Raw genomic sequence first — 57671 nt, forward strand, 5'->3', positions numbered from 1 at the left:
AATCAATCTAAAGCACGGGCGGCGCGCACTACTTGGACAGTGCTCTATACAGCGTCGCTCTATGAACCCCCAATAGACGGGCTGCCTCTGCAACAGGCCGTTGCTCTTCGGCAATCAATTGCCGCGCATGACTGATCTGTTCCGGTGTGAGTACCGGTTTAGGACCAAACCGAACGCCGCGAGCTTTGGCCGCTGCTCTCCCGGCGCTGGTGCGCTCGCCAATCAGTGACCGTTCAAAGTCAGCAATCCCTGCGAAGATCGTTAACACCATGCGACCTGCTGGTGAGGTGGTATCCGCCCAAGGCTCTGCAATAGAGCGTAGGCCTGCATCTACGTTTTTGAGCCGCTCTGCAATATGGAGCAAGTCAGTTGTTGAGCGAGCCAATCGATCCAATCTGGTTACGATCAGCACATCGCCTGGCCGCAGATGATCAAGCAGTCGGCTCAGTTCCGGACGGTCTCGGTTGGCCCCACTGACTTTTTCTTCAAAGATCCGCTTGCATCCAATTTGCCCTAGGGTAAGTCGCTGCTGCTCTAGATCTTGAGCTTGCGTCGAAACCCTGGCGTATCCAATTAGCTGTCCTGAGGTCTGCATCGCGCACCTGTCGCATAAGTTATCGCAGGTAAATTATCACTTGCGACACACTTATGCGACAGCGCGCAGACAGAAGATCAAGGTCCAATACGTGTGTCGCATAATTTAGGAGTTGAGCGAAAATAATGGACGTTCATACTTTCAGATGCCCAGACGTTACATGGAGCGTCGGGTTGCGCCTAACGGCGTTTATCTCGAGAAGGTCACCACACCTCCTAGAGGTGTAAGGACCTTTTTACAGGCCATCAGTACCCGATAGAGCGGAATACCGCCGATCACTAATAGTGAAGCTGTCACTAGACTTATCGCGGCGGGTTGGATGTGTGTCTTTTAATACTGATTTAGAGAAAAGGTCGGCGCCGGGTCAGTTACCATTCGGCCTGGCAGCATTAAATCAAGCGGTAGGCGTCGGCCGGAAGCACGGGCATTACCTGTGTTCTATGCGCCGAGCAAGTGTAAGCAATGGTTTGCTAAATTTCTTACCAAAGAAAAAGGCCCCACCTTTAATCAGGTGGAGCCTTTTTTACTTCAGATCAACGGCTGCTATCTGGAGTTCTGTGGGTAGGAACCCATGTAGAGTCCGGACGGCTGGTTGGTGGTAGGCGCGTATTGTCAGGAACAGTGGTGAAGTTGGGACGCTTGCCGCCGCGTGGCCCTTGTTCCTGAAAAATGCCGCCGTTATTACCGGTATTGGAACCGGGAGTTTTGCCATTTGCCATGAGGATTCTCCTTAGGCGATAAATGCGCATGAACCCCGAAGCTGCGGCCGCAACTGGTTGTATGCTGTACAAACAGTGTGCGTACGCATAGAATCTCGCTCCTCAGGTTCTGCGCTTGGGTAGCCGTAAGGGGGGCGTCTCGACAACATTCCCCCTTACGGCCGATTGAGTCCCGCTTTCGCGGGACTTTTCATTTAGGCCAAAAGCCAATCTCTTACAAGCGTCAGTCATTAATTTGACTAATCGCCTCGTTCTGTCTGCTTGCTGTCTGCTTGTTGACACTCTAATGATGGCCAGAGAAGACATCAAGCGTTTTTTCAGCTTTTTTGCTTGTGCATATCTTTTTATTTTGTGCATAAGCCTGTGGATAAAAAACGTGTTTAAGCCGGCACCCCTCAATTTATTCAGCCTTGAGGGGGGGCTCATAGAAGAATATATACATTTGTATGTTTTTTGATCAGCTGGTTTTTGCTTAAGCATGGTCAATTTCCTACAAATCCCTTCGTGCAAAGATTCGCACGCCTTGTGTTTGTAGGAAAAGGCTTACGCGCGATAGTTTTTTTCGATTTTTTCTTGAATTTTTACTAGCCATAGAAACGTAAATTTCACTTTAAAAGCCTCAACGCCATGGGTAGGGTCAGTGCCGAAGGCGTCGTCGAATACCTGCCTCGGTATCCTGCCGCTCTGCCTCATATTCGTAGGTCTCCACCATTGACATAAGAAGAGACGAGGAGACGAACGGATGGGTAAAGTGGAGGGCTTCCGCCCATCTGCGATACTTGGCTGCGAGCTCTCTCTCCTGACCTCCTCCTTCGCCCCGCCAGTGCGCCCCGCGGGCGTTGTACAGTCCCGTATGAGCGCCCCGCGATATTTCCTCGGATTCCAAGTCTTCCATAACATTGCGAACAGGCTCGTTGGGCCACACTCCATCCTTTCCTTCAGGGGCGCGGGCCAAAAGTTTGCCAAGGCAAACATCGGCTATTTCTGCGCGGTCGAGCTCGGAACAAAGCCTGCGGACCACCGATATCCACTCGTTCAGCTTCTCGCGGGCCAACTCTTCAGTGGTTTCATCCTGTCCAGGTATGCGCTCCAAAGCTTCCAGCAAGTTGTAGCCCCTGAGAGCCAAGCCCTCCCGTCCATATTCCGCACTGAACTCCGGAGGATCTTCGCCGGGAGTCTTGCGCTTGTACGTCCAAGCGATCGCCTGCACGAACATTTCGGGATGATCTTCGATATAGCGTTCCAGGTTCGGAATCTGATGTCCGTCACCACCTCGAAGTGATCGAGCGAGTACATCAATAAAAATGAACTCCAGCCCTGCCTTTTCCTCGAGCAGCACGTCGGGATTTCGGTTTAACAGCTTGAAGGCTTGCTGGACTGCATAGCTTTGAAGCTGATATTCGCCTTCCTTATCATTGCCGTCTTTGGGTATGTCGGAAAGCAGCCGAACCAGAAGTTCAGGACGTACCTCATCGAGCTTGAAGTGAACGGAGGAGAAGGCGGCACGCGGTCTTTTCGCGCCAAGCAGATGCCCGATGCTTTCGTTATTTTGATCCGGCGCATCGAATATGAATTCCGGTGTGACATCACGCCAGTAGCTACGACGCGCTTCAGCTGAAAGTTGATCCACGAGTGCCCACGTCGTTCTACGATAGGGTGAGAAAAGGAGCATGCGAAGAGCATCCTGCTCAGACATTTTATCGCGCAAACTCGCGAAGAGAGCCTTGTGCTGATCTCGATCAAGTGCCCCCAAAACACCAGTTGCGATGCTGTTGTGGCCGGAGTCATTCTCCTTGCTAAGGCACTGGAGAATCAGCTCTTCAAGCTGCTCTGCGTTTAAGATTCCACGCGCCAGATACCAGCCGATTTGCCGGTGAGAATTGCCTTTCATGGCAAGGTTGAAAATTCCACGTAGCCCACTGTTGGCTGCGATCTCAGTCAAAGCTTCGAATCGGAGCTTTTCGATCCGGCGTTCGCGCGCCTGAAAATCCAGCTCTTCACCAGAGAGTTCATCTGCCGATTCCTCGACCCAGCCCTGCCGGAACAGCCATTCGTGCTTATTGATGATGTCGGTCGGCTCCATCGAAGCGTAAACAGCCTTTGCAATTTTCGAAAGGGTGGCTTGTCCACCTTCGTCCGCCTTCTTTCGGCCGCGTCTTGACAGTACTGTCACACGGATTCTGTCGCGCACACGGGCGATGTCGGCGTCACTGGCCCCGGCCTGCTGCCATCCGTCGATGATTTTCCAGACGGTTTCTTGATCCTCGACAGATAGCGCGTGGAGCCGAGTGATGAGGTCGCAAATCATGTCGGCTGTGTAGGACGGCATGGTCAAAGCCATCTTGACCATTTCGCGAACAAAGTTATTGGCGGGCCCCCAAGTGCTGAAGGGGTCGCCAAACCCATATCCGTCGGGCCTCCATTTCGGCTTTTGGGTGTAGTCTCCGACGCGACTCCCGAAATCGCCGAACTGCTGGAGGCAGATCTCCCAGCCTATTGTGGGGTGCTTCTCCAGTAGCATTCGCATAGCGTTCAGTCGCGAGTCGTGGTCAGCAGCCGTCTGCGGCATCCACGCTCTGAAGATCGACCCCAGTGAGCCAATTGGCTTATTTGACCAGTTGTCGCCAATTTTGACTTCGGCGAGCCGTCCCAGAATTTTGACGACCCGAGGAAAAGTTGCGGGGTTCCAAGCCAGCCCTTCAAGCGCCCACAGAAGACCTGTTCGTTTAGGTGAGCCAAAGAGGCCTGCCGCGACAGGGCGCAGCAGTCCGAGCGTGCAAGGCGTTTCTGATCTGAGGTCGCGCTCAATAATGCTCAAGAACTCGTTGGGGGCAGCTTCCGCGTATAGAGGAAGATCGCGATCGTTCGCTTCCAGCTTCCGGGTCTCAAGCGGCTCAAGGAGTTCCCTCACTAGCTGGGCAGCAGCGAGTTCACCATCAAAGCCAAGGCGTTTCCCGAAAAGATGCTTTCCATGAACAGCGAGCAAAACTAACGTCTCAGAAATGCCTTCGCGAAGCGCTGAAGAGAACTCGCGCTTCTTGCCGTGGATGGCTGCCGCCCAACGTTCTTTCTCCGGAAGATCGAGAGCGGGGTCGTCCTCACCCAGAATTATTTTTGCGATGTCGAAAAAATGGTTGAGGTCACCTAGGGTGACAGCCCCAGCAATCGCAAATAACGAGTCGATCTTGGAAATCACTCCACGATAGTTTCCGAGGGACCACACGGGGGAATCGTTGAACTGAAGCAGCTCCTGCATGCGTCTCTCTAGTGCATCAAAGGAGAGGTCGCCCGCAAGCAGCGAAAGAGCTGTTTGGTCTGCATCGTTACGCGTATCCCATGTTCCTAAAAGTGCGAGCGGAACAAGGCTAGAGGCGGCTTGATGATTGGCAGCCCACGCAGGCGTTTTGATCGCTGGGATTGTCGAAAGTCTACGCCGCAGCACAGTGAGTGAGCGCCCTGAGGCATTAGCAAGCCTGGTTATCTCGTCGCGCCCCTTATCCATTGCTTCAAGTGCTTTGTCGAAAATCTCATAACCGAGTGGCTCTAAGATGATGTCCGGATTGGCATTCGCGGCGTTGCGCGGATAGACCACGATTGTACGCAACGACCCGCTATAGGCGCCGAACTCCCGCTCGACGTCTCGCGTGTGCGCAACCGCAATGAAATTGGTTGTGCTTTGGGCAAGTTTTGGCAGCACGCCGCATTCGTCGAACACGAGCACGCGGTCTTTATGATGGTCAAACTCCGGTTCGCTGAATATCTGGCTTAAGAACGCAACGGCTTCCTCAACTGAGTCGGCCGTGATAACAAGCGGCTCTGAGTCGCGCTTCAACAAGAACGATTTTATACGGCTGCGCCAGACGTCGTTCGCGGTGCTGAAGAGCGACGGATGAAGGGGTGGGGCTGCAACATTTGCCCAATCAGTCCAGCATTTTTCGAGAGTTCGAACGCCTCTTGATGGCCGTTCAGTTTGATTAGCAAACCATGTCTGCGCGGCAATGGATGTCTCCATCCATTGCTCTAAATCACTAACATCGTAGGCTCGAACATCCTTCCAGAGTCCCTTTGCTTGCATGGTTGTAAGCCATGTAGCCTTTCCAGGCCATCGTCGAGGGGTAACAAACACAAACGTGATGTTTTGACGATCAGCCTTACTGGTGGCTTTCACGCTTTTCGCAAAATCGCCGTCAGCTTTTGCTTTGATGTCAGCATTGACCCCGAACTCCCAGCCCGATGCTCCGGCAGGAATCCATGGCGTCCCCAGGGGGCCTTCAATAAAACCGTCCCAGCCAGGGCGCTCTGCGTCGTCGTTTCCGGGAAAGTCAACTTTCTCCAGATTCTCTCCTGTCGAATTGACGAGCGTGCGAAGCAGAACCGATAACCGGGTGCGGGCCAAAATTGTCTTAGAAAACCATTCGGTTATGTCATTGCCTGAAATTCCAAGAAACGGCGTTACGTAGGCGCGCACGCTTGCTGCGGCAACTTCGGTCTTGGCGGCGTGCGAGTCGAAGGAGTTCTGGAGGTTGAGAATATCTATAGCTGGTACGCCAAACACCCGCTCCAGCCGCGCGGCCATATCGGGCGTCGCCGACACTTTTGCATTGAGGAAATTTGAAATCCCGGGACGGCTTATACCGATAAGCTTAGCTGCGTCGGTAACCGTGAGATTCCGAGGCTTGAGGATGTTTTCTCGGACCCAATTTCCCGGGTGCAAGGAGGTATTTTCCTTTTTCATTTTTTGAGCCCGTCTTGTGTAATGTGTAAGGCTACACCTTACACCTCTAGTGTGGCCGGCGCAATTCCAGAAATATAGAACGCATACACCCTTCAGTTCGATGGTGCAGCGAGGCTTGTCGCGCCACGTAATAACTCCGCGTAGACGAGGCGAGCCCAGGGTAGGTTTAGATCCGAAAGCTCCTTAGATCGCCACATGACAGTCATCTGGGTCGATAGGGATAAATAACAAACATCGTGTGGTTATCCGAAGCGGTAGTCCAATCCCAGAGCTTGGGCTAAGCTGATGCTCCACAGCGGTTTGAGAGCTGGCGGCGGGTCTTGGTCTTTGCTGAGTCCCTTAATGAGTACCTAAATCGTTTTTGTAGCTACAGGTATTATTGATTTTACTGAGTTTGAGTCGACTGGTTCGATTCCTGTCTCGGGCAAAAGCGCACCACTGCTTCAAAGGCAATGTTTTCAGATGATCCCAGAATGGTTCTGAAGGCCAGACGAGTCGGCATTCGTGCTCGCTCTTTTGTATCTGCGCAACCTTGATGACCCAGATGCATCCCCATTCCTCGATCCAAGAGAACGACATGACCACGACTGAGATAACCCAGCAAGCGCGTCACGAAGAAGCACTCAAGCAATACCTTGAGGAGTCGCCGCAGCTTAAAGAAGAGATCAAGGACCTGAGCGCTAACGACCAGCGCGATCAGATTCAGTGGGCATTCGAGGACGAGGCAGAGAGCCAGAGCCTCCAGCCTTGGGAGTTGACCCTCAAGTACACCTCGACACCGGAAGAATTCGAAGCTGCACGGTTGGCCTTGCATAAAGAGGCGGCCGAGGTGCTGGGCGTCGAATGGGACGAGTACTGCGAGATGAATAATCTTGTAGTTTAAAAGCAGCCGCGAGTTTCAAGCTGCAAGCGGCAAGTTGTCTCGCAGCCTTCTTGCAGCTTGCAGCTGGCAACTACTCAGATACTGAGGCGCATCGACAGATCCACTGCCTTCACATCCTTGGTCATCGCGCCGATGGAGATGAAGTCCACACCGGTTTCAGCGATAGGCAGCAGGGTACTTTCATTGATCCCGCCGCTGGCTTCCAGCTTGGCCTTGCCGGCGTTCAAGCGCACGGCCTCGCGCATGTCTACCAGGCTCAGTTCATCGAGCATGATGATGTCGGCTCCCGCCGCCAGGGCTTCGCGCAACTCATCCAGGTTTTCCACTTCGATTTCCACCGGCTTGCCTGGGGCGATCTTGTGGGCGGCCGTAATCGCCTGGGCAATGCCACCGCAGGCGGCAATATGGTTTTCCTTGATCAGGAACGCGTCATACAGCCCGATGCGGTGATTGTGGCAACCGCCACAGGTGACCGCGTATTTTTGCGCCAGGCGCAGGCCCGGCAATGTCTTGCGAGTGTCCAGCAGCTTGACCTGGGTACTGGCGACAAAGTCCGCGAGGAACTGCGCTCGGGTGGCTACACCTGACAGCATCTGTAAAAAATTCAGCGCACTGCGTTCACCTGTGAGCAGCGAGCGTGCCGGGCCTTCAAGGTGGAACAGCGCCTGGTTGGGGCTCACACGTTCACCGTCGGCCACCTGCCAATGCACGGCCACCCGTGGGTCCAGTTGGCGAAATACCGCATCCACCCAGGCCGTACCGGCAATAACAGCCGCTTCGCGGGTAATGATCGTGGCCTTGGCCAGCCGTTCGGCGGGGATCAACTGCGCGGTGATATCGCCACTGCCGATGTCTTCCAGCAGTGCGCGGCGCACGTTGGCTTCGATTTCGGCGGTGAGGTCGGCAAGACGGAGGTTCGGCATAACAGGCTCCACAAACAAAGTGCCTGGATTATAGGGGCTGCGTGCGTTCGAACCCAGCGCGCCGCTCATTTACAGCGTAAAGGCAGAGTTTGCTGGCGCAACCCCCCTCATTTGCAAGATAATCTCGCGCCTTTCAATTGGCGTCATAGCTTTGACGTCGAGGTGGTAGCCGGTTTATTTGCAGCGCACTGCCGTGCCTGCCCCGTTCTTTGCCCCTCTCAACACCGCCGTTTCAGGAGGCCAGGATGCACAATGACGGAAAGGTGGTGCCTATCAACAGGGCACAGGCCACGCCATCGCCGCTCGCGCGTCTGCCGGTGGTGTTGCTGCAGGTGCGTGACAAGGCCGCGCAACAATTGCAGCAGGGTTTGCAGGAACTGTTCGATAACGCCGACGACACCCTGTTCGAAATGGCTGACAAGGCCCGAAGCACCGTCGACCATCATATTTTTTTCGAAGCAATGCGCGACCTGCGCCTCAAGCGCAAGAACTTCGAACGCGTGTTCATGGAGCAGCTGTTTGTCGCCTTCGCCAATCTGGGCCAGGCCGGAAGCGGCGATCTGCACCTGGTGCCGGTGGTGTCCTACGAAGCGGTATCCGGTACCAGTGCCGACGACATGGAAAAAGCCGTAGCCCTTGAGGCGATGCTCGGTCGGGTGCGACATCGTGATGGCTTGGCCCTGGGACAGTTAAGCGCGCGCATGAGCCGATTGCTGGGCCGGCGACTGGATGACCATACCAACCCACTGGGTCCGGCACTGCTCTGTGAGTTTTTCCTGCAGGCAGGGCGCAGTCTGGGGGTGGAAATCCGCGTCAAACTGATCATGCTCAAACTCTTTGAAAAATACGTGCTCAGTGACGCGGACCTGTTGTATGGCGAAGCCAATCAACTGCTGGTCGCCGTTGGTGTACTGCCTGAACTCAAGGCCGTGCCATCCCGTCGTCCCGGCGGGCGCGCCAGCCGGGAACACCAACGCGCCAGCCAGCCGATCGTCGACCCGCCGCTCGATAAAAGCGGCCAGCAAGCGTTCAGCGCATTGCAGAAGTTACTGCAAGCCGTGCGTGGCAGCGTGGCGCCGACGCTCGAAGCCAGTGCCGAGCCGCAACCCATTGCCACCCGTGATCTGCTACGCCTGCTGTCGCATTTGCAGCAATACGTTCCCGAGCCCGAGGCTGAAGACGATTTCGACCTGCGTAACCAGCTTGAACAGCTGCTCACCCGAGTCAGCGTCAAGAGTGGCAAGTCGCGGGTCCTGGAAGATGCTGACGAAGATGTAATCAATCTGTTCGCTATGCTGTTCGCGTTCATACTCGGTGATAGCAGCGTGCCGGACGCGTTCAAGGGCCTGATCGCCCGTTTGCAGATCCCCTTGCTGAAAGTCGCCGTGCTGGACAAGAGCCTGTTCAGTTGCACGCGCCATCCGGCGCGACGCTTGCTCAATGACATCGCGGGCGCCGTCATGGGCTGGAACCCGCCCGAAGACGCCTCCCGCGATACTCTGTACCTGTGTGTCGAGCAGGTCGTGCAGCGTTTATTGAATGAGTTTGTTGAAGCCCCGGCGATTTTCTCCCAGCTACTGACGCAATTCAGCGCGTTTACCGCTGATGAATCCAGGCGCAGCGAGTTGCTTGAGCGCCATACCCGTGAGGCCGAGCAGGAGCGCCTGCATACCGAGGCTGCCCGCCAACGTGTGGCGCAGGTGCTTGATCGAAGGCTGGCGGGCAAGGTTCTGCCGCAGTTTGTGGTGCAATTCCTCCAGCAAGCCTGGAGCCAGGTGTTGCTATTGGCCATGCTCAAGCATGGCGGACAGTCGCTGCAATGGCAGGCAGCGCTGCGCACCCTGGATGAGTTGATCTGGAGCGTCGGCCTGCGGGAAGACACCGAAGCGGGCCGGCATTTGCTTGAGCAACTACCCGCGTTGCTCAAGGCGTTGCGTGACGGTTTGGCCGCTGCGGCGTTCGACTCTTTCAGCACCCGTGAATTTTTCCGGCGGTTGCAGACCATGCATGTTCAGTGTTGCGGGGGCGACGGCGCCGAAGTGCTGGTCGAAGTCCGTGAGTCCTTCACGCTTGGCACCGGTGCGCCGTCCGTCGTTGCGCCGCTGCCCGATGATGACCCCGACCTGCTCAAGGCCAGGCAGTTGCAGATCGGCGCCTGGGTAGCGTTTCAGCACGATCAGGAAATCACCCTGCGCTGCAAGTTGACGGCAATCATGCCGCCTGCCAATACCTGTATTTTCGTCAGCCGCACCGGGCTCAAGGTTCTGGAAAAAACTACCGACCAGTTAGCCCATGCGTTCAAGCGTGGTGTGCTGCGCACGCTGGATGATGGCCCTTTGTTCGAGCGTGCATTGGCTGCGGTGATGGGCGACCTGCGTCAACTCAAACGCGGCACGTGATCGCAACCGCAGGGTGGAACGCGGCATACTGGTAACACCTCGTCTCATTTCAGGAGCCTGTATGCAGTTGGACCCCGCCAGCGGTTGGTGCCAGGGCATCCGTCATTGCCCGTCGCCCAACTTCAACGAGCGCCCTGAAGGCGAAATCTCGCTGTTGGTGGTGCATAACATCAGCTTGCCTCCAGCGCAGTTTGCCACGGGCAAGGTGCAAGAGTTTTTTCAGAATCGTCTGGATGTGTCAGAGCACCCCTACTTTGCCGGTATCGACCACCTACGCGTGTCTGCGCATTTTCTGATTGAACGTGACGGCACTGTGACGCAATTTGTCTCGTGCCGGGACCGGGCCTGGCACGCCGGTATTTCCAGCTTCGAGGGGCGCGAGGTGTGCAATGATTTCTCGCTGGGGATCGAACTGGAAGGCACAGACGAACTGCCGTTCACCGATGCCCAGTACGCGGCGCTGACCGAGCTGACGCGCCAGTTGCTCAAGGCTTACCCAAAGATCACTCGCCAACGTATTTGTGGTCACAGCGATATCGCTCCGGGGCGCAAGACCGACCCGGGCCCCGCTTTTGATTGGGCGCGCTTTCTCGGCGCCCTGCAGGATGGAGGACACGAACAATGAGTTTCCTGGTGTTGGTGCTGGCGGTGTGGATCGAGAAGTTCTCGGCCTTGCGCCTGCGGTTGCAGCGCGACGGTGGATGGCTGCGTGAGCTGGCCAAGCTGGAGTCGAGCCCGCGCATGGGCAAGCGACCCTGGCTGATCCTGACGCTACTGGTGCTGCTGCCGGTAGCGTTGCTGGCGCTGTTGTTGTTGGTACTGGAGCCGGTGGCCTATGGCCTGTTGGCGTTACCGGTGCACATGCTGGTGGTTATCTATAGCCTGGGCCGTGGTGATTTATTGGCAGGGCTGGGGCCGTTCCGTGATGCCTGGCGACGTGGCGACCTGCAAGCTGCAGAGCATGTGGCCGAGCGCGACCTGAAGCTTGGCGCCGACAGTGGCGAGCAATTGCTGGAGCGGGTCCAGGGCTATCTGTTGTGGCAGGCGTACCAGAGCTTTTTTGCGGTGATTTTCTGGTATTTCCTGCTGGGCCCGGTGGCGGCTTTGGCCTACCGGCTGTTGGCGCTGGCCAGCGAACATAGCCAGAATCCCTTGGTGGCCGAACGTGCCGCGCAGTTGCGTCACGCGTTTGACTGGTTGCCGGTACGCCTGTTGGCGGCGAGCTTTGCTTTGGTGGGCAACTTTGTCGGGGTCAGTCGGGTGATGCTCCACGAACTGCTGAGCTGGGACATCAGCGCGGCGCAGTTGATGGAAAAGGTCGGGCTGGCCGCGGCTGAAATCCCTCCTCCAGTGGTGGGGGCTGACGGCATCAATAGCCTGGATCGGTTGTGGGAGCTGCTGCTGCGTGCGGCGGTGTTGTGGTATGCCGGGTTTGCCATCTGGACTGTATTGCCCTGAATACTGTGGGAGGTGGGCTTGTCCCCGATGACCACCGGGATCTACACCTCTTGTGGGAGGGGGCTTGCTCCCGATGGCGGCCTCCGGGCCGACCAGGGTGCTGGATCAGACCGAGTACATATCCATTCCTGCGGTAACGGCCACGGTTGGTTCCGCTTTTACAGCGGGTCACTTTGGAAAAGAGCCCCAAAGTAACCAAAGGGCTCTTGCCCCACCACTCGGCACCTCGCTTAGGCTCGGTGTGCCCGTAATCCGCCAGTGATTTGGGGGGCCGCCGCCACGCGCCATCCATGGCGCGGGGCGGCTAAACCGGCATCCCTGCCGGTTTACCCCCCAAATCCCTGTCGAATTCCGGCCAGCGTGGTTTGACGGGGCGCTTAAGATCAAGATCAAAAGCAGATCAAGATCAAGAGCGGCTCGCTTCGCATCGTGGTTACGGGGGCAAGCCCTCCTACATGTGCTCTCCGGATCTGCCGTTAACCTTACGTTACAAAACTTCCCTTCGAATTGAGCTATACAGACAGAGCGCCAAATAGTGGCTATCTGCCGCCGCCCTGCGCCTCAATAACAATAAAAGAAGGGGAGGTCACCTGTGATGAGCTTGCTCTATCCTGCCGTTGCGCTGATGAACCGCCTGAGCTTCGGCATGAAGTTCAGCCTGATCAGCGTGCTGTTTCTGCTGCCGATGCTGGCGACCAACTATTACCTGGTGCGTGACTCGTGGCGCGAATTCCAGGGCACCCGTGTCGAACTGCAAAGTCTCGACCTGCTTGGCAGCAGCCTGGCATTGCGTCGTGAGTTGGAAACGCTCAACAACCAGGTGCAGATCAACGTCATTCTCGGGCAGTCCGGCAAGGCGGCTGATCTTGAAGCGCAGATCACTGCCCTGGAGCAAGGTGTGCTGGAGCGGTTGCAGGGGTTGCACGCCATGGCGACGCAGCCCGAGCAAGTCGAGGTTTTTGAAAACAAGCGCGACGAGCTGATCGCCGCGTTCAAGGCGCAGCAACAGGAAACCTCGTTGCTCAACAAAGCGGCGTTGATCGGCAAGTTACTCAACCAGGCCCAGATGCTTAGCCAAATTATCGCCAGCCAAGCCGGCTTGAGCCGTGATGTGCAGAGTGACCTGCGCCAACTCAGCGACCTGGTCACTGCGGTCACCCCACAGGTCACCCAACTACTCGGTGAGGGCCGCGCGATGGGCGCGTATTCCCTGGGCCAGGGCTTTATCAATTCCTCCTCCAGTACGCGCTTTGACGAGTTACTGCAGCAGGTGGAAAAGCTCCAGGGCGAATACGGCTTGAAGCTGCAGGACGCGCTGGGCGCCAGCAACGCCGCGCATGCAGCACTCGATAGCTTGGCGCAAGCCAGCCAGGCCAGCCTCAAGCAAGGCAGTGAGTTGTTCGAAGAACAGGTGGTGATGGCCGAGACCCTGGATACACCTTGGCAAGGTTTTTACGACGGCGTCAGTCAACTGATGGCCAAGACCTATCAACTCGATGACGCCACCTTAGCGTTCATCGGCCAGCAACTGGAGCAGCGTCTGACGCAAAACCGCCTGCACATGGTGTTGCTGGTCGCGGCCCTGGTGGCGGTATTTGCGCTGATCTTCTACTTGTATGCAGGTTTCTTTGTCTCCACCCGCACTACCTTGCGCAGCCTGGGGGCGATGATGGACAAAGTCGCGGCCGGTGACATGACGGTCACTTTCGTCGCCCACAGCCGCGACGAGCTGGGAGACCTGGGCCAAGTATTCAATGGCACCGTGGCCAAGATCCACGACCTGATTGAGCGCGTCGGGCATACGGTCAGCCAGGTCGAGTTGCAGGCCAGCCAGGTACAGACGGTTTCGGCACAGAGTAACCAGGCGGTTTCCGGCCAACGCAGCCAGATCGAACAAGTGGCAACGGCGATGAACCAGATGTCTGCCACCGCGCAGGAGGTAGCGCGCAGCGCGGCGGCGGCGGTCAACAGTGCACAGAGCGTCAATGATGAAACCGTCAGCGGGCGGGCGCTGGTGCAATCTCAACAAAGCGGAATCGCACGCCTGGCTTTGGAGATCGATGAGTCGGTGCGGGTGATCAATCAGTTGGCGGCCGATAGCCAGTCCATCAGCAGCGTATTGGAGGTGATCAAGAGCATCGCCGAGCAAACCAATTTGCTGGCGCTCAACGCGGCCATCGAAGCTGCGCGTGCCGGTGAGCAAGGACGCGGTTTTGCCGTAGTGGCCGATGAGGTGCGCACCCTGGCCCGGCGTACCCAGCATTCCACCGGAGAAATTGAACAAATGATCAGCCGCTTGCACAGCGGCGTCGGCGCAGCGGTAAAGGCGATGGGCAGTAGCCATGAAATGGCGAGTGGCACGGTAGGGCAGTCGGAAAAGGTCCAGCACGCCCTGGAAAATATCCTCGGTGCCGTAGGCATGATTGTTGACCAGAACCAGCAGATCGCCGCTGCCGTGGAGCAGCAAACGGCGGTCGCTCACGACATCGACCAGAATATTGTCCAAATCAACCGCGCCGGTGAACATGCAGCACAAGGCGCCCAACAGACCGAAGCGGCCAGCCGGCAGTTGTCGGCGCAGGTCATTGAGCTGAAGCAATTGATTGGCGCGTTTCGGGTGTAAGAACTTTCTGTGGGACTGGGCCATGAATCACGTGGCATTTGTCCTGATTTGCCGGGCTGTGTTTTATCGCGACGTGAATGGGTGAGAATTTGTTTCATCAGTCACGGTCACGAGGGGATACGACGATGGCCGCTGCAATCGGCATCAAAGGGCATTGTGCCCAGTGCAACATGACGTTTGAACTCAAGCCTTGGCAACTGAACGCCATCGCCATGGAAGTACCGTTTGACTGTGCGTACTGCCACTCGGGCCTGCAGTTGTGCTGCCACAAGCAGTTGCGTCAGTTTCGCGCCCTGGACCAGTGGGCGCTGGTCCGGCCCGGCATGATCATGCTGACGTGCGCGACCTTGCTGATGGCGTTGTTCGCAGAGTGGTTGGGGCTGCTCAGCGTGATCGGGCAGTTGAACATTTCGCTGGTCGCGGTGTTGATTCATCTGCTGGTCGTGCGCTATGCCCGTTATCGGCAAAGGATGACCTTGAACTTGCAGGTCATCAGCCCGCTACCAGTTGAACAGCTCGCACGCATTGCGTGTGCTCGTCTCACCCAGCAATAAAGGGCTGATGCCCATACGCTCAGCCAGGGCGGTGCAGATAGCCGGCAGGTGCTGCGGGCTATTGCGCTGGTTGGGATACATGGCCGGGGCCATGTCCGGCGAATCGGTTTCCAGTACCACGGCTTCAAGGGGCAATTGTGCCAGTACCTTGTGCATGCGCAGGGCCTGGGGCCAAGTGGCGGCGCCGCCCAGACCGAGTTTGAAACCCAGTTTGATGTACTCGCGGGCCTCTTCAATGCTGCCGGCGAACGCATGAATGATCCCGCCCCTCGGTAGACGGATGCGCTTGAGCGTGGCAATCACGACGGCGTGGCTGCGGCGTACATGCAGCAAGGCGGGGAGTTGGAAATCCGCCGCGAGTTTCAGCTGGGCTTCGAACAGGCTTTGCTGGCGCTCGCGATCCAGGTGCTCAAGGAAGTAATCCAGACCGATTTCGCCCACGGCGCAGAGTTGCCGATGGCCGTGCAAGCGCGTCAACCAGTCACCCAGCTCCAGCAGGTCGGCAGGGCGATGCTCATCGAGATACACCGGGTGCAAACCAAAGGCAGCGAACAAACCGTCGTCCTGCTGCACCAGATCCCACAGCCGCTGCCAGTTTTTCTGATACACCCCCAGTACCACCAGACGCCGTATCCCGAGTTCACGGCTATGGGCGAGGACTTGCGGGCGGTCGTGATCGAAGTCCGCAAAGTCCAGGTGGGTGTGGGTGTCGATCAGCTCCACGTTCAGGCCTCGTGAATGCGCTGCTTGAACGTGCGGCCAATCGCATGCACGCCCGGTTGGTACTGCTCTTCTTCGATGGCCGCCAGGGCCAGGCGCAGGGCTGTCTCGGCGATCAGTTGATGTTGCTGGGCCATGGCGTTGACTGGCAGCGGCAGGAAGTCCAACAGTTGGGTGTCGCCAAAGGTGCCCAGGCGTAGCGGCCGCGACCGGAGCGGGAAGTCATGCAGCGCATCGAACACGCCTTGCAGCAGCACGTAGGAGGTAGTCACCAGTGCGTCAGGCAAATGCCCCAGGCGCTGCAGCAGTTGCTCCATCAGCTGTCGGCCACAGTCACGGCTGAAGGCTTCGCCCTGTTCGATGATCACTTCGCCGGTGAAGTCTTGCAGCGCTTCACGAAAACCCGCAGTACGTTCCTGGCTGATGCTCAGCTCGGGACGTGCGCCGATCAGCGCGATTTGCTTGGGCAGCGGTTGTAGCAGGCTGCTGGTGAGTTGCTGACAGGCCTGGTGATCATCGCTGACCACTGAGCAGAACTGGTCAGGCTCCATCACCCGGTCGATGGCAATCACCGGCAACCCCTTGGCTTGCAAGTCGCGATAGCTGTCATCGCTGGCCGGCAGGCAACTGGCGACGAACAACGCATCGCAACGCCGCGCACGGAACAGTTGCAGCAGTTGGCGTTCGCTGTCGGCTTCGTCATCGGAGCTGGCAATCAGCAACTGATAGCCCCGTGCCCGGGCGCCTTGCTCCAACAGCTTGGCAATGCGTGCGTAGCTGGGGTTTTCCAGGTCTGGCAGGATGAACCCCAGGGTGCGCGTATGCCGGCTGCGCAGCCCGGCGGCTTGAGGGTTGGGAGTAAAACCATGGGCCTGGACCACGGCACGCACACGCTCAACGGTTGCGTTGCTGATGCGCTGTTGTTCGGCCTTGCCATTGATGACATAGCTGGCGGTGGTCACGGACACACCGGCCAGACGTGCAATATCACTGAGTTTCAAACCGGGATTTCCTTGTTTTTTAGAGCGTGCCCCGACATTTTGTCCAATCGTAACCGATTCCAGCCCACGACCAATGTCCCACGACAGGTGCCGAGTGGTGCTTCAAGCTTGCGCAATTAACGCGTAATCTGCCATAAATTCTAGATTAAACGTTTCAGCAAGCGTATTTTTACGATGTTCGCCGCTGAGTGGCTACTGCCAATTGACCACTCAGTCAGTTATTTTTGAACGTCTCGCGCTGATTTATTCAAAACAATACCTAGTGCGCACATCGCACTAACTAGGAGAACGGCATGCTTGAGCTCACTGTAGAGCAGATATCCATGGGCCAGGTGGCTGTGGATAAATCTGCTGCCTTGCACCTGCTCGCTGACAAACTGGTGGCCGATGGCCTGGTTGCCGAGGGGTATCTGAGCGGCCTGCAAGCCCGTGAAGCCCAGGGTTCGACCTTTCTCGGCCAGGGCATCGCCATTCCCCACGGTACGCCAGAGACCCGCGACCAGGTGTTCACCACGGGTGTGCGCCTGCTGCAGTTCCCCGAAGGGGTGGACTGGGGTGATGGCCAGATCGTCTACCTGGCGATTGGCATCGCCGCCAAATCCGACGAACACCTGCGCTTGCTGCAACTGCTGACCCGTGCCCTCGGTGAAACCGACCTCGGCCAGGCGTTGCGCCGTGCCGGCAGTGCCGAAGCGTTGTTGAAGCTGTTGCAAGGTGCGCCCCAGGAACTGGCGCTGGATGCGCAGATGATCAGCCTGGGCGTGTCTGCCGATGATTTTGAAGAGTTGGTATGGCGCGGTGCGCGCCTGCTGCGCCAGGCCGACTGCGTGAGCAATGGTTTTGCTGCGGTGTTGCAACAGGTCGACGCGTTGCCCCTGGGCGATGGCCTGTGGTGGTTGCACAGCGAACAGACAGTCAAGCGCCCGGGCCTGGCGTTTGTCACGCCGGACAAACCCATGCGCTACCTCGGCCAGCCGCTGCATGGCCTGTTCTGCCTGGCGAGCCTGGGCGAAGCCCACCAAACATTGCTTGAACGCTTGTGTGCCCTGTTGATTGAAGGGCGCGGCCAGGAATTGGGGCGTGCCACCAGCAGCCGTGCGGTGCTTGAAGTGCTGGGCGGCGAATTGCCACCGGACTGGCCCAGCGCCCGCATCAGCCTGGCCAACGCCCACGGCCTGCACGCACGCCCAGCCAAGATCCTTGCGCAACTGGCGAAAAGTTTTGATGGCGATATCCGCGTGCGCATCGTTGATGGACCGGTGGGCGCGGTATCGGTCAAAAGTTTGAGCAAGTTGCTCAGCCTCGGTGCGCGTCGTGGCCAGGTGCTGGAGTTTGTCGCCGAGCCGACGATTGCCGGCGATGCACTGCCTGCACTGTTGGCCGCGGTAGAGGAGGGTCTTGGCGAGGAGGTCGAACCATTGCCGACCCTGAGCGCCCAGCCTGCTCCTGTGGATATCGAGCCGGTGCTCAGCGCGCCATCGAGCGGCAGCCAGATCCAGGCCATCGCCGCCGCGCCGGGCATCGCCATCGGCCCGGCGCATATCCAGATTCCACAGCTGTTCGATTACCCCCTGCGCGGTGAGTCTGCCGCCATCGAACGCCAACGCCTGCACGCCGCCCTGGGCGATGTGCGTAAGGATATCCAGGGCCTGATCGAGCGTAGCCAGGCCAAGGCCATCCGCGAGATTTTCATTACCCATCAGGAGATGCTCGACGACCCGGAGCTGACCGACGAAGTCGATACCCGCCTCAAGCAAGGCGAAAGCGCCGAAGCTGCGTGGATGAGCGTGATCGAAGCCGCCGCCAAGCAGCAGGAAGCCTTGCAGGACGCCTTGCTGGCCGAGCGTGCCGCTGACCTGCGTGACATCGGCCGTCGCGTGCTGGCGCAGTTGTGCGGCGTCGAAACCGCCCAGGAGCCCAGCGAGCCCTACATTCTGGTGATGGATGAAGTCGGCCCTTCGGACGTTGCGCGCCTGGACCCGGCCCGCGTAGCCGGCATTCTGACTGCCCGCGGTGGTGCCACCGCTCACAGCGCCATCGTCGCGCGCGCCCTGGGGATTCCCGCCTTGGTCGGTGCTGGTGCTGCGGTGCTGCTGCTGAGCGCCGGTACGCCACTGCTGCTCGACGGCCAGCGCGGTCGCCTGCATGTCGACCCGGACGCCGCCACCCTGCAACGCGCCACCGTGGAGCGCGACACCCGCGAACAACGCTTGCAAGCTGCCTCGGCTCAACGCCACGAGCCGGCGCTGACCCGTGACGGTCACGCCGTGGAAGTGTTCGCCAATATCGGTGAAAGCGCCGGTGTGGCGAGTGCGGTGGAGCAGGGCGCCGAAGGCATTGGCCTGCTGCGCACCGAACTGATTTTCATGGCCCACCCTCAGGCGCCGGACGAGGCTACCCAGGAAGCCGAGTACCGCCGCGTCCTCGATGGGCTCGGCGGTCGCCCGCTGGTGGTGCGCACCCTCGATGTAGGCGGCGACAAGCCCTTGCCCTATTGGCCCATCGCCCAGGAAGAAAACCCCTTCCTTGGCGTGCGCGGCATTCGCCTGACCTTGCAACGCCCGCAGATCATGGAAGCGCAATTGCGGGCACTGCTGCGTTCGGCGGATAACCGGCCGCTGCGCATCATGTTCCCCATGGTCGGCAGCGTGGATGAATGGCGCGCCGCCCGCGACATGACCGAGCGCTTGCGCCTGGAAATCCCGGTCGCCGATTTGCAACTGGGCATCATGATCGAAGTGCCGTCAGCCGCCTTGCTGGCGCCGGTACTGGCCAAGGAAGTCGACTTCTTCAGCGTCGGCACCAACGACCTGACCCAGTACACCCTGGCCATCGACCGCGGCCACCCGACCCTGTCGGCCCAGGCCGATGGCTTGCACCCGGCAGTCCTGCAACTGATCGACATCACCGTGCGCGCCGCCCATGCCCATGGCAAATGGGTCGGCGTGTGCGGTGAGTTGGCGGCAGACCCGCTGGCGGTGCCGGTGCTGGTCGGCCTGGGTGTGGATGAGTTGAGCGTGTCGGCTCGCAGCATTCCTGAAGTGAAGGCGCGGGTGCGCGAATTCAGTCTGAGCGAGGCCCAGGGCCTGGCGCAACAAGCACTGGCGGTGGGTTCGCCCGCGCAAGTGCGTGCCCTAGTGGAGGCCGTGTAGATGGCGAAGATTCTGACCCTGACGCTGAACCCGGCGTTGGACCTGACGGTGCGCCTGGCGCGCCTGGAGCCCGGTGCAGTCAATCGCAGTGAGGCGATGTTGACCCACGCGGCCGGCAAGGGCGTGAATGTGGCGCAGGTGCTGGCCGACCTGGGCCACCACGTCAGCGTTGGCGGGTTTCTCGGTGACGCGAACCCTCAGGCTTTCGACGCGCTGATCGCCAGCCGCGGGTTTGGCGATGCGTTCGTCCGCGTGCCGGGCGAAACCCGCAGCAATATCAAGATTGCCGAACAGGACGGACGTGTCACCGATATCAATGCGCCGGGGCCGCTGGTGAGTGAAGCGGCGCAAACAGCGCTGCTTGAGATGATCGCGAAGAAGGGTGCGCAATTCGATGCGGTGGTGGTGGCCGGCAGCTTGCCGCGCGGCGTCAGCCCGCAGTGGTTTCAAGCACTGTTGGGTCAGTTGAAAGACCTCGGTTTGAAAGTCGCCCTGGACACCAGTGGTGAAGCGTTGCGCGCTGGTTTGCAGGCTGGCCCGTGGCTGGTCAAACCCAATACCGAAGAGCTGGCAGAGGCCCTGGATAATGCCACCGATGCCATCAGCCAATTGCATCAGCAAGGCGTCGAGCATGTGGTGGTCTCCGACGGCGCCGCAGGCGTGACCTGGTACCGCCCAGGCGCGGCTCTACACGCCACGCCACCCAAGGTGACGGTGGCCAGTACCGTGGGCGCTGGCGACTCGCTGCTGGCCGGGATGCTTCACGGTTTGCTCAGTGGCGATACGCCTGAGCACACTTTGCGCCGCGCCACGGCGATTGCCGCGATGGCCGTCACGCAGATCGGTTTTGGCATCAGCGATGACGCGCAGTTGGCGCGCCTGGAAAGCGGCGTCGATGTACGCGCGCTGACAGAACAATAAGAGGGTTTGTGATGAAGTTAGCCATTGTTACCGCCTGCCCCAACGGCATGGTCACCAGTGTGCTGTGCGCCCGCTTGTTGGACGCCGCCGCCCAGCGCATGGGCTTGCACACCAGTGTCGAGGTCGTTGATGTGCAGCGCCCGGAACGTCAGTTGTCCCAAGCCACGATCGATGATGCCGAGTGGGTACTGCTGGTCAGCAGCACGCCGGTGGATATGCAGCGTTTTGTCGGCAAACGCGTGTTTCAGACCACACCGGCCCAGGCGCTGGCAGATGTCGAAGGCGTATTGCGCCGGGGCGCTGAAGAGGCCCAGGTGTATGTGGCCAGTGACGCCCCGGTATCGGCGAAGAATGCGCCGCGTATTGTCGCGATTACTGCGTGCCCGACCGGGGTAGCCCACACCTTCATGGCCGCCGAAGCCTTGCAGCAGACCGCCAAGCGCTTGGGCTACGACTTGCAGGTCGAGACCCAAGGCTCGGTCGGCGCCCGCACACCGCTGAGCCCGCAAGCCATCGCCGAGGCCGACGTGGTGTTACTGGCGGCGGATATTGAAGTTGCCACCGAGCGTTTTGCCGGCAAGAAAATTTACCGCTGTGGCACCGGTATCGCCCTCAAGCAATCCGAAGCCATCCTTAACAAAGCCCTGGCTGAAGGCGCGGTGGAAAACGCCGGCAGTGGCGCGCCGGCCAAGTCGGAGAAAACCGGGGTCTACAAGCACCTGCTCACTGGCGTGTCGTACATGTTGCCGATGGTGGTGGCGGGGGGCTTATTGATCGCCTTGTCATTTGTGTTCGGCATCCATGCTTTCGAACAGCCAGGCACCTTGGCAGCGGCGCTGAAAAGCGTCGGTGACCAGGCCTTCCTGCTGATGGTGCCGCTGCTGGCGGGCTACATCGCCTACTCGATCGCCGACCGTCCTGGCCTGGCGCCGGGCATGATCGGCGGCTTGCTGGCGGGGACGCTGGGGGCTGGGTTTATCGGCGGCATCCTGGCCGGTTTCGTCGCGGGTTACTGCGTCAAGCTGATCAGCCGTGCGGTGCAATTGCCCCAGAGCCTGGAGGCGCTCAAGCCGATCCTGATCATCCCGTTGCTGGCCAGCCTGTTCACCGGCCTGGTGATGATCTACCTGGTGGGCCCGCCGGTCGCACGTTTGCTGACGGGTCTCACCGATTTTCTCAGCACCATGGGCACTACCAACGCAGTGCTGCTGGGCATTTTGCTCGGCGGCATGATGTGCGTGGATTTGGGCGGGCCGATCAACAAGGCGGCGTATGCGTTTTCCGTCGGCCTGCTGGCGGCGTCGAGCGGCGCACCGATGGCCGCGACCATGGCTGCCGGCATGGTGCCGCCGATTGGCATGGGCATCGCTACGTTATTGGCTCGGCGCAAGTTCGCCCAGACTGAACGCGAAGCCGGCAAGGCCGCGATGATCCTGGGCCTGTGCTTTATCTCCGAAGGCGCGATCCCGTTCGCGGCCAAAGATCCGCTGCGCGTGATCCCGGCCAGCATCGCCGGTGGCGCGCTGACCGGTGCGCTGTCGATGTACTTCGGCTGCAAGTTGGCCGCGCCCCATGGCGGGTTGTTTGTGCTGGTGATTCCGAATGCGATGAACCACGCGTTGTTGTACTTGCTGGCGATTGTGGCGGGCAGTGTGTTGACGGGGTTGGTGTATGCGCTGCTCAAGCGACCGGAAGCCGTGGAGCTGACGGTCACTGCTGCCAGGGGCTGATGGGATTCAGAATGTGGGAGGGGGCAAGCCCCCTCCCACATTTGGATCTCCATTGTTTGTAAGGCCGGTGTCATCTTCGCTTCATCCCATCATGCTTAAGTGGCCCTTTTGATACTCAAGAGGGCACCTGCATGAGCCACTTCGATCTCGGCCGCCGCCGCGTGATGCAAGCCGTGGGCGCCGGCCTGTTGTTGCCGGGCCTGGCCCCTGCGGTGATCGCTTCGGTGAAGGACCGGCCGCAACTCACCGATGGCGTGCAATCGGGCGACCTGCTCGGCGACCGTGCGATGATCTGGAGCCGCAGCGACCGCCCCGCGAAGATGGTGGTGGAGTGGGATACGCGCAGTGTGTTCAGCAACCCCCGCCGCTTGGTTTCCCCGCTGGCCGACAGCCGCAGCGACTTTACTGCCCGTGTCGAGCTCACCGGTTTGCCGGTCGATCAGTCGATCTTCTACCGTGTTCACTTCGAAGACGCCCAGACCGGCGTCGCCAGTGAACCCTGGTTCGGTCACTTGCGCAGCGAGCCGCAACAGCGTCGCGATATCCGCTTTGTATGGAGCGGCGACACCGTTGGTCAAGGCTTCGGCATCAACCCGGAGATTGGCGGTATGCGTATCTACGAAGCCATGCGCCTGCGCCTGCCAGACTTTTTTATCCACAGCGGCGACACCATCTACGCCGACGGCCCGGTGCCCGCGCAGTTGACCACCGAAGGCGGACGTATCTGGCGCAACATCACCACCGAGGCCAAGAGCAAAGTGGCGGAAACCCTCGATGAGTATCGCGGCAATTACCGCTACAACCTGCTGGATGAAAACGTGCGCCGCTTCAATGCCCAAGTGCCGCAAATCTGGCAGTGGGACGATCATGAGGTGATCAATAACTGGTCCTCCAGCAAGCAACTGGATGAGCGTTACCAGACCCGCGACATCAATACCCTGGTCGGCCGTGCGCGGCAGGCCTGGCTGGAATATTCACCGATGCGCCGCCAGAGTGCCGACGGCGGCGGGCGTATTTATCGCAAGCTCAGTTACGGGCCGCTGCTGGACGTGTTTGTGCTGGATATGCGCAGCTATCGTGGGCCGAATGATGACAACCTGGGCGGCGAAAAACCCTTCCTCGGTCGCCAGCAACTGGACTGGCTCAAGCGCGAACTCAAGGCGTCGCAGGCGCAATGGAAGGTGATCGCCGCCGACATGCCGATCGGCCTGGGCGTGCCCGACGGTGAAGTCAGCCCCGGCGTGGCGCGTTGGGAAGCCATCGCCAATGGCGACCCCGGCCCGGCGCAAGGGCGTGAGCTGGAGATTGCCGAACTGCTTGGCTTTCTGCGTGCGCAGAAGGTGCGCAATCATGTGTGGCTGACGGCCGATGTGCACTACTGCGCGGCGCACCACTACCACCCGGACCGGGCGGCGTTCCAGGATTTCGAGCCGTTTTGGGAGTTTGTGGCAGGGCCGCTGAATGCCGGCAGCTTCGGGCCGAATCCGTTGGATAAAACCTTTGGCCCGCAAGTGGTGTTCGAGAAAGCGCCGCCTGCGCAAAACACCTCGCCGTTTGCTGGCTTTCAGTTTTTTGGTGAAGTGCAGATTGATGGGCAGACGGGGGAGTTGACCGTCATTTTGCGCGATCTCGATGGCGTTTCGGTGTTTGAGCAAAAACTGCAACCTGCCTGATTGGAATGCAGTTAAAACTGTGGGAGGGAGCAAGCCCCCTCCCACAATTGATCTTCATGGCCTGACGGGTCAGTAGACATCCCGGCGATAGCGGCCCTGTTCAATCAAGCGCTCCACCGCCTCACTGCCCAGGATATCCACCAACGCCTGATCCACCCCCGTCGCCATCCCTTGCAAACTGCCGCACACATAAATCGCCGCGCCGTCCGCCAGCCATTTGCGCAACACATCTGCCGATTCGCGCAGGCGATCCTGTACGTAGATCTTCTCTTCCTGGTCCCGCGAAAACGCCAGGTCCAGCAGCGCCAGGTCGCCACTGGCCAGCCAGCCTTGCAGTTCGTCCTGGCACAGATAATCGTGGGCGATATTGCGCTCACCAAACAGCAACCAGTTACGCTGCTGGCCATCGGCAATACGCGCCTTGAGCAGGCTGCGCAGGCCCGCAAGGCCGGTGCCGTTGCCCAGCAGGATCAACGGCACGGGAGCGTCCGGCAGGTGGAAGGCACTGTTGCGGCGCAGGCGCAGGCTGATACCCGAACCGATGGCGGCGTGTTCGGTCAGCCAGCCGGAGCCCAGGCCCAGGCTGCCGTCGGGGTGGCGTTCCTGGCGCACGATCAGTTCCAGCACGCCGTCGCTGGCAATCGAGGCGATGGAATATTCGCGCATACCCAGGGGCACCAGTGCGTCCACCAGGGCTTGGGCATGCAAGCCGACCAGGTGTGCACGGTTGTCCGGCAGTTGACGGTTGGCCAGGGCTTGATCGAGCGTTTGTGCCAAGCCGTCGATCAACACGCCGTCACTGCCGGCCAGGCCGAGGCCGTCGAGGAAATGCTCCACGGCCCACGGACAATTGCGCGGCAAGACCTCCACCAAGTCACCGGCGAGCCAGCTCTGAGGCGAGGGTGGAGTGAGACCCAGCAGGTAGACATCGGCCCCCGCGCTGCCGGGGTTGAGCAGGCGGCGTTGGCTCAACGTCCAGTTTTCGTACGGGTCTGCCTGCCAGGCTGCCGCGGATGCGTGACCGGTGAGTTGGCCCAGTTGCTGTTGCCAGGTGTGCAAGGCCACTGCGTCGCCGCTGTCGACTTCCACCGGGGCAAACAGCGGGTTGCCGCCCTGGTTGGTCAGCCAGAAATGCAGGCGCCGGGCGAAGCCACAGAAGTGTTCATACTGCCGATCACCCAGGGCCAGTACCGAGTAGTTCAAGCCTTTGAGGGGCAGGTCCTGGCCGAGCACGCTGCGCTCGAAACCACGGGCGCTGTCGGGGGCTTCGCCGTCGCCGAAGGTGCTGACCACAAACAGCGCATGTTGCGATTGGCTGAGGTCGTCGCGGCTGACGCTGCCCAGGGGCTGCACCTTGACCGCAACGCCGGCGGCCTGCAATTGCCCGGCAGTCTGCCAGGCCAACTGTTCGGCAAAGCCGCTTTGGCTGGCAAACCCGATCAGCCAGGCCGGCGCATCGCTGTGAGGGGCACTCAAACCTTGGCGGGCTTCGCGTACCTGGCGTTTCTTGCGACGACGGTCGAGGTACAACAGCCAGCCAGTGATGAAAAACAGGGGCATGAGCAGCGAGCTGACGGTGAGCACGATGCGCCCGATCAGGCCGAAATAACTGCCGGTGTGCAACGCATAGACGCTGGTCAGCAGTTGAGCCTTGAGGCTCTTGCTGGCATAGCGATCATGGGATTTGACCTCACCGGTGGCCGGGTCCAGGTTGATCTGGTTCAGCGCACGGTCATGGGGTGAATCCTTGAGCAGGTAGTACACGGTGGCCGGTTGCCCGGCGACGGCCGGCATACGGATATTGTAGGCACTCAGGTCGGGGCCGGCGTTGCTGTAGATGCTGCTCCAGATCGCCTCGTAGTTGGCCACCGGGGCAGGGCCCGGGGGGGGCGGGCCGCGTTTACGCATCCGCTCGTTCTGCGGCGCATCGGAGAGCAGTTTGGTCACGCCCTGGTTGTACCAGTCATAAGACCAGTACAACCCAGTCAATGCCGCCAGCAGATAAAACAGCAGGCACCAGGTGCCGAACACCGAGTGCAGGTCCCAGTTGAAGCTGCGGCCCTTTTTGCGCCAGTCCAGGGTCAACCATACGCGCCAGTTTTTTACCTGGCGCGGCCAGCGCAGGTACAAACCAGAGAGGCAGAAAAACACCAGGATCAGGGTGCAGGCGCCCGTGATATTGCGCCCAGTGTCGCCGATGGCGAGGAAGCGGTGCAGTTGCAGGATAAAGCCGAATACATCCTGGCCGACGGCGTCGCCCAGGTAGTCGCCGGTGTACGGGTCGAAGTAGCGCATCTGGCCACGACGCTCCCCCGGGGGCGGGGTAAAGGCGACCCGGCCGGCGTTGCCGCTGTCGCTTTCCACCCACAGCATCGCGACGCTCTTGCCTTCGGTGGCTTCCAGCTTGCGCACCAGCTCGGCAGGCGGCAGTACGCCGGCTTCGCGTTTCTGTACGTTCAATACCGTGGGGTTGAGGGCCCGCAGGATTTCATCCTGGAACGAGTACGCAGCCCCGGTGATCCCCATCAAGGCCAGCACCAGCCCGGCAGTGATGCCGAAGAACCAGTGCAACTGAAACAGGGTTTTCTTCAACACGTCGGAGCGCCTCGCTGATCTGGATATCGATGTCACGGCGCGCATTATGCCGTGGGTTATCGAGAAAAATTCTGTTTTACACACAAAAGCCCCACGCATCCGATGCGTGGGGCCTTGGGTCGAGCATTGACTGCGTTTAGAAGTGGAAGCTGGTGGTCAACAGGGCGGTACGACCGGCCGCCTGGTTGGCGAAGTGAGTGGAGAAGGCCTTGTCGTAGTAGGTCTTGTCGGTCAGGTTCTGCACGTTCAATTGCAGGTCGACGTTCTTGGTCAGCTTGTAGCTGGCCATGGCGTCGTAGCGAGTGTAGGAGGGTACGTACACGGTGTTGCCGACATCGCCGTAAACCTGATCGACATAGAAGGCACCGCCGCCGATGGTCAGCTTGGGCGTGATGTCGTAGGTGGTCCACAGGCTGAAGGAGTTCTTCGGCGTGTTGGGCATCTGGTTGCCTTTGCTGGAGCCGGTGCCCACCACGCCATTACGTCCATTGAGACCGGATTTGACCAGCTCGCTGTCCAGGTAGCTGTAGCCCGCAAACAACTGCCATTGATCTGTGATCTTGCCGCTGGCGGACAACTCGATGCCGTCGACCTGAGATTCACCGGCGTTCTGGTAGGTGAGAGCGTCCACCAGGATGCGGGTGTTTTTCTTCTCGGTGCGGAAGATAGCTGCGGTCAGAGACAGGCGATCGTGGAACAGGTCCCACTTGGTGCCCAGTTCATAGTTGACGGTTTCTTCGGGCTGCAAGTCGCTGGTGGCGGCACCGGCTGACAGTGGGTTGCCGTCGGAGCCTTCGCCGATCAGGCCACCGGCAGGCGTGGCCGAGGTCGCGTAGGAAGCGTAGATGCTGCCGTTCTCCAGCGGCTTCCACACCAGGCCGGCCTGCCAGTTGAAGAACTGGCTGTCGTCCTTGATCTTGGAGCGGCCTTTCACGGTCGGGCTCGGTACTGCGTTGGTGTTGGCCTCGGTATCGAAGGTGTCGTAACGCAGGCCCACGTTCAGCAGCCATTTCGGATCAAGCTCGATGGTGTCGAACACATAGGCGGCGCGGCTGGTGGCCTTGGTGTTGGTGCCCATGTAGTTGCGCGCGACGCTGCCGTTCCAGGCGTCGTCCGGGTTCGGGTTGCTCAGTGAGGTGCACTGGCCGCCCAGGCTGCCCTTGGCCGGGTTGCACACCGGGTTGGCGTTGGGGCTGACGGTATAGCCGCTGACACGCGTTTCTTCACCGGTGAATTCCAGGCCGGTGGAGTAGCTGTGCTTGAAACCCAGCGCCTGGAAGCTGCCAAACAGGTCGGTCTGGTTGGTGGTTGTGGTGGTCGTGGAAACACGGCTATTGGCACGACGCCATACGGTGCCGAACTTGTTGACGTTGAGTTTGCTGTCGTCCGGTTGTGTCAGCACATAGTCCTGGCCGGTGCTGCCATGGCGCAGGGTATTTTTCAGCGTCATGTTGTCGTTCAGGTCGTGCTCGATGGAGAACGTGCTGATGTCGGCGCGGGTCTTGCGGAAGTCGCGGCTTTTCAAACCGTAGAAATTGTTGCTGTCGCCGCCGTCGTTGGGTTTGTCGTGCGCGTGGGCGGTGGCGGTCGAAGAACCATAACCATACGGAATCCCCGAATCCGGCAGGTCATCGCTTTCCATATGGTAATAGCTGAGGTTGACGCGGGTCGGCGTGCCCAGGCCGAACGTCAGCGACGGGGCTACACCCCAGCGGTCGTAGTTCACCGCATCGCGGCCTGCCACGTTTTGTTCGTGGCTCATCAGGTTCAGGCGGAAGGCGGCGCTGTCGTCGAGGAACTGGCGGTTCACGTCGAGCACGTAGCGGCGGGTCTGGTCGGAGCCGTAGGTAAAGCCGCCGTTGGTGAAGTCCCGTGCTTGTGGGGTTTTGCTCACCAGGTTGAGGCTACCACCGGCCGACCCACGGCCGCCGAACGAGGAGTTCGGGCCCTTGCTGACTTCGATGGACTCGATATCGAAGATCTCGCGGCTCTGGCCGCCGGTGTCGCGCACGCCGTCCAGGTAAGTGTCGCCTTGGGCATCAAAACCACGAATGAACGGGCGATCGCCTTGGGGGTTGCCGCCTTCACCGGCGCCGAAGGTAATGCCCGGTACGGTGCGCAAGGCGTCCTGCAACGACGTGGCGGCAGTGTCCTTGAGTACTTGTTGCGGCACCACGGTGACCGAACGCGGTGTGTCCACCAGCGGCGCGGTGTATTTCTGCGACGAGGCTTTTTCCACCTGATAGGAGGTGTTGTCCTGGTCCTGGCCGGTAATGTTGGTGGCGCCGAGGGAGATAGGGTTGCGCTCGCCTTTTTGCTCGGTGTTTTCTGCTGCCTGCGCCAGGTGGGCGGCAGAGCTGGCGCTGAGGGCAACGCCGATGGCCGAGGCCAGCATACGTGGTGAACTGGCGGTTGTTATTAGCGTAGTGCGCGACATGACGTGTCCCTTCCCCAAGGATGTGAGGCCGCGGAATATAGGGCCAACAAGACTTTGTATCAATTGAGAGATATTGCTATTCGCATCGAATTTACATTCTTTACACTTTTTCGTTACGGATTTTGCGTTCTCGTTCGTCCCCGGGTTTTACAGGGCGGATAAGAATCAATACCATTGGCGCCTCTCTGATCGCAGGTATTGCCTCATGTTGCTGCACATTCCCGGCCTGTTCTCTCGCGAGGAGGTGCTGCGCATTCGCCAAGCCCTGGAAGAGGCCGAATGGGCCGATGGCAAAATCACTGCCGGGCATCAGTCCGCCAAAGCCAAGCACAACCTGCAATTGCCCGAAGGCCACCCATTGGCCAAGGAAATCGGCGCAGCCATGCTGGAGCGGTTGTGGAGCAACCCGCTGTTCATGTCGGCGGCGCTGCCGCACAAGGTCTTCCCACCGCTGATCAACTGCTATACCGCAAGTGGCAGTTTTAACTTCCATATCGACAATGCGGTGCGCCAGCCCAAAGGCAGCCACGAGCGCGTGCGCACCGACCTGTCGTCCACGCTGTTCTTCAGCGATCCCGACGAGTACGACGGCGGCGAACTGGAGATCCAGGACACCTTCGGCCTGCAACGGGTCAAGCTCCCCGCCGGCGATCTGGTGCTGTACCCCGGTTCCAGCCTGCACAAGGTCAACGCAGTGACCCGTGGTGCTCGCTATGCCTCGTTCTTCTGGACCCAAAGCCTGGTGCGCGAAGACAGCCAGCGCACCTTGCTGTTCGAAATGGACGGCGCCATCCAGCAACTGAGCCGCGACGTGCCCGAGCACCCGGCGCTGATCCAGCTCACCGGCACCTATCACAACCTCCTGCGCCGCTGGGTCGAGGTCTGAGATGGGCTTTTTATTGCGTCGCCAGGAAGTGCTCAACGTCGAGCAATTGCAGTCCATGCTTGATGATTCCCCGGTGCGCGCCGCCCAGGCGATTCTGATCGCAGCCAAGGAAGGCGTGGTCGATGCCCAGGCGTTGCTCGGGCAGATCCTGCTGGAAGGGCGCGGCATTGCACGCGATGAAGCGCTGGCGCTGCGCTGGTTCCAGATTGCGGCGCAGGGCGGGCACGTGATGGCGCGCAATATGGCCGGGCGTTGCCTGGAGCATGGTTGGGGTTGCGCCGTCGATGAGGCGGCAGCTGCGCGGCAATACCGGCTGGCAGCAGAGACCGGCCTGGATTGGGGCCAGTACAACTACGCCAACCTTCTGGCGACCGGCCGTGGCGTTGTGCAAGACCAGGCCCAGGCGCTGACGCTTTATCGCCAGGCGGCAGAGCAGGGCCACGCCAAGTCGATGAATCTGTTGGGGCGTTATCTGGAAGATGGGCAGTATTGCCCCAAGGATCTTGAGGCAGCCGTTGAATGGTACCGGCGCTCCGCCGAAGCCGGGGATTTTCGGGGGCAGTTCAGTTATGCGGCGGTGCTGGCGCACAGAGGCCAAATCGACGCTGCGCTGGAGTGGCTGCGCAAGGCGTTGGCGCATGGGAATCTCAAATTCCTGCGAACGGCGCACAAGGCGCTGGCGCTGGCCAATGAGCCGCAGATTCGCGCCATGGCCAATGCCTATCAACAGCGTGCCGCGACCTTTTCCTGAAGCCAAAAAAAACCCATGACTTGTCATGGGTTTTTTATATGCGGCGTTCTTACACGTAGAACGATTTCAACGGTGGGAACCCATTGAACTCAATCGCGCTGTAGCTGGTGGTGTACGCACCGGTCGACAGCCAGTACAAACGATCACCAATCGCCAGGTTCAGCGGTAGGCCGTACTTGTAGTTCTCGTACATGATGTCGGCGCTGTCGCAGGTTGGGCCGGCGATGACCACTTCTTCCATCTCGCCTTTCTTCTCGGTCCAGATCGGAAACTTGATGGCTTCGTCCATGGTTTCGATCAGGCCGGAGAACTTGCCCACATCCGTGTACACCCAACGCTCGACGGCGGTACGCGACTTACGGGCCACCAGCACCACTTCGCTCACCAGGATACCGGCGTTGGCGATCAGCGAACGGCCTGGCTCCAGGATGATTTCCGGCAGGTCGTCGCCGAAGTCTTCCTTGAGGAAGCGGATGATTTCTTCGGCGTAGGTTTCCAGGCTGTTGGTGCGGGTGATGTAGTTGGCCGGGAAGCCGCCGCCCATGTTGATCAGCTTCAGTTCGATGCCGTCTTCTTCTTTCAAACGCTCGAAGATCACCTTGACCTTGGCGATGGCCGCGTCCCACACGCTGATGTCGCGCTGTTGCGAGCCGACGTGGAACGAGATGCCGTAAGGCACCAGGCCCAGGTCGCGGGCGAGGATCAGCAGGTCCATGGCCATGTCGGTCTGGCAGCCGAATTTGCGCGACAAAGGCCAGTCGGCCGTGGTCGAGCCTTCGGTGAGGATGCGCACATACACTTTCGAGCCCGGCGCGGCCTTGGCGATGTTGCGCAGGTCGGCTTCGGAGTCGGTGGAGAACAGGCGCACGCCCTTCTCGTAGAAGTAGCGGATGTCCTTGGATTTCTTGATGGTGTTGCCGTAGCTGATACGGTCGGCGCTGACGCCGCGGTCCATGACCTTGTCCAGCTCGTAGATCGAGGCGATGTCGAAGCTCGAACCCTTGTCTTTCAACAGGTCGATGATCTCCACGGCCGGGTTGGCCTTGACGGCGTAATACACTTTGGCGAATTCGAAACCGGCGCGCAGGTCATCGTAGGCCTGGCTGATCATCGCGGTGTCGATCACCACGAATGGGGTTTCTTGCTTGTCGGCGAACGCCTTCATTTTGTCAAAGGTGGCGCGCGCGAAATAATCTTCGACGTTGATCGACATGCTGGGAACTCCTAGGGGCAAACTGAAATTAGCAATGGGTGCAAATGAACGTCCTCCGTATCCCCACTTTGGTTCGCCTACTTCCCAAGGCATGTCGCCGAAAGCAAAAAGGCCACGGGATAAGCTTCCCTTGGCCTTGCTGTCTCGTCGTCAGTACTTGAGCCGGATGGATCGTTTCCAGCATGGACGTTCGGCGCGAACTTTAGGGCTTGATGGGCGTGGGATCAACTAAAAATGTCGCGTTTTTGCACGCGTTCGTCGCGGGACCCAGTCCAGCTACTTATGTAACCGACCGGTGTGACGGATTGATGTTCCCTGGATGGGGTAAATCGACGGTATTTCCCTGACACATTGGAGGGCAAATGTGGGAGGGGGCTTGCTCCCGATAGCGGTGTGTCAGTGACTGATGAAGTGACTGACACGCCGCTATCGGGAGCAAGCCCCCTCCCACATTTTTATCCCTGTTGTATCAGGTCAGGCCAGGGCGGTCTCGGCCGGCGAGACAATACTGGTCTTGCCCCCACGGGACTTGCCAGAGCTCAGGTACTCGGCAATCGACTCCTGAGTCACTTCACCCAGGAACACCCGCTCGGCATCCATCACCGGCAACCACGAGCGGTTGAACTCATACATGCGCGACAGCAGGATGCGCAAATGCTCGTCGTAGGCAGCGGTGGCGTTGAACTCGCGCAGGTACTGGCCGCAGGTACCGGTCTGACGGTGTAAGTCGCGACGGCGCACATACCCCAGTGCCTTGTTCTCGGCACAGGTGACCACCACATAGCGGCGGTCGTGCTCGTCCATCAGCTCCAGCGCATCGGCCACCGGGGTTTCCGGGCTGACCGACGGGGCGTTGTCCGCCGCGTCTTCGGCCTTCACCAATAGCAGGCGCTTGAGCGTGCTGTCCTGACCCACGAAGTTGCTCACGAACTCGTCGGCCGGGTGCGCCAGCAGCGTGTCCGGGTGGTCGATCTGCAACAGCTTGCCGGCACGGAAGATGGCGATCTTGTCACCCAGCTTGATGGCTTCGTCGATGTCGTGGCTGACCATGATCACGGTCTTGTTCAGCGCGCGCTGCATCTCGAAGAACTCGTTCTGGATCATCTCGCGGTTGATCGGGTCGACCGCGCCGAACGGCTCATCCATCAGCAACAGCGGCGCATCGGCCGCCAGCGCACGGATCACGCCGATACGCTGTTGCTGGCCACCGGACAGCTCACGTGGGTAGCGATGCAGGTACTGCTTGGGTTCCAGCTTGATCATGCTCATCAGTTCGCGGGCGCGGTCGTGGCATTTTTGCTTGTCCCAACCGAGCAGCTTGGGCACGACCACGATGTTTTCCTCGATGGTCATGTTGGGAAACAGGCCGATCTGCTGGATTACATAGCCGATGTTGCGACGCAGGGTCACTTCGTCCAGGTCAGTGGTGTCTTCACCGTTGATCAGGATCTTGCCCGAGGAGGGCTTGATCAGGCGGTTGATCATCTTCAGCGTGGTGCTCTTGCCGCAGCCCGAGGGCCCCAGGAATACGCAAATTTCGCCTTCGTTGACGGTCAGGCTTACATCGTTGACGGCGGTGACAGTCTTGCCGTTGCTTTGAAAAGTCTTGGACAGGTTTTGAAGTTCGATCATTTGAGCAATCCTTTTGGAGTCAGCGAGCGTTGCAGCCATTGCAGAAGCAGGTCGGCGAAGATGGCCAGGAGACTGACCAGCACGGCGCCGACAATCAGCATCGACATATCGCTGCGGCTGATGGAAGCCAGAATAAGTACACCCAGGCCACCGGCACCGATGGTGGCGGCGATGGTCATCACACCGATATTCATCACGACGGCGGTGCGCACGCCAGCGAGGATCACCGGCACGGCAATCGGCAGTTCGACCATGCGCAGGCGCTGGCCGAAGGTCATGCCGATGCCTTTGGCGGCCTCGCGAATGCCTGGCTCAACGCCGGTGAGGGCCAGGTAGGTGTTACGCATGATTGGCAGCAGGGAGTACAGGAACACGGCGGTGATCGCCGGCATCGGCCCCAGGCCCTGGCCGAACTTGGAGTAGAACGGCAACAGCAGCCCGAACAGCGCAATGGATGGCACGGTCAGCAACACCGTGGCGCTGGCTTGCAAGGGACCTGCGAGGGTTGGGAAGCGCGTCATCAGAATACCCAGGGGCACGCCGATAAAGATCGCGAGGATCACGGCGATGCCGACCAGGGTGATGTGCTGCCAGGTCAGGTGCAGGACTTGGGCCCAATCAAGATGGGAAAAGGCGTTCAAAAATTCCATGTCTTCTCCTTCTTAGTTGATCGGATGTTGGCGCAGGAAATCGGCGGCGACAGCGGACGGGCTTTCGTGGTCGACGTCGACCCGCGCATTCAGCTCGCGCATGGTTGCGTCGTCGAACAGCTCGGCCAAGGGCTTGAGCTCTGCGGCCAATTGAGGATGCTGGTCGAGATATTCCTGACGGATCACCGGAGCTGCGGTGTAGTCCGGGAAGTAATGCTTGTCGTCGGCCAGCAGCTTCAATTTGAACGCGTTCAGGCGGCCATCGGTGGTGTAGACCAGACCGGCAAACACCTGGCCATTACGCAGGGCGGTGTAGACCAGGCCAGCGTCCATCTGCCGGGTGTTTTTGCGCGTGAGGTTCATGTCATACAACTTGACCATGCCGCCCATGCCGTCGGAACGGTTGGCGAACTCGGTGTCGAGGGCCACCAGGCGGTTTTCCTTGGTGTCCTCGGCCAGGGCTTTGGTCAGGTCGCTGATGCTGTTGATCTGCGGAAATTCCTTGGCCACGTTTTCCGGCAGTGCCAGCGCGTAGGTGTTGCTGAATTTCGACGGCGAGAGCCAGACCAAGCCTTTTTTCGCGTCGAGTTCTTTCACCCGGGCGTAGGACTGTTCGCTGTCGAGCTTCTCGTCGATGTGGTTATAGGCCACCAGCGATACGCCGGTGTATTCCCAGATCAGATCCAGTTGCCCGCTTTCCTGGGCACTGCGTGCCAGGTTGCTGCCCAGGCCACCCGTCACACGGGCGTCGTAACCCTTGGTGCGCAGGTACTGGGAGGTGATTTCGGCGAGCAGGGTCTGCTCGGTGAACACTCGGGCGCCAATGCGAATCACCGGTTTTTCAGCGGCTTGCGCAATACCTGCAAACAGCAGGACGCAGCCTAATATCAAGCTTAGTTTTTTCATGTCGATTCCTTTCCTGGCGTTAAGACGGGCGCAACCCGCGTTCCAGCCAGAGGCGGCTGGCCATGGTCACCAGGCCGTCAAGCAGCAATGCCAGCAGCGCGGTGCATGCAGCGCCGAGCAGCAGTTGCGGCTGGTTGTTCAGGGCAATGCCGGGGAAGATCAGGCTGCCCAGGCTGTTGGCACCAATCAGGAACGCCAGTGGCGCGGTACCGACGTTGATCGCCAGGGCCACACGTACACCGCCGATGATGATCGGCACGGCGTTGGGCAGTTCCACGCGAAACAGCACCTGGCGCGGCGTCATGCCGATGCCGGTGGCGGCTTCCTTGAGGGAACCCTGGACGTTTTTCAAGCCTTCGTAGGTGTTGCGCACGATGGGCAGGAGGGAGGCGAGAAACAGCGCGAAGATGGCCGGGCCGCTGCCGATGCCGAGGACGCCGAGGGCGATGGCCAGTACGGCCAGGGGAGGGACGGTGTTGCCGATGTTGAAGATCTGCATGAAACGTTCTGCACGCCCAACCATGTTGGGTCGGCTGAGCAGGATACCAGCGGGGATGCCCACAATCAGGGCTGCCAGCATGGAGACTAGGACAAGAATCAGGTGAGCTTGCAGGTAAAACAACAAATCGTCGCGGTACAGTTCGATCGTGTTGATGCCGATCCAGTGGACCAGCAGGGCCAGGAGCGCGACGACAACCGCGCCTCCTATCAGCCCTTTGCCATAGCGAATAGCCACAGGCGGACTCCTTTTTTTCTTTTGTCGGCGAACACATTCTCCGGCGGCAATGCCATTCCTGGCTGTCGGCGAATAGGTTCGCGAAAAGCAGCTCGCCGATACTGGCAATGCAGTATGCGATCAAGCCATGAGCGCAGCCTCGTCAGGCTAACTTGCTGATATTTCAGCCCCTGTTCCGAGTGCGGTAGCAGGGGAGTGGACGTCTCGACCTTTTAAAAGGTTCCACACTTGGGCGCATTTAGCCACTCCCAATGGGCTCAACGGTGGTCCGTACCCTCGCGTTTGCGCTATACTCGCCGCCCTTTTTTGACTCACCTGCCAGGCGATTTCCCATGACCCACCAGGCCGCCGAAGTCGCGAAACGCCGCACTTTCGCCATTATTTCCCACCCCGATGCCGGTAAAACCACCATCACCGAAAAGCTGTTGCTGATGGGCAAGGCGATCGCGGTAGCCGGCACGGTGAAATCGCGCAAATCCGACCGCCATGCCACCTCCGACTGGATGGAGATGGAAAAACAACGGGGTATTTCCATTACCACGTCGGTCATGCAATTCCCGTATCGCGACCACATGGTCAACCTGCTCGACACCCCGGGCCACGAAGACTTCTCCGAAGATACCTACCGCACCCTGACGGCGGTGGACTCGGCATTGATGGTCCTCGACGGCGGTAAGGGCGTTGAGCCACGTACCATTGCGCTGATGGACGTTTGCCGCCTGCGTGACACGCCGATCGTCAGCTTCATCAACAAACTCGACCGTGATATCCGCGACCCGATCGAGTTGCTGGATGAAATCGAAGCCGTCCTGAAGATCAAGGCCGCGCCGATTACCTGGCCGATTGGTTGCTATCGCGACTTCAAGGGCGTGTACCACCTGGCCGACGACTACATCATTGTCTATACCGCCGGCCATGGTCACGAACGTACCGAAACCAAGATCATCGAAAAGCTCGACTCGGACGAAGCCCGCGCCCATCTGGGTGACGAGTACGACCGTTTTGTCGACCAACTGGAACTGGTGCAGGGCGCCTGCCACGAATTCAACCAGCAGGAATTCCTCGACGGCCAGTTGACCCCGGTGTTCTTCGGTACCGCCTTGGGCAACTTCGGCGTCGACCACGTGCTCGACGCGGTAGTGGATTGGGCCCCACGCCCGCTGGCCCGTGTCGCCAACGAGCGTACCGTGGAACCGGTGGAAGAGAAATTCACCGGCTTCGTGTTCAAGATCCAGGCGAACATGGACCCTAAGCACCGCGACCGTATCGCCTTCATGCGCATCTGCTCCGGCAAATACGAAAAAGGCATGAAGATGCGCCACGTGCGTACCGGCAAGGACGTGCGCATCGGCGACGCGCTGACGTTCTTCTCCTCCGAGCGTGAACAGCTCGAAGAAGCCTACGCCGGCGACATCATCGGCCTGCACAACCACGGCACCATCCAGATCGGCGACACCTTCACCGAAGGCGAAGCGCTGGGCTTTACCGGTATCCCGCACTTCGCCCCGGAACTGTTCCGCCGCGTGCGCCTGCGCGACCCGCTCAAGTCCAAGCAACTGCGCCAAGGCTTGCAGCAATTGGCCGAAGAAGGTGCCACCCAGGTGTTCTTCCCTGAGCGCAGCAACGACATCATCCTCGGCGCCGTGGGTGTGCTGCAGTTCGACGTGGTCGCCAGTCGCTTGAAAGAGGAATACAAAGTGGAGTGCTCCTACGAGCCGATCACCGTGTATTCGGCGCGCTGGATCGAGTGCAGCGATAAGAAGAAGCTGGAAGAGTTCTCCAACAAGGCGGTGGAAAACCTCGCGGTCGACGGCGGTGGTCACCTGACCTACCTGGCGCCGACCCGGGTCAACCTGGCGTTGATGGAAGAGCGCTGGCCGGATGTGAAATTCCGCGCGACCCGCGAACACCACTAAGGTCTGAGCGTTTCAGAGAATGTGGGAGGGGGCTTGCCCCCGATAGCGGTGTGTCAGCCAGTGTATTGGGCTCTGACACTCCGCAATCGGGAGCAAGCCCCTCCCACATTTTGATCTCCAAAAGGCTGGAGATTGGCGGTAATCCGGCATCGCGACTAGCGTAAACGCTGGTGGCAGTTAATGACTGCCGTGCGGGTCTTATTTACTGACTGGACGGAATCAACCATGAGTATTTTTCAACGCGTAGTGCTGTTGATGAAGGTGCTGGTGCTGTTGTCGTTGGGGATGTCGACGGCCTGGGCGCATAACCCGGTGCAGAGCGTAGGGGTGGTGACGAGTGGCCAGGCATCGGACTTGCAGTTGGCCAAGTCCGAAGCCGAACCAGGCGATCAAGGCCAGGGCGGCAGCGAGGGTGATGATGACTCGACTACCGACGAGCCTGACAGCGACGACGCAGATGAAGGCGACAGCCAGACGTAGGCTTGCTGAAAAGAACGCGCCTCCCGTCAGGCTATAGCTGGCGGAAGGCGCTTTTCAGACCTCCGGCGGTGACTTAGAACGAGGTGGTCACCGACGCGAAATAAGCCCGGCCCGGCTCGTTATAGGTCTGGGCACCGGCATCCTCGGCATTGCCTTTGCGTGACAGGCGCTTGTCCAGCAGGTTGTTGATACCGACACGCACGCTCAAGTTTTTGCTGAACTCATAACCACTGCTCAGTCCCATCAGCCCATACGGGTCGACATCCTGCTGGGCGCTGCGGTCATAGCTGTTGGCGCTGCGTGAGTTGAGTGTCGGTGCTTCCTGCTTGCCTTAGTAGGTGCCGCTGACCTGGAAGGACAGCTTGTCGGTGGCTTGCCAGTCCAGCGTGGTGTTGACGGTATACTTGGGGATGATGCTCAACGGCTCGCCGGTGTCTTTGTCCTTGGAGTCGATCATGTAGGTCAGGTTGGTGTTCCAGTCCAGATCGCTGCGCAGGCTTACGAACAGGTTGCCTTCAACCCCCTGCACCAGCGCGGGCCCGCTGTTTTCCCACTCCAGTACGCGGCGACCATTGCCCAGGCGGAAAGCCGCCTCGTTACTGGCATTGATCTTGTTCTTGTAGTCATTACGGAAGTACGTCGCGCTGGTACGCCAGGTACCCTTGTCGAAGGCCAGGCCGATTTCCTTGTTGACGCTGATTTCCGGCTTCAGGTCGCGATTACCCACCAGGTAACAACCGCCCATATTGGCTTCGCTGGCGTTGCAGCCGTTGCCACGGCTGTACAGCAAATAGTTCGGGTTGGACTGGTACAGGTTGGGGGTCTTGTAGGCACGGGCGATACCGCCCTTGAGGCTCAGTTCATCGGTCAACTGGTGCGAGGCGTTGAAGCTGGGGCTCCAGTTGCCGCCGAATTCTTCATGGTCGTCGTAGCGCAGGCCTGGGGTGATGATGGTCTTGCTGCCCAGTTCGATGTTGTCCTCGGCAAACAAGGCATAGCTCGATGCGGTGGTCTTGGTGCTGTTGCGGCTGACGCCGGGGATGGCGGGGACGCCGCCGGTGCCCGGGTCATAAGTTTGCGGGCGCAACGAGCCTGGATCGTTCATCGACTCGTAGAGGTATTCGCTGCCCAGGGTCAGGACTTGTTCGGCACCGAAGCTCAGGGGCAGGTTGACCTCGGCGGTGGCCCGGGTGTTACGCAGCCGTGATTCGAAACGCCCGGCGCTGGCCGAAGGCGCGCCCTCGCCGGATCCGGCCAGGCCTTCGTTGAGACGCTCATTGCGGGTCAGGTCGTGGGTCAGCGAGGCCAGGGTCGAGCCCCAGTCAAATTCACCACGGTGGGTTGCAGAGAAGCTGCTGCGTTGAATCACACTAGTTTCCTTGCCCACCAGGCTTTCAACGAATGCGCCACCGCCATTGAGCATGGTGTCGCCGGCAAAAATATTACCCTGGCGGCTGTAGCTGGCTTCCAGGTCGAGGGTTTGCTCTGGGGTGAATTGCCAGCTCAGCAAGCCGTTCACGTCTTTATTGCGTACGCCTTCGCGTCCGGCCACCAGCGAATCTGGAGTGGCTTGGGCTGCGCGGTTGATGTCGGCGTCATCCGCGTCGGTTTTGTTCAGTCCGCCATAGACACGGAATGCGAGACTGTCGGTCAGCGGGCCGCTGAGGTTGAAGTTGGTGCGCTTGCTCGCGCCTTCGGCATCGTTTTCGGGGAAGGCGGTGTAGGCGGTCAGCGAACCGTGCAATTGATCGGTCGGGCGTTTGGTGATGATGTTGATCACCCCGCCCATGGCCCCGGAGCCATAACGAGCGGCGGCCGGGCCGCGCAGGATTTCAATACGCTCGACTTCTTCGGCCGGCACCCAGTTGGTTTCGCCACGGGTATCACGGTCACCGCTCCAGCCATAACGCACGGCGTTGCGCGAGGTGGAGGGTTTGCCATCGATCAGGATCAGGGTGTTTTCCGGGCCCATTCCGCGTAGGTCGATCTGACGGTTATTGCCACGGCTGCCACTGGAACTGTTGCCGGTCAGGTTGACGCCTGGCTCGCGGCGGATGATCTCCGACAGGTCGTTGCTGGGCGGGCGTTTCTTGATGTCTTCGGCGGTGATGATCGACACGCCGGGCGCTTGCTTGAGTTCTTCGGCAGCGGTGCCCAAAACACGCGTCTCGCCCAACACCAAGGCTTGGGAGGTGCCATCTACAGGCAGGTCCGTTGCCTGGATCGGTACTTTATCGCGCTCTTTTTCCACACTCTCCGCCAGCAGCGCGGGAGACGAAAGGGTAGCGATAAACGCCAGCGATAGATGGCTGAGCCTGAATTGAGACGACATGTCCACAAAGTCCTTTACGAGGGGCGATTGAACGAGAGGCGTCTGAATTTTTCGCGTAGCCAACCGTGGCTTGGCAGCCAGTATCCAGCGCCCTCTTTGCGCCGTGATGGTATTGATTCTCAAACAAAAGTAAATTTCATTTACAATCTATACACTTTCCAGAGGGCTCTGGCGCAATGTTTTCAAGGCCGGAGGCATTGAAAGGCGCAGGTCCATCTGTATTTTCTTTGCTACAAATGCGCAAAAAAAAGCCCGTCCGGCCAGACTGATGCGCAATCTGGCGGGAAGGGCGATGGAACTCATTGAAGCTGCAGTTCCTACAAGGGAGGCGTCAGGCCACGAATTGCTCCGCGTAGTGGCAAGCCACCTGCCGATTATCCAATGGTCGCAACAGCGGCTCCTCGCTGCTGCAGCGCTCGGTCGCATACGGGCAGCGCTTGTGGAACGCGCAGCCAGGTGGCGGGTTCAGCGGGTTGGGCAGTTCGCCGACGATTTTGATCTTCGGCTTGTTCGGGTCCGGGTGAATGGTCGGTGTGGCCGACAGCAGCGCCTGCGTGTAGGGGTGCAGCGGGCGGGCGTAGATGTCTTCCTTGGGGCCTACTTCCACCGGGCGGCCGAGGTACATCACCATCACGTCGTCGGCGACGTGTTGCACCACTGCCAGGTTGTGGGAGATGAACACGTAGGCGGTGTTGAATTCCTGCTGCAAATCCATGAACAGGTTGAGCACCTGGGCCTGGATCGACACGTCCAGCGCCGAGGTCGGTTCGTCCGCCACCAACACTTTGGGTTGCAGCATCATCGCCCGAGCCAGGGCGATACGTTGGCGCTGACCACCGGAGAACATGTGCGGGTAGCGCTGATAATGCTCAGGGCGCAGGCCCACTTGCTTCATCATCGCCTGGACTTTTTCGCGGCGCTCGGCAGCGGACAGGTTGGTGTTGATCAGCAACGGCTCCGCCAGTTGATCACCGACTTTCTGGCGTGGGTTCAACGACGCATACGGGCTTTGGAACACCATCTGCACGTCTTTACGCAATTGCTTGCGCTGGGCCTTGTCGGCACCGGCCACTTCCTGACCGGCAATTTTCAAGGAGCCCGAAGACGGCTCTTCAATCAACGTGAGGGCGCGGGCCAGGGTGGATTTGCCGCAACCCGACTCGCCCACAACCGCGAGGGTCTTGCCGGCTTCCAGCTCAAAGGACACGCCATTGAGAGCACGCACGGTGGCGTGGCCCTTGAACAGGCCACGGGACACTTCATAGTGACGGGTGAGGTCGCGGGCGGTAAGTACGACGGCCATTACGCCACCTCCTGGTTCAGCGGGTAGAAGCAGCGGGCGAGGCTGTTGCTTTTCGGATCAAGGCTTGGACGCTGGGCGCGGCAGGAGTCCTGCACATACGGGCAGCGCGGTGACAGCAAGCAGCCCTGCGGACGGTCATAGCGGCCTGGCACGATGCCCGGCAGCGTGGCCAGGCGCGTGGCGCCGAGGCTGTGCTCCGGGATCGCCTTGAGCAGCGCTTCGCTGTACGGGTGCGCCGGGATGTCGAACAGTTGCGGCACCTGGCCGACTTCCACCGCTTGGCCTGCGTACATCACGCATACGCGCTGGGCGGTTTCAGCCACTACCGCGAGGTCGTGAGTGATCAGCACCAGGCCCATGTCCTGCTCTTTTTGCAGGGCCAGCAGCAGTTCCATGATCTGCGCCTGGATGGTCACGTCCAACGCAGTGGTTGGTTCATCGGCGATCAGCAACTTGGGCTCGCCGGCAATCGCCATGGCGATTGCCACGCGTTGGCTCATACCGCCGGACAACTGGTGCGGGTAGGCATCCATACGGCTGGCGGCGCCTGGAATCTCGACTTTTTCCAGCAGTTCGATAGCCCGCTTGCGCGCTTGTTTGCCGGACATTTTCAAATGCAAGCGCAGCACTTCTTCAATCTGGAAACCCACGGTGTAGCTGGGGTTCAGCGCGGTCATCGGGTCCTGGAACACCATCGCCAGGTCTTTGCCGACGATCTGGCGGCGCTGGCGGTTGCTCAGCTTGAGCATGTCCTTGCCGTCGAAGTTCAGCGCATCGGCGGTAACGATGCCGGGATGCTCGATCAGGCCCATCAGCGCCATCATGGTCACGGATTTACCCGAGCCCGACTCGCCAACGATCGCCAGTACTTCGCCTTTGTCGACCGACAGGTCGAGGCCGTCGACCACCGGTACGGCGGTCTTGTCGCCGAAGCGCACGTTGAGATTCTTGATTTCTAACAGTGACATGGGAATCTCCTCAGGCGGCGTTCTTGAGTTTCGGGTCCAGCGCATCGCGCAGGCCGTCACCCATCAAGTTGATTGCCAGCACGCTGAGCAAAATGGTCAAGCCAGGCAGGCTCACGACCCACCAGGCGCGTTCGATGTAGTCACGGGCCGAAGCCAGCATGGTGCCCCACTCGGGGGTTGGCGGTTGTACGCCAAGGCCGAGGAAGCCCAGGGCCGCGGCATCGAGAATCGCCGAGGAAAAGCTCAAGGTCGCTTGTACGATCAGCGGCGCCATGCAGTTAGGCAGCACGGTGATGAACATCAGGCGTGGCAGGCCGGCGCCGGCAAGGCGGGCGGCGGTCACGTAGTCGCGGTTCAGTTCGCCCATCACTGCGGCGCGGGTCAGGCGCACGTAGGACGGCAGCGACACGATAGCGATGGCGATCACGGTGTTGATCAGGCCAGGGCCGAGGATCGCGACAATGGCTACAGCCAGCAGCAGCGACGGCAGGGCCAGCATGATGTCCATCAGACGCATGATGGTCGGGCCAAGCAAGCGCGGGAAGAACCCGGCGAACAGGCCCAGCAGGATGCCCGGGATCAGCGACATCACCACCGACGACAAGCCGATCAGCAACGACAGGCGCGAACCCTGGATCAGGCGCGAGAGCAAGTCACGCCCCAGTTCGTCGGTGCCGAGCAGGAACTGCATCTGCCCGCCCTCCAGCCACACCGGTGGGGTCAGCAGGAAGTCGCGGTATTGCTCGCTGGGGTTATGCGGCGCAACCCAGGGGGCGAAGATCGCGCAGAACACGATCAGCAACATGAACAGCAGGCCGGCAACCGCGCCCTTGTTCTTGGAGAAGGCTTGCCAGAATTCTTTGTACGGGGACGGGTACAGCAGGCTCTGATCGACTGCTGACACTGGAGTAGAGGTAGTCATGGTCATGATCTCAGCGCTGGTGACGGATGCGTGGGTTGGCGAAGCCGTAGAGGATATCCACCACGAAGTTCACCAGGATCACCAGGCAGGCGATCAGCAGAATGCCGTTTTGCACCACCGGGTAGTCCCGCGCGCCAATGGCTTCGATCAGCCATTTGCCGATGCCGGGCCACGAGAAGATGGTTTCGGTCAGTACCGCACCGGCCAGCAGCGTGCCGACTTGCAGGCCGACCACGGTCAGTACCGGGATCAGCGCGTTGCGCAGGCCGTGCACGAATACCACGCGCGCCGGCGACAGGCCCTTGGCCTTGGCGGTGCGGATGTAGTCCTCGCGCAGTACTTCAAGCATCGATGAGCGGGTCATCCGTGCGATCACCGCCAGCGGGATGGTGCCCAGCACGATAGCCGGCAGGATCAGGTGGTGCAGGGCGTCCCAGAACGCGTCCGGCTCGTCGGCCAGCAGGGTGTCGATCAACATGAAACCGGTGCGCGGCTCGATGTCGTAGAGCAGGTCGATACGCCCGGAAACCGGGGTCCAGCCCAGGCTCACCGAGAAGAACATGATCAGGATCAGGCCCCACCAGAAGATCGGCATCGAATAGCCCGCCAGGGAGATGCCCATCACCCCATGGTCGAACAGGGATCCTCGTTTGAGTGCCGCGATCACCCCGGCCAACAGGCCCAGGATACCGGCGAACAACAGGGCGGCCATGGACAGTTCCAGGGTCGCAGGGAAAAGGGCGGTGAACTCGGTCCACACGCTGGTGCGGGTGCGCAGCGATTCGCCAAGGTCGCCCTGGGCGAGCTTGCCGACGTAATCCAGGTATTGCGCATACAGCGGCTTGTTAAGGCCAAGGCGCTCCATTGCCTGGGCGTGCATTTCGGGGTCAACCCGCCGCTCGCCCATCATGACTTCTACGGGGTCGCCTGGAATCATGCGAATCAACGCAAAGGTCAGCAACGTGATGCCGAAGAACGTGGGGATCAATAACCCCAGTCGGCGGGCAATAAAACTAAACATCTTGGTGTGTACCTCAATCAGCCGGTTAGGCAGGTTCGGCACCGTCAATGTCGACGGTGCCGAGCGTTTTTCTTATTTACTTCACCTGGGTGGTGGCGAAGTTATTTGTACCCAGAGGGCTTTGGGTGAAGCCTTCTACGTTCTTGCGCAGGGCGGTGAACAGTTTCGGGTAAGCCATGGGAAGCCAGGGTTGGTCTTTCTCGAACACATCCTGTGCTTGTTCATAGAGCGCGGCCCGTTCGGCCGGTTCCGCGATTGCACGGGCTTTGTCGATCAAGTCCTGAAACTCTTTGTTACACCAGCGGGCGTAGTTTTCGCCGTTTTTGGCTGCATCGCAACTCAGGTTTGGCGTCAGGAAGTTATCCGGGTCGCCGTTATCACCGACCCAGCCCGCCGAAACCATATCGTGCTCGCCGTTTTTGGCACGCTTGAGCATCTCGCCCCATTCCATGACCTTGATATTGATCTTCAAGCCAATCTGGGCCAGGTCTGCTTGCATACGCTGGGCGCCGAGCATCGGGTTGGGGTTGGTCGGGCCGCCGCCGTTACGGGTGAACAGGGTGAATTCGGTGCCTTCCGGCACGCCGGCTTCCTTGAGCAGGGCACGGGCCTTGTCCAGGTCGCGCGCTGGGTTTTTCAGCTTTTCACTGAAACCCAGCAATGTCGGCGGATACGGGCCGGTGCCTACGACTGCATTGCCTTTGCCGAACAGCGCTTCGGTATAGCCGGCCTTGTCGAACGCGATATTGATTGCATGACGTACCCGCGCATCGCTCATGTATTTGCGGGTGGTGTTCAATGCGGTGTAGCTGGTGGTCATCGCCGCCAGTTCATCGACTTTCAGGTTCGGGTCTTTCTTGATGCTTGGGATGTCATCCGGCTTGGGGAACAACGCGATCTGACATTCGTTGGCCTTGAGCTTCTGCAGGCGCACGTTGTTATCGACGGTAATTGCCAGAATCAGCGGATCGACCGCTGGCTTGCCGCGGAAGTAGTCGGGGTTGGCCTTGAAGCGTGCCTGGGCATCTTTCTGATAACGGGTGAAGATGAACGGGCCAGTGCCGATGGGCTTGGCATTGAGGTCTTCGGTCTTGCCGGATTTGAGCAACTGGTCGGCGTATTCCTTCGAATGGATTGAAGAGAACGCCATGCCCAGGTCAGCCAGGAACGGAGCTTCAGGACGGGTCAGGGTAAAGATGACGGTATGATCGTCGGTCTTCTCTACGCTCTTGAGCAGTTCCTTGAACCCCATGCTTTCGAAGTACGGGTAACCCACGAGGGACTTTTTATGCCATGGATGATTCGGGTCCAGCTGGCGCTGAAAGCTCCAAAGCACATCGTCGGCGTTCAGGTTGCGCGTGGGTTTGAAATAGTCGGTGGTGTGGAACTTGATATCGTCACGCAGGTGGAAGGTGTAGGTCAGGCCATCGGCGCTGATTTCCGGCAGGTCTTTAGCCAGGGCGGGAACCACTTCGGTGGTGCCGGGCTTGAAATCCACCAGACGGTTGAACATGGTTTCAGCGGCGGCATCGGCGGTCACGGCGGTGGTGTACAGGACCGGGTCGAAACCTTCCGGGCTGGCTTCGGTGCACACCACCAGCGGTTTGGCCGAAACGCCGATCGCCACGCTCAACAGCGCGGCAGCCATGGCGGCTTGTAGCGGGAGCATTTTCATTCAGAGCCCTCTGCAATCGATGGAACCAGAAAAGCGTAGACGGCGAACTCGTCCTGAGTCCGCCGCCTGCCTGGCGCTAATTAAAGGATGTTGAATGGGATGGTGGTGACCAGACGGAACTCTTTGATGCTGCCGTCGGATTGGAACTCGCTGCCACGGTGTTCAACGTAGGTGGCACGAATTGCGGTGGCCTTGAGCGGGCCGCTCTGGACCGCGTAGGAAGCGCCGATACCGTATTCCTGGTGCTTCTCGCCGTCCTGGGACTGGATGCCGTCGTAGGCGAACTTGGCCCGACCACCGTTGCCGGTGTAGTGGGTGCCGTCGATATCCCAGCCGCGCGCCGAGTAGGCGTTGAACTTCAGGCCCGGTACGCCGTATTCGGCCATGTTGATGGCGTAGGCGATCTGGAAGGACTTCTCGTTCGGGCCGTTGAAGTCCGAGGTCAGGGAGTTGGCCAGGTAGATGCCGTTGGTTTCGTGCAGGTAGTCGAAGTACTCGTTACCGTTCACTTGCTGGTAAGCGAAGGTCAGGCTGTGTGCCTGGTGGGTCAGGCCCAGGGAAAGGGAGAAGGTATCGTTGTCGATTTCCCCCATCTCTTTTTTGCCTTCATCGACGGTTTTGTAGTAGTTGAAACCGGTGGTCAGGCCCAACTGCTGCGCGTCGCCCAGCTCGTGGGTGGCGCCGAAGTAGTACTGGTTCCAGAAGTCTTTTACGTTGGCGGCGAAGAAGCTGGTTTTCAGGCTTTTGAGCGGCTGGTAGTTCGCGCCCAGGGTATAGACTTTATCGGTTTCCGCGCCATTGCCGTATTCGGTACGGAATTTCGACAGGCTCTGTTCGCTACGTGGCGAAACGCGGTCAAACACGCCGCCCTGGAACGACAGGTTGCTGAACTCTTCGCTGTTGAAGCTCACACCCTGGAAGCTTGAAGGCAAGGCACGGTTGCCGATGGTGTCGACGATGCCGCTGCTGAAGTTCTGGCGACCGGCGGTCAAGGTGGTGTTGGACACGCGGAACTGCACGTTGGCCAGGCCCAGTTTGCTCCACTGGTCTACGGCGTCACCGTTGGAGTCCGCCAGGGTACGGTTGGAGCCGCCCTTGATATCACGCTTGCTGCGGTCCAGTACCAGAGCGTTGTAAACCGCTACTTCGGTCTTGACGCCGACGGTGCCCTGGGTGAAACCCGAGCTGGCGTTGAGGATGGTGCCCTGTACCCAGTTGGTACGGTTACGGTCGGTCAGGGTCTGGCCATGCTTCTGGTACGCGAAGGTGCCCCCACGGTATTTGCTTTCATGGGAGTACCAGTTACGTGTGGTGCCGCCAAGGCTGAAGTCTTCAACGAAGCCTTTAGCCTCGCTTTGGGCGCTGGTGCCGGCCAACGTGGTAGGAACGAAGTCCTGGCTTTGCGTTTCAGCGTAGGCGGTTGCCGTGATGCTGCTGATGGCCAAGGCCAGAAGCGCTTTGCTGCTCAGTTTCATGGGTGAAGCTCCTTTGGTTCTCTTTTTTAATGCCGGTCTTTTTAGGTGAACCGGCTATTGGGTGTGGAACTCGTTCAAGCCTGTGCAAACGTTTGGCGTAGGAAATTTCCCAACAAAAGCCTGCGCGTTTGCCGGGAAGCGAACTTCGCTCCCCGCAATCCGGTTATTTTCTTATGGGGTAATGCTGACGCCCGAGAACACGTTGCGGCCGAAGGGGCTCACCTTGAAACCTTCGACTTTGGCGCTTAACGGCTGGTTGACCGTCGAGTGGGCGACTGGCGTGATCGGCACCTGCTGCTTGAGCAGTTGCTGCGCCTGTTTGTAAAGAACAGTCCTTTGTTCGCGGTCGGTCACGACCTTGGCTTGCTTGATCAGCTTGTCGTACGCCGGGTCACACCACATGGAGTAGTTGTTCCCGCCGATGGCGTCGCAGCTGTAGAGGGTGCCCAACCAGTTGTCCGGATCACCGTTGTCGCCGGTCCAGCCAATCAGGCTGACATCGTGCTCACCGTTCTTGGTGCGCTTGATGTACTCGCCCCATTCGTAGCTGACGATTTTGACTTTCAGGCCGATCTTGGCCCAATCGTTCTGCAGCATCTCGGCCATCAGCTTGGCGTTGGGGTTATACGGGCGCTGCACCGGCATCGCCCACAGGGTGATCTCGGTGCCTTCCTTGACGCCGGCGGCCTTGAGCAGCTCCTTGGCTTTTTCCGGGTTGTAGGCGGCGTCCTTGATGCTGTCGTCGTAGGACCACTGTGTCGGCGGCATGGCGTTAACCGCCAGTTGCCCGGCGCCCTGGTACACAGCGTTGAGGATGCTCTGCTTGTTCACCGCCATATCCAGCGCCTGGCGCACTTCAAGCTGGTCGAACGGCTTGTGGCGCACGTTGTAGGCGATGTAGCCGAGGTTGAAGCCAGGCTTGGTCAGCAGTTGCAGGTTCGGGTCGGCCTTCAGCGCGTCTACATCGGCGGGGCGCGGATGCAGGGTGACCTGGCATTCGCCGGCCTTGAGCTTCTGCACCCGTACCGAGGCGTCGGTGTTGATGGCGAAGATCAGTTGGTCCAGCTTGACGCGGCTCGGGTCCCAGTACTGTTTGTTGCCCACGTAACGTATCTGCGAGTCTTTCTGGTAACGCTGGAACACAAATGGGCCAGTGCCGATCGGCTTCTGGTTGATGTCGCTGGGCTTGCCTTGCTTGAGCAACTGCTCGGCGTATTCGGCGGACAGGATTGCAGCGAAACTCATGGCGATGTTCTGTACGAACGCGGCATCGACCGTGTTCAAGGTCATCACCACCGTGTGCGGGTCGGTTTTTTCGACCTTGGCGATATTCTTGTTCAGGCTCATCCCGTTGAAGTACGGAAACTCGGTAGGGTAGGCCTTGCGGAATGGATGCTCGGGGTCAAGCATGCGGTTGAAGGTGAACAGCACGTCGTCGGCGTTGAAGTCGCGCGTCGGCTTGAATTCCTTGTTGCTGTGAAACTTCACCCCCTCACGCAGGTGGAAGGTGTAGGTCAGGCCATCTGGCGAAATATCCCATTTGGTCGCCAGCCCAGGTACTACGTCGGTCGCGCCTTTTTCGAATTCAACCAGGCGATTGTACAAAGGCTCTGCCGCATCGTTGTCGGTGGCCGTGGTGTATTGCGCAGTGTCAAACCCTGCCGGGCTGCCTTCGGAGCAGAACACCAGGCTCTTCTTTTCGGCGGCCTGGCCCATCGTGGCCACGGCCAGTAGGCTGGTGGCAAACATCGCGGATAGAACAGTGGTATGGCGCATGACGATCCCGATCCTTGTTTGTAGTTATCAACAGCAACCCTCCCGCTGGCCATGGCCAGGAAGACATCACTGATCCCACGCACAGCAAGTGCCATTTCCCAGAGTGATGCCTCTGCTGTCCTACGACGTTATGGGACGCGGACCTTGCAGTAAATGCGCCAATTCTGACTGGGCTTGTAGGTAACGGAGACACAAGGCGCAGTTCGTTGCTGTAGGACGGCAACGCTTACAAATGTGGTCTGTTTCCTATGGCCCTGGCGGATGGAATAACGGCGACGTTGTGAAACGTCGCCGTTATTGATCCTTACTTGCCGCTTACGCTAACGCCGTAGAAGGAGTTCAAGCCAAATGGGCTGATCTTGAAGTCCTGTACGGTATTACGCATGGGTTGATACACCGTCGAGTGCGCGATAGGTGTCATCGGGACTGCATCTTTGAGGATATGTTGCGCCTGCTTGTACAGCTCGGTGCGTTTGGCGACATCCGATGTGGCCTTGGCTTCTTTCACGATGCCGTCGAATTTCTTGTCGCACCACTTGGAGAAGTTGTTGCCCGACAGCGAGTCGCAGCCGAACAGCACGTTCAGCCAGTTGTCCGGGTCACCATTGTCGCCGCTCCAGCCAATGATCATGGCCTGGTTCTCGCCGCCTTTGGAACGCTTGATGTACTCGCCCCATTCGTAGCTGGTGATCTTGACCTTCAGGCCGATCTTGGACCAGTCGTTCTGCAGCATCTCAGCCATCAGCTTGGCGTTCGGGTTGTACGGACGCTGAACCGGCATGGCCCACAGGACGATTTCGGTACCTTCCTTGACGCCGGCTTCCTTGAGCAGCGCCTTGGCTTTCTCTGGGTCGTACTTAGCGTCCTTGATGCTGGTGTCGTAGGACCATTGGGTCGGCGGCATGGCGTTGACGGCCAGTTGGCCGGCGCCCTGGTACACGGAGTCAATGATCTGCTGCTTGTTCACCGCCATGTCCAGCGCCTGGCGTACGCGCAGGTCAGCCAGCGGGTTAGGCTGGTCGCTGCCCTTGACCTTGTCCATCACGTTGTAGGCCACATAGCCCAGGTTGAAACCGGCCTGGTGCGGCAGCTTCAGGTCTTTGTCTTCGCCCAGCGCCTTTAGGTCGGCCGGACGTGGGAACAGAGTGATCTGGCATTCGTTTTTCTTGAGCTTCTGGATACGCACCGACGGGTCAGTGGTGATGGCGAAGATCAGGTTGTCGATCTTCACGTCTTCAGGTTTCCAGTAGTCCTTGTTGCCGGTGTAACGAATGTTCGAATCTTTCTGGTAGCTCTTGAACACGAACGGGCCAGTGCCGACTGGCTTCTGGTTGATGTCGGCGGGTTTGCCTTCCTTCAACAATTGCGCGGCATATTCAGCGGACTGGATCGAAGCGAAGCTCATGGCCAGGTTTTGGATGAAAGCCGCGTCCACGGTGCCAAGGGTGAACTTGACGGTGTGATCATCGACTTTCTCGATGTTCTTGATGTTGGTGTCCATCCCCATGTCCGTGAAGTACGGGAACTCGGTGGGGTAGGCCTTACGGAACGGATCCTCTTTGTTGATCATCCGGTTGAAGGTGAACAGTACGTCGTCAGCCGAGAATTCACGAGTAGGCTTGAAGTACGGGGTGGTGTGGAACTTGACGCCTTCGCGCAGGTGGAAGGTATACGTCAGGCCGTCCGGCGACACATCCCAGCTGGTGGCCAGGCCAGGAACGACGGCGGTGCCGCCACGCTCGAACTGGCTCAGACGGTTGAACATGGTTTCGGCCGAGGCATCGAAGTCTGTTCCGGTGGTGTACTGGCCTGGGTCGAAACCGGCCGGGCTCCCTTCGGAGCAGAACACCAGGTTAGTTGCCGCCAGGGCTACGGGGGCTGCGGCCATAAGGCCAGCGCTCACTAATAACGGAAGGACTGCGTGTTTAAGCATGTTGGCCTCATGATTTGTTGTCATTTTTGGTGGTGAGGGCGACCTCGTGAGTCGGCCTGCGGATACTTATGCAGGCGCCATACCCAATGCAAGATGCTGAACGGTTACGAGCGGTAAACAGTGGTACGAACGTACAGGAATGTCGCAATTATGAAAGTTTTGCCATAAAAGCGTCGATTTGATGGTTTTTTTCGGTGCAATGTGCGCACCAAAAAAGCCCAGCCGAGGCGTCTAGCGCACTCGGTTGGGGCGTCGATGTTACTTATCTAGACTCACGCCGTAGAAGGGCGTCAGTCCAAACGGGCTGATCTTGAAGTCGCGCACTTCCTTGCGCAGGGGCTGGAAAACCGTCGAGTTCGCAATAGGCGTTATAGGTACCTGTTCCTTAAGGATTTTCTGCGCCTGTTGATACCACTTGATGCGCTGCTCGCGATCATTGCTGACCTTGGCTTGCTGCACCAGCTTGTCGTAGGCCGGGTTACACCATTTGGCATAGTTGCTGCCCTTGACTGCGGCACAACTGTAGAGCACGCCGAGCCAGTTGTCCGGGTCGCCGTTGTCGCCGGTCCAGCCGTAAATCATTGCGTCGTGTTCGCCATTTTTAGCGCGTTTGATGTACTCGCCCCACTCATAGCTGACGATGTTGGCTTTGATGCCGACCTTGGCCCAATCCTGTTGGATCATTTGTGCGGACATCCGCGCATTGGGGTTGGAGGCGCGTTGCACGGTCATCGCCCACAGATTGATGGTGGTACCTGGTGCAACCCCTGCTTCTTTTAGTAGCAACCGGGCTTTGGTCGGATCGTAGGGGGCATCCTTGATGCCGGGGTCATAAGACCACTGCGCCGGCGGCAATGCGTTCTGCGCCAATTGTCCGGCGCTCTGGTAAACGGCCTTGATGATTGCTGGTTTGTCGATCGCCATGTCCAGCGCCTGGCGCACCTTGAGTTGGTCCAGCGGCGGGTGCGTTACGTTGTAGGCCAGGAAGCCCAGATTGAAACCCGCTTGTTGCAGCACGCGCAGATTGGGATCTTGCTTCATCACGTCGATATCGGCAGGACGTGGGTAACCGCTGACCTGGCATTCACCGGCCTTTAGTTTTTGCAGGCGCGCAGCGGCGTCCGGGGTGATCGCAAATACCAGGTTATCGAGCTTTACGTCCTCGGGCTTCCAGTATTGTGTGTTGGCCACATACCGGATCTGCGCATCTTTCTGGTAACGCTTGAACACAAACGGCCCGGTGCCGATGGGCTTTTGATTGATCTGCTCGGCCTTGCCCTCTTTCAACAGCTGGGCGGCGTATTCGGCCGATTGCACCGAGGCGAAACTCATCGCCAGGTTCTGTACGAATGAAGCATCGACATTGTTCAGGTTGAAACGCACGGTGTGTTCGTCGAGTTTGTCGACGCTCTTGATCGTGGCGTTCAAGCCCATGTCAGTGAAGTAGGGCGATTCGGAGGGGTAGGCCTTGCGAAACGGGCTGTCGGCATCGAGCAAGCGATTGAAGGTGAACAACACATCATCGGCGTTGAAATCACGGGTCGGGGTGAAGAAGTCGGTGGTGTGGAACTTGACGCCATCGCGCAGGTGGAAGGTATACGTCAGGCCGTCCTTGGATACATCCCAGTTCGTGGCCAGACCCGGTTCTACCTCGGTGCCACCGCGCTTGAACTGAGTCAGACGGTTGAACACGGTTTCGGCGGACGCGTCAAAATCGGTGCCGCTGGTGTACTGGCTGGGATCGAACCCGGCGGGGCTGGCTTCGGAGCAGTAGACCAGGGTGGTTGCGGCCTGGGCCATCGGCATAAAAGCCAGTAGGCTTGCGGCGAGGAGCAGTGGCTTGACGGCGATTCTTTCCATGGAGACCCCTGAAATGGCAGGCAGACCAAAGCTGCCTAAACGAAAACGGCGGTCACCGAGGTTACCGCCGTTCTGGTTACTCAGGTAGGGACATCTGCATCAAAGGGGGGCCTTGATTACTGAGGGAGATCATCGGGGATCGAGACTTCCAGTTGAGTTGGAGCGTAATCGTCAATCGTGTAAAGGTCGCCGGACACATCATTGTTCTCGCGAATGGTGAAGGTTCTGACGGTGGTTGCTTCTAAATCCGGAATCACTTTTGGAACGTGATCGCTGACATCGCTTACAAACCACGTGGTGACGACTTTGACTCGGGCTTCACTGTTTATCGGGTCGTAATCAATAAAGTAAGAAGTATTGCTTGCTGTGACGCCGTAGCCTTCTTTCAAGCTTTGGAGCAACTCCCAATTGGCGGGAAATACTGATCCTTGATGGGCAACCTCGGAGATACGGGATCGCAGTTGTGCATCGGGAATCTCTTTCTCGAATTTCTTTAGACGGCTCAGTCTTGTCGCTTCGGGTGTGTCTGCACGGGCGTCCAACGGCACCTCGATATCGCCGCCTTTCGAGCTTTTGATGACCGTGTAGTTGTTACGATTCAGGTCAGGAAGAAAGTGCTCTGAATAATTGGTCTCGCTCAGAGGCGTAGGAGCCGCTCGCTCCGAGGGCAATACTTCGAACTTCTGCTTGGGCGCCTCCCAGCCAATATTCAGCTTTCTTTTAACAACGCCGTTTTCTTCATAGCCGCGGGTCGATACGGCGTAAGGTTTGGTCTCATCCACTTTCATGAATTGGTCGAATCTGTCGGCTCGCGCCACGGCCTGTTGATCGACATCGGCGAACAGGTCCGAAAAATGGGGGGTCAGATTTTCACTAGGTGTTGGCGATGGTGAGCGCTGCCACGGCCACCTCACCCCCCCATTGGCTGCATTGCGAACCCAGTTTCCGTCACCGGCTGAATGCACGGTCAATACAATCTTTCCGGAGCGATCAATAATCTGCACGTAGTCATTGCTAGGTTTGAAGTTGCTTTTTATTTCATATACGCCAGGGACGCCTGTCCCATCGGTGTAGCGGATAAACCAGCGATCTTCGTCGGTGGCGGTGTTCTTGAGCTGATAGATGCCCTTCTGGTTGTGCGTGGCCTTTTCAATCAACTGCTCGCCGTCAGGGATGGCATATTCGCTGATCATCCCCGCATGACTGGGCCGCAACGGGTTCACCTGGGGCGTCGAGTGATTTGCAACCGGGTTGGTATCACTCTCGCTCAACGCGTTTGGCGTGCGCACGAGTTCAAGATCGCTAGTGTCCTGACTGAATCGCCAGCTGTAGGGTTTTGCGCTGGGAGCGCCAGGTGTCAAAACCGCCTCCCCAAGTCCGGCTTCCACTCCAATGGGGGCAATCTCGTGCGCCAGTTGCAGGCTGGAAATTACCGCCGCGGCGTTACCTGCGACACGATCATCAGCCGTCTTGCCGTAGAGGCCATCGTGTACGCCGAAGACAATGTTGCCCACATTGCCTACGATCGGTAAGTAACCAAACGTGTTACCCCAAAACTCTTTGGCTGCTTTCCAACTTTGTTGGGAGGCGCCAAAGACCTCGGTTTGATCGGTCCAGCGTGCATTCTTGGCATTTATCGCCTGGTAGTGGGGGGCAATACCGTTTTTAAGGTCGCCAAATTTCAAGTAGTAATCGCTGTCTCGCGATTGTGTGTAATTGAATGTCTCCCGGACCGGTACGGCCTGATCTGTGAACGGGCCTTTTCTTCCTGGAAACGTAGAACGGTTATCCTGAATCAATGCATTGAGTACATACCCGGCCCCTACCCAGTGAGCATCATGACCGCCTTGCCTGTCACGAGCGTTGAAGCGGCTAACCAATTGAGCCTGATTGTTTTTAGCCCAACTGGCAAAGTCGTCATCACCGTGTATTTCACGGGCGGAGCCATTCTTTAAGTCAATCATCAGTCCCTTATCCGGGCGGTGGTCATAATCACCGTGATAATTGATATAAGGAATAAATGCATAACCCTCTAAGGGATAGCCATATATGTTGGGGATTACCGCGTTTCCGTCTTCTTCAAGTGTGCGGACAATGGCGGCCCGCGCAGCGGGGGTTAGGTGTTTGTTACTGGAATTGTCGTCATGCAGACTTTGTAATATTCCTCGCAACACATAGGCATCCGCTTTGCCCGATCGCTTCGCCAGTTGCCCCGAGGCGTCGCGCATGGGCGCCGCTATTTCATTTTCCCAATGGCCTTGGAGTTGGCTGCCCAAGGATTCCAGTTCGTGAAGCTTGTTTTTATCTTGCGGGTTGATGTGCATGCCCTGGAAGTTCAACGGGCCGCCCCTTGACACCTTGTCGTGCGCAAGAGCGCCGGCTGCAATCTCCCATGCAAAATAGGTGCGTACCTCCTTGTTGGTTTCCTCCTGGGGCTTGCCCATTCCTACATAGGAGTGGAAGGTCACCGAGATTTTTTCATGGGGATCGTAGCCGGCTGCTAGCAACCCGCCGCTGAAGTAACCTGCGGGTTCAAGAAACGGGCGAGTTTGCTGGAACTTGATATTGCGTTCTGCGTCGCTGCCATTTTCGATGTGTTGAATGTGCGCGACGACTCGACCGGCATAGGCATCGATACGATGCATTCGCTCTTGCTGTGTATAACCCGCGTTTGGCGGAATAACGTTGACTGACCCATAGATGATGCTTTTGGAAGCATCGAGCTCATGGGCGGGTGTAGGCAAGGGGAACGGGGGTTGGTCGAGCAATTTTTTTGGATGTTTTGAAGAGGTTTCTTCTGCCTGCTGCCGGGTTTGCGTTGCGGGCAAATCATCAAGCGCTCGACGCTGGCGATCGTGTGTGGGAGGGAAAGAGGGAACGACGAGTGTGGGAGCGAGAGACGGCATTATATTCATTATCGACTCACATTAATTATTGGGTAAATAACTGCCGTTCATCGAGAAACAAAAAAATCGATATGTGTGATGTTCTGTTGTCAGTACGTCCGTGTGTGGCAAATAACCTGTTCGATGTTCTGATTCAAGATGATGTGCATGGCAACCCTGGGTGGGAAGTTGAGTGTCGTAAGTTCCAGGCCTGCATTCGCAATGTTTGACGAGTAGTGTCGTGAGGGCGAGGTTTAGATAGATTAGAGTAAGGCTGTAGTATCAGGTTACTTGGTGTGTGGTAGCGGTCTGAGTGTTCCGTGGGCGGCAACACCACAGCGTAACCGGTGAAGGTTACGCTGTGTTGGTCTCGCGAAGACTTACGGTAAAACTTCGATCACTCCATCGGCGCTCATGCTCACTTGGCTGGTGCCCGCTTCAACGTCAGGCGTCGGTGCAGAATCTGCCATGGCCGCCTTCATCATCATGCCGCCACGGGCATAAGGCATCGGGTAACCATTGGTGTTGAAGTTCAGATTGACGATCTTGTAACCCTTGCCGCCCAGTGCATCGGTAGCCAGTTGCGCACGGGCCTTGAACGCAGTAACCGCGTCCTTGAGCAACGCATCTTCGCTGGCCTTGCGCGTGGCATCGGCGATGGCGAAGTCCATGTTTTCCATTTTCAGCGTGTTCAACAGCTCGCCGGTGAGCTTGGACAGCGCCGGGAAGTCCGCGCTTTCCAGGCGCAGTTCGGCGCGCTCACGCCAGCCGGTGATCTTCTGGTTCTTGTTGTCGTAGATCGGGTAGCTGTTACGGCTGCCCTGGCGCAGGGTCACGCCTTTGACTTCGCGGGCCTGGCCTAAGGCTGTGTTCATGGTGGTGGTGATTTCAGCGGCAAGCTTGGCCGGGTCGGCGTTTTGCGACTCGGTATAGAGGGTGACGATCATCTTGTCGCGGGCTACTTCCTGGCTGACTTCGGCGCGCAGGGAGATCTGGTTGTAGTTCAGTGCATCGGCGGCCATGGCCGGCAGGCTGGCAATGGCGCTGGCGCTGAGAGTGATGATGGCTGCACTGCGAATGAAACGAGACATGGAAGCTCCTTGAGGTAGTCGTGCTCGGTATGACTGTAGACGCTGGCATAGGGTTCTTCGGGTTTACACATTACCAACAAGTTATGCGGGCGCCGACGAACGGTCATTTAGCCGGCCTGCGTCAAAGAGCCACACGCGCCGT

37 protein-coding genes and 1 pseudogene are annotated in these 57671 nt (G+C 59.0%); 14 read left to right on the forward strand and 24 right to left on the reverse strand.

Annotated features, from left to right (window positions below; all coding sequences use genetic code 11):
* Positions 1-28: 28 nt before the first annotated feature.
* Together FW800_RS14915 and FW800_RS14920 are read right to left on the reverse strand one after the other, a co-directional pair.
* Positions 29-595, reverse strand: a complete 567-nt coding sequence (locus FW800_RS14915; protein ID WP_160049692.1) for a recombinase family protein — start codon at positions 593-595, stop codon at positions 29-31.
* A gap of 1356 nt (positions 596-1951) precedes the next feature.
* Positions 1952-6049 (reverse strand): HigA family addiction module antitoxin, encoded by a 4098-nt coding sequence (locus FW800_RS14920; RefSeq protein WP_446437888.1) that lies wholly within the window; start codon positions 6047-6049, stop codon positions 1952-1954.
* 577 nt (positions 6050-6626) lie between these two features.
* Between FW800_RS14920 and FW800_RS14925 the strand changes: the two genes are divergently transcribed.
* On the forward strand, positions 6627-6932 hold the full coding sequence (locus FW800_RS14925; protein ID WP_446437889.1) for a DUF6388 family protein: 306 nt from the start codon (positions 6627-6629) through the stop codon (positions 6930-6932).
* A gap of 74 nt (positions 6933-7006) precedes the next feature.
* On the opposite strand, the gene nadC is transcribed toward FW800_RS14925, so the two are convergent.
* On the reverse strand, positions 7007-7855 hold the full coding sequence (nadC, locus tag FW800_RS14930; RefSeq protein WP_032877839.1) for a carboxylating nicotinate-nucleotide diphosphorylase: 849 nt from the start codon (positions 7853-7855) through the stop codon (positions 7007-7009).
* A gap of 245 nt (positions 7856-8100) precedes the next feature.
* On the opposite strand from nadC, the gene FW800_RS14935 reads away from it, so the two are divergent.
* The 5 genes from FW800_RS14935 (at position 8101) to FW800_RS14955 (ending at position 14889) form a co-directional block, all read left to right on the forward strand.
* On the forward strand, positions 8101-10254 hold the full coding sequence (locus tag FW800_RS14935) for a DUF1631 domain-containing protein (RefSeq protein ID WP_446437890.1): 2154 nt from the start codon (positions 8101-8103) through the stop codon (positions 10252-10254).
* Between the two features lie 61 nt (positions 10255-10315).
* On the forward strand, positions 10316-10879 hold the full coding sequence (ampD, locus tag FW800_RS14940) for a 1,6-anhydro-N-acetylmuramyl-L-alanine amidase AmpD (RefSeq protein WP_005784693.1): 564 nt from the start codon (positions 10316-10318) through the stop codon (positions 10877-10879).
* Positions 10876-11712, forward strand: coding sequence for a regulatory signaling modulator protein AmpE (gene ampE, locus FW800_RS14945; RefSeq protein WP_032877836.1), 837 nt, complete (start codon positions 10876-10878; stop codon positions 11710-11712). Before ampD ends, ampE begins: the two co-directional genes overlap by 4 nt.
* Positions 11713-12304: 592 nt before the next feature.
* Complete coding sequence (locus FW800_RS14950; protein ID WP_446437891.1) at positions 12305-14335, forward strand: methyl-accepting chemotaxis protein; 2031 nt, start codon at positions 12305-12307, stop codon at positions 14333-14335.
* A 125-nt stretch (positions 14336-14460) separates the two neighbouring features.
* Positions 14461-14889 (forward strand): hypothetical protein, encoded by a 429-nt coding sequence (locus tag FW800_RS14955; RefSeq protein WP_078820269.1) that lies wholly within the window; start codon positions 14461-14463, stop codon positions 14887-14889.
* Here FW800_RS14955 and FW800_RS14960 read toward each other — a convergent pair.
* Together FW800_RS14960 and cra are read right to left on the reverse strand one after the other, a co-directional pair.
* Complete coding sequence (locus FW800_RS14960; protein ID WP_446437892.1) at positions 14836-15612, reverse strand: TatD family hydrolase; 777 nt, start codon at positions 15610-15612, stop codon at positions 14836-14838. The genes FW800_RS14955 and FW800_RS14960 overlap by 54 nt on opposite strands.
* Before the next feature lie 2 nt (positions 15613-15614).
* Positions 15615-16610, reverse strand: a complete 996-nt coding sequence (gene cra / locus FW800_RS14965) for a catabolite repressor/activator (protein ID WP_005784701.1) — start codon at positions 16608-16610, stop codon at positions 15615-15617.
* Positions 16611-16903: 293 nt separating this feature from the next.
* Between cra and ptsP the strand changes: the two genes are divergently transcribed.
* The 4 genes from ptsP (at position 16904) to FW800_RS14985 (ending at position 24086) form a co-directional block, all read left to right on the forward strand.
* Positions 16904-19762, forward strand: a complete 2859-nt coding sequence (ptsP, locus tag FW800_RS14970; protein ID WP_446437893.1) for a phosphoenolpyruvate--protein phosphotransferase — start codon at positions 16904-16906, stop codon at positions 19760-19762.
* The gene (pfkB, locus tag FW800_RS14975) at positions 19763-20683 is read left to right on the forward strand and encodes a 1-phosphofructokinase (protein ID WP_223017578.1); all 921 of its coding nucleotides are present in this window, start codon (positions 19763-19765) and stop codon (positions 20681-20683) included.
* A gap of 11 nt (positions 20684-20694) precedes the next feature.
* Positions 20695-22413: a PTS fructose-like transporter subunit IIB gene (locus tag FW800_RS14980; RefSeq protein WP_032877825.1), complete on the forward strand. Its 1719-nt coding sequence runs from the start codon at positions 20695-20697 to the stop codon at positions 22411-22413.
* A gap of 131 nt (positions 22414-22544) precedes the next feature.
* Entirely contained in the window at positions 22545-24086 is a 1542-nt protein-coding gene (locus tag FW800_RS14985; RefSeq protein ID WP_032877824.1) for an alkaline phosphatase D family protein, read from the forward strand.
* A gap of 69 nt (positions 24087-24155) precedes the next feature.
* Here the strand turns inward: FW800_RS14985 and FW800_RS14990 are convergent, their stop codons facing one another.
* Both FW800_RS14990 and FW800_RS14995 read right to left on the reverse strand, forming a co-directional pair.
* Positions 24156-26681 (reverse strand): PepSY domain-containing protein, encoded by a 2526-nt coding sequence (locus tag FW800_RS14990; RefSeq protein ID WP_446437894.1) that lies wholly within the window; start codon positions 26679-26681, stop codon positions 24156-24158.
* Between the two features lie 136 nt (positions 26682-26817).
* Positions 26818-29118 (reverse strand): TonB-dependent receptor, encoded by a 2301-nt coding sequence (locus tag FW800_RS14995; protein ID WP_446437895.1) that lies wholly within the window; start codon positions 29116-29118, stop codon positions 26818-26820.
* A 205-nt stretch (positions 29119-29323) separates the two neighbouring features.
* Here FW800_RS14995 and FW800_RS15000 point away from each other — a divergent pair, with 205 nt between their 5' ends.
* Positions 29324-30004: a Fe2+-dependent dioxygenase gene (locus FW800_RS15000; protein ID WP_446437896.1), complete on the forward strand. Its 681-nt coding sequence runs from the start codon at positions 29324-29326 to the stop codon at positions 30002-30004.
* Position 30005: 1 nt separating this feature from the next.
* A complete protein-coding gene (locus tag FW800_RS15005; protein ID WP_032877819.1) occupies positions 30006-30755 on the forward strand; it encodes a tetratricopeptide repeat protein in 750 nt (249 codons plus the stop codon).
* Positions 30756-30804: 49 nt separating this feature from the next.
* Here FW800_RS15005 and FW800_RS15010 read toward each other — a convergent pair whose 3' ends face one another.
* The 5 genes from FW800_RS15010 to FW800_RS15030 form a co-directional block, all read right to left on the reverse strand.
* The gene (locus tag FW800_RS15010) at positions 30805-31968 is read right to left on the reverse strand and encodes a type III PLP-dependent enzyme (RefSeq protein ID WP_005784717.1); all 1164 of its coding nucleotides are present in this window, start codon (positions 31966-31968) and stop codon (positions 30805-30807) included.
* 474 nt (positions 31969-32442) lie between these two features.
* On the reverse strand, positions 32443-33600 hold the full coding sequence (locus FW800_RS15015) for an osmoprotectant ABC transporter ATP-binding protein OsmV (RefSeq protein ID WP_005784718.1): 1158 nt from the start codon (positions 33598-33600) through the stop codon (positions 32443-32445).
* Positions 33597-34250 (reverse strand): ABC transporter permease, encoded by a 654-nt coding sequence (locus tag FW800_RS15020; RefSeq protein WP_005784720.1) that lies wholly within the window; start codon positions 34248-34250, stop codon positions 33597-33599. The genes FW800_RS15015 and FW800_RS15020 overlap by 4 nt, the downstream gene beginning before the upstream one ends.
* A gap of 12 nt (positions 34251-34262) precedes the next feature.
* Positions 34263-35156, reverse strand: a complete 894-nt coding sequence (locus FW800_RS15025; RefSeq protein WP_032877818.1) for a glycine betaine ABC transporter substrate-binding protein — start codon at positions 35154-35156, stop codon at positions 34263-34265.
* Between the two features lie 19 nt (positions 35157-35175).
* Positions 35176-35892, reverse strand: a complete 717-nt coding sequence (locus tag FW800_RS15030) for an ABC transporter permease (RefSeq protein WP_004372306.1) — start codon at positions 35890-35892, stop codon at positions 35176-35178.
* Positions 35893-36224: 332 nt separating this feature from the next.
* Between FW800_RS15030 and FW800_RS15035 the strand changes: the two genes are divergently transcribed.
* Together FW800_RS15035 and FW800_RS15040 are read left to right on the forward strand one after the other, a co-directional pair.
* A complete protein-coding gene (locus FW800_RS15035; RefSeq protein WP_005784726.1) occupies positions 36225-37808 on the forward strand; it encodes a peptide chain release factor 3 in 1584 nt (527 codons plus the stop codon).
* 225 nt (positions 37809-38033) lie between these two features.
* Positions 38034-38288: a hypothetical protein gene (locus FW800_RS15040; protein ID WP_032877817.1), complete on the forward strand. Its 255-nt coding sequence runs from the start codon at positions 38034-38036 to the stop codon at positions 38286-38288.
* 73 nt (positions 38289-38361) lie between these two features.
* Here the strand turns inward: FW800_RS15040 and FW800_RS15045 are convergent.
* From FW800_RS15045 to FW800_RS15100, 12 genes and pseudogenes are all read right to left on the reverse strand, one after another.
* Positions 38362-40620 (reverse strand): annotated as a pseudogene (locus FW800_RS15045) (TonB-dependent siderophore receptor).
* A gap of 331 nt (positions 40621-40951) precedes the next feature.
* A complete protein-coding gene (locus FW800_RS15050) occupies positions 40952-41923 on the reverse strand; it encodes a peptide ABC transporter ATP-binding protein (RefSeq protein ID WP_005784734.1) in 972 nt (323 codons plus the stop codon).
* Positions 41923-42891, reverse strand: a complete 969-nt coding sequence (locus tag FW800_RS15055) for an ABC transporter ATP-binding protein (RefSeq protein ID WP_446437897.1) — start codon at positions 42889-42891, stop codon at positions 41923-41925. The genes FW800_RS15050 and FW800_RS15055 overlap by 1 nt, the downstream gene beginning before the upstream one ends.
* Before the next feature lie 10 nt (positions 42892-42901).
* A complete protein-coding gene (locus FW800_RS15060; RefSeq protein WP_446437898.1) occupies positions 42902-43813 on the reverse strand; it encodes an ABC transporter permease subunit in 912 nt (303 codons plus the stop codon).
* A gap of 10 nt (positions 43814-43823) precedes the next feature.
* The gene (locus FW800_RS15065) at positions 43824-44834 is read right to left on the reverse strand and encodes an ABC transporter permease subunit (RefSeq protein ID WP_003171721.1); all 1011 of its coding nucleotides are present in this window, start codon (positions 44832-44834) and stop codon (positions 43824-43826) included.
* A gap of 76 nt (positions 44835-44910) precedes the next feature.
* Positions 44911-46509 carry an ABC transporter substrate-binding protein gene (locus FW800_RS15070; protein WP_446437899.1) on the reverse strand — a complete coding sequence of 533 codons (1599 nt, stop codon included), beginning with the start codon at positions 46507-46509 and terminating at the stop codon, positions 44911-44913.
* Between the two features lie 80 nt (positions 46510-46589).
* Entirely contained in the window at positions 46590-47984 is a 1395-nt protein-coding gene (locus FW800_RS15075) for an OprD family outer membrane porin (protein ID WP_005784745.1), read from the reverse strand.
* A 171-nt stretch (positions 47985-48155) separates the two neighbouring features.
* Positions 48156-49733: an ABC transporter substrate-binding protein gene (locus tag FW800_RS15080; RefSeq protein ID WP_371920263.1), complete on the reverse strand. Its 1578-nt coding sequence runs from the start codon at positions 49731-49733 to the stop codon at positions 48156-48158.
* A gap of 331 nt (positions 49734-50064) precedes the next feature.
* Positions 50065-51693, reverse strand: coding sequence for an ABC transporter substrate-binding protein (locus FW800_RS15085; protein ID WP_446437900.1), 1629 nt, complete (start codon positions 51691-51693; stop codon positions 50065-50067).
* Between the two features lie 258 nt (positions 51694-51951).
* Positions 51952-53553: an ABC transporter substrate-binding protein gene (locus FW800_RS15090; RefSeq protein ID WP_032877812.1), complete on the reverse strand. Its 1602-nt coding sequence runs from the start codon at positions 53551-53553 to the stop codon at positions 51952-51954.
* A gap of 116 nt (positions 53554-53669) precedes the next feature.
* Complete coding sequence (locus tag FW800_RS15095) at positions 53670-56468, reverse strand: hypothetical protein (RefSeq protein ID WP_446437901.1); 2799 nt, start codon at positions 56466-56468, stop codon at positions 53670-53672.
* Positions 56469-56818: 350 nt separating this feature from the next.
* Positions 56819-57529: an SIMPL domain-containing protein gene (locus tag FW800_RS15100; RefSeq protein ID WP_032877810.1), complete on the reverse strand. Its 711-nt coding sequence runs from the start codon at positions 57527-57529 to the stop codon at positions 56819-56821.
* Positions 57530-57671 lie beyond the last annotated feature (142 nt).

It is taken from the genome of Pseudomonas sp. 910_23, assembly GCF_052850795.1.

Coding starts and splice junctions, on each gene's coding strand:
- FW800_RS14915 (WP_160049692.1), bottom strand. CDS start 595: ATGCAGACCTCAGGACAGCTAATTGGATACGCCAGGGTTTCGACGCAA.
- FW800_RS14920 (WP_446437888.1), bottom strand. CDS start 6,049: ATGAAAAAGGAAAATACCTCCTTGCACCCGGGAAATTGGGTCCGAGAA.
- FW800_RS14925 (WP_446437889.1), top strand. CDS start 6,627: ATGACCACGACTGAGATAACCCAGCAAGCGCGTCACGAAGAAGCACTC.
- nadC (WP_032877839.1), bottom strand. CDS start 7,855: ATGCCGAACCTCCGTCTTGCCGACCTCACCGCCGAAATCGAAGCCAAC.
- FW800_RS14935 (WP_446437890.1), top strand. CDS start 8,101: ATGCACAATGACGGAAAGGTGGTGCCTATCAACAGGGCACAGGCCACG.
- ampD (WP_005784693.1), top strand. CDS start 10,316: ATGCAGTTGGACCCCGCCAGCGGTTGGTGCCAGGGCATCCGTCATTGC.
- ampE (WP_032877836.1), top strand. CDS start 10,876: ATGAGTTTCCTGGTGTTGGTGCTGGCGGTGTGGATCGAGAAGTTCTCG.
- FW800_RS14955 (WP_078820269.1), top strand. CDS start 14,461: ATGGCCGCTGCAATCGGCATCAAAGGGCATTGTGCCCAGTGCAACATG.
- ptsP (WP_446437893.1), top strand. CDS start 16,904: ATGCTTGAGCTCACTGTAGAGCAGATATCCATGGGCCAGGTGGCTGTG.
- pfkB (WP_223017578.1), top strand. CDS start 19,763: ATGGCGAAGATTCTGACCCTGACGCTGAACCCGGCGTTGGACCTGACG.
- FW800_RS14980 (WP_032877825.1), top strand. CDS start 20,695: ATGAAGTTAGCCATTGTTACCGCCTGCCCCAACGGCATGGTCACCAGT.
- FW800_RS14985 (WP_032877824.1), top strand. CDS start 22,545: ATGAGCCACTTCGATCTCGGCCGCCGCCGCGTGATGCAAGCCGTGGGC.
- FW800_RS14995 (WP_446437895.1), bottom strand. CDS start 29,118: ATGTCGCGCACTACGCTAATAACAACCGCCAGTTCACCACGTATGCTG.
- FW800_RS15000 (WP_446437896.1), top strand. CDS start 29,324: ATGTTGCTGCACATTCCCGGCCTGTTCTCTCGCGAGGAGGTGCTGCGC.
- FW800_RS15005 (WP_032877819.1), top strand. CDS start 30,006: ATGGGCTTTTTATTGCGTCGCCAGGAAGTGCTCAACGTCGAGCAATTG.
- FW800_RS15010 (WP_005784717.1), bottom strand. CDS start 31,968: ATGTCGATCAACGTCGAAGATTATTTCGCGCGCGCCACCTTTGACAAA.
- FW800_RS15015 (WP_005784718.1), bottom strand. CDS start 33,600: ATGATCGAACTTCAAAACCTGTCCAAGACTTTTCAAAGCAACGGCAAG.
- FW800_RS15020 (WP_005784720.1), bottom strand. CDS start 34,250: ATGGAATTTTTGAACGCCTTTTCCCATCTTGATTGGGCCCAAGTCCTG.
- FW800_RS15025 (WP_032877818.1), bottom strand. CDS start 35,156: ATGAAAAAACTAAGCTTGATATTAGGCTGCGTCCTGCTGTTTGCAGGT.
- FW800_RS15035 (WP_005784726.1), top strand. CDS start 36,225: ATGACCCACCAGGCCGCCGAAGTCGCGAAACGCCGCACTTTCGCCATT.
- FW800_RS15040 (WP_032877817.1), top strand. CDS start 38,034: ATGAGTATTTTTCAACGCGTAGTGCTGTTGATGAAGGTGCTGGTGCTG.
- FW800_RS15050 (WP_005784734.1), bottom strand. CDS start 41,923: ATGGCCGTCGTACTTACCGCCCGCGACCTCACCCGTCACTATGAAGTG.
- FW800_RS15055 (WP_446437897.1), bottom strand. CDS start 42,891: ATGTCACTGTTAGAAATCAAGAATCTCAACGTGCGCTTCGGCGACAAG.
- FW800_RS15060 (WP_446437898.1), bottom strand. CDS start 43,813: ATGACTACCTCTACTCCAGTGTCAGCAGTCGATCAGAGCCTGCTGTAC.
- FW800_RS15065 (WP_003171721.1), bottom strand. CDS start 44,834: ATGTTTAGTTTTATTGCCCGCCGACTGGGGTTATTGATCCCCACGTTC.
- FW800_RS15070 (WP_446437899.1), bottom strand. CDS start 46,509: ATGAAAATGCTCCCGCTACAAGCCGCCATGGCTGCCGCGCTGTTGAGC.
- FW800_RS15075 (WP_005784745.1), bottom strand. CDS start 47,984: ATGAAACTGAGCAGCAAAGCGCTTCTGGCCTTGGCCATCAGCAGCATC.
- FW800_RS15080 (WP_371920263.1), bottom strand. CDS start 49,733: ATGTTTGCCACCAGCCTACTGGCCGTGGCCACGATGGGCCAGGCCGCC.
- FW800_RS15085 (WP_446437900.1), bottom strand. CDS start 51,693: ATGCTTAAACACGCAGTCCTTCCGTTATTAGTGAGCGCTGGCCTTATG.
- FW800_RS15090 (WP_032877812.1), bottom strand. CDS start 53,553: ATGGAAAGAATCGCCGTCAAGCCACTGCTCCTCGCCGCAAGCCTACTG.
- FW800_RS15095 (WP_446437901.1), bottom strand. CDS start 56,468: ATGAATATAATGCCGTCTCTCGCTCCCACACTCGTCGTTCCCTCTTTC.
- FW800_RS15100 (WP_032877810.1), bottom strand. CDS start 57,529: ATGTCTCGTTTCATTCGCAGTGCAGCCATCATCACTCTCAGCGCCAGC.